Genomic DNA, 55,859 nt, shown 5'->3' on the forward strand with positions numbered 1-55,859 from the left:
CCTTCGACCTGAACGCCAAGGTCGCCGCCGGGCTGAAGAGCGAGCAGCTCGGCTTCGCGGTCGACCAGCAGCCCTACCTCCAGGGGTACGAGGCGGTGGACCTGCTGTGGCTCTACCGCTACAACGCCGATGTGCTGGGCGGCGGGCGTCCGGTGCTGACCGGTCCGCAGATCATCACGGCCAAGGACGCCGGGGCGCTGGCCGCCTTCACCGAGCGGGGCACGCGATGACGGCCACGACGGCCGACGAGCGGCTGCTGCGTACCTCGCCGGTGCGCCGGCTGCTGGGGCGGCCGGAGCTGGGCTCGGTGGTCGGGGCGCTGGCGGTGTTCCTGTTCTTCGCGGTGGTCGCGGACGGTTTCCTGCGGGTGTCGAGCTTCGGCACGGTCCTGTACGCGGCGTCCACGATCGGGATCATGGCGGTGCCGGTGGCGCTGCTGATGATCGGCGGCGAGTTCGACCTGTCGGCCGGGGTGATGGTGACCAGCTCGGCGCTGGTGTCGTCGATGTTCAGCTTCCAGATGACGGCGAACGTATGGGTCGGCGTGGTGGTGTCGCTGCTGGTCACCCTGGCGATCGGCGCGTTCAACGGGCTGATGCTCACCCGGACGAAGCTGCCCAGCTTCATCATCACGCTGGGCACGTTTTTGATGCTGACCGGCCTGAACCTGGGCCTGACGAAGCTGATCAGCGGCACGGTGTCCACCAAGACGATCGCCGACATGGAGGGCTTCGGCTCGGCGCGGGCCCTGTTCGCCTCCCAGTTCTCGCTGGGCGGCCTCGACGTCAAGGTGACCGTGCTGTGGTGGCTGGGGCTGGTGGCGCTGGCGACGTGGATCCTGCTGCGGACCCGGTTCGGGAACTGGATCTTCGCGGTGGGCGGCGGCGCGGAGGCCGCCCGGGCGGTGGGTGTGCCGGTGCGCCCGGTGAAGACGGTCCTCTACATGGGGGTGGCGTTCTGCGCCTGGGTGTCGGGGCAGCACCTGCTGTTCTCGTTCGACGTGGTGCAGTCCGGTGAGGGGGTGGGCAACGAGCTGATCTACATCATCGCGGCGGTGATCGGCGGGTGCCTGATCACCGGCGGGTACGGGTCGGCGATCGGTGCGGCGGTCGGGGCGTTCATCTTCGGCATGACCAGCAAGGGCATCGTGTACGCGGAGTGGAACCCGGACTGGTTCAAGTTCTTCCTCGGAGCGATGCTCCTGTTGGCGACCCTGCTCAACGCGTGGGTCCGCAAGCGTGCGGAGGCGACGACGTGACGGCCCTGATCGAGCTGGACCGGGTCAGCAAGCACTACGGCAACATCCGTGCCCTGCGGGAGGTGTCGCTGGAGGTGCACGCGGGTGAGATCACCTGTGTCCTGGGTGACAACGGCGCGGGCAAGTCGACCCTGATCAAGATTGTCGCGGGGCTGCACGGGCACGACGGGGGCGACTTCCGCATCGAGGGCGAGCCGGTGGCCCTGTCCTCGCCGCGCCAGGCGCTGGAGCGGGGGATCGCCACCGTCTACCAGGACCTGGCGGTGGTGCCGCTGATGCCGGTGTGGCGCAACTTTTTCCTGGGCTCCGAGCCCACCCGGGGGGCGGGGCCCTTCAAGCGGCTGGACGTGGCGCTGATGCGGGAGACCACCCGCTCCGAGCTGCTGCGGATGGGCATCGACCTGCGGGACGTCGACCAGCCGATCGGCACCCTGTCGGGCGGTGAGCGCCAGTGCGTGGCGATCGCGCGTGCCGTGTACTTCGGCGCCCGGGTGCTGGTCCTGGACGAGCCGACCGCCGCGCTCGGGGTGAAGCAGTCCGGTGTGGTGCTGAAGTACGTGGCGGCGGCCCGGGACGCCGGGCTCGGCGTGGTGCTGATCACCCACAACCCGCACCACGCCTACCTGGTCGGCGACCGCTTCGTCCTGCTCAAGCGGGGTGCGATGGCCGCGAGCCACACCAAGGACTCGGTCACCCTCGACGAGCTGACCCGCCAGATGGCCGGCGGCAGCGAACTCGACGACCTCCGCCACGAGCTGGAGCGCGCCCCGTCCCCCACCCACCTGGGCGGCCACCGGCCCGGCACCGACCCGGCGCCCTGACCCGGCCGCCCCCACCCCGCCGCACCGCCGCCCCCGTACCCGTACCTGGCAGAATCGGGGGCGGCGGGCGCCGTCCGCCGCCGGCCCCCACCCACCGGCTCCCCCCACCACCGAGGCGACTGGACCCGTGAGCACGTACCGCGATCTCCCGCACCGGGGCTCCGCCCGCGCCACCGTCCTGCGGACCGTCTCGGCCCGCGAGCGCCGCTCGCACCTGAGCGCGCCCCGCGTCCCCACCGTCGGCATCGACATCGGCGGTACGAAGGTGATGGCGGGCGTCGTCGACGCCGACGGGCGCATCCTGGAGCAGATCAAGACCGAGACGCCGGACAAGTCCAAGAGCGCCAAGGTCGTCGAGGACACCATCACCGAACTGGTCCTGGACCTCTCCGACCGCCACGACGTGCACGCCGTGGGCATCGGCGCCGCCGGCTGGGTCGACGCCGACCGCAGCCGCGTGCTGTTCGCCCCGCACCTGGCTTGGCGCAACGAGCCGCTGCGCGACTCGCTCCAGGCCCGCCTCGCCGTCCCCGTCATGGTCGACAACGACGCCAACACCGCCGCCTGGGCGGAGTGGCGGTTCGGCGCCGGCCGGGGCGAGGACCACCTCGTCATGATCACCCTCGGGACCGGCATCGGCGGCGCCATCCTGGAGGGCGGCCAGGTCAAGCGCGGCAAGTACGGCGTGGCCGGCGAGTTCGGGCACATGCAGGTGGTCCCGGGCGGCCACCGCTGCCCGTGCGGCAACCGCGGCTGCTGGGAGCAGTACAGCTCGGGCAACGCCCTGGTCCGCGAGGCCCGGGAGCTGGCCGCGGCCGACTCGCCGGTCGCGTACAACATCATCGAGCGGGTGAAGGGCTCCGTCCCCGACATCACCGGCCCGCTGATCACCGAGCTGGCCCGTGAGGGCGACGCGATGTGCGTGGAGCTGTTCCAGGACATCGGCCAGTGGCTCGGCGTCGGCATCGCCAATCTGGCCGCCGCCCTCGACCCGTCCTGCTTCGTCGTCGGCGGCGGTGTCAGCGCGGCCGACGACCTGCTCATCGGGCCCGCCCGGGACGCCTTCCGGCGCCACCTCACCGGCCGCGGCTACCGCCCCGAGGCCCGCATCGCCCGGGCGCAGCTCGGCCCGGAAGCCGGTATGGTCGGCGCCGCGGACCTGGCCCGGCTCGTCGCCCGCCGCTTCCGCCGGGCCAACCGCCGCCGGCTGGAGCGCTACGAGAAGTACGAGCGGTACGCCCAGGCCATCCGCAACGGCCGCACGACCACGACCCAGGAACCCTAGATGTCCGTCACGTCCGCACCGAACCGGCCCGCGACCCCGGAGGAGCGGCGGCGCACGATCCGCCGCCGGGTCCTGACCGCCGTGGTGATCGTGCTGCTCATCGGCGTCCCCGCCGGCTACCTGGTGATCTCCGCCCAGCAGAGCCGGGCCAGCGGGCGCGACAAGGAGGCCGAGTCCTCCGTCACCGGCCTCCGGGACAGCTGGCCCTCGAAGATGAAGCGCCGGGTGTTCGAGGTGCCGATCCCCGGCGGCTCCACCGAGGTCGCCTACTTCGAGACCAGCAACTGGAAGTCGAGCAGGCTCTACGTCGAGTTCACCACCACCGGCTCGGGACTGGACGACTTCCTGAACGACGTCGGCACCGGCCGCGCCGCGCTGGACGGCCGGGACGTCACCATCAGCGACCGCGACGCGCGGACCGTCGGCTGGACGTTCCCGGAGGGCCGCGACTGGTCCGCCACCACCCACCGCCAGAAGAAGCCGCGCCCCTCCCAGGACATCACCGTCGACCTCACCGACCCGGCGGCCCCGCGCGTCCGCGTCGTCTCGACCGCCACCCCCTGATCGACCGCCGCCTCGGAAGGCGCGGAGCGGCGTCGAGGCGCTTTGTCCGGATGGGGTGGATATCCTATGGGATGTGATCGCGTCCGGACGGCTGCGGCTCCGTAGGCGCCCCGGCCCGGGAAGACTCGTGCGGCTGTCGCCGGTCATCCTGACCGTCGTCATCGCCAGCCTTGCCTACAGCACCCCGCCCGAGATGGCCTTCAGCCGCCTGCTGCCCGCGGCTCCGGCCGCCGCCATGTGGCCGGTCCTCCCCACGGTCCTGCTCGGCACGGTCTGCCTGTTCCTGATGATCGGCCTCAGCCTCGTCTTCCCCGACCTCGGGACGTGGTGGACGGCCGCCGGCATCGTCGCGGTCACCGTGGCCGCCGCGTACGGGAGCCACGTCCGGCTCCAGCGGGAACGCACCCTCTTTCAGGTACGGCTGGTCGCCGACGCGGCGCAGCAGGTGGTGCTGAGCCCCATGCCCCGCCGCTACGGCGTCATCGAGATCGAGTCGCTGTACCTCGCCGCCGCGGCGGAGGCCCGGATCGGCGGCGACTTCTACGAGGTCGCCGACACGCCGTACGGGGTCAGGCTGCTCATCGGCGACGTACGGGGCAAGGGCCTGCCGGCCGTGGGCGCCGCCGCGGCGATCGTCAACGCCTTCCGGGAGGCGGCCTACGGCGAGGCCGACATGGTCGACGTGGCCCGCAGGCTGGACGCCAGCAGCGCCCGCTACAACGCCGCCTTCCCGCCCGAGGGACCGATGGAGCGCTTCGCCACCGCCCTGCTCGTCCAGATCCCGCACCGGGGCAGCCGCATCGACATCCTCAACTGCGGACACCCCCCGCCGCTGCTCCTGCACCGGGGGAAGCTCCGCGTCCTGGAGTCCGCCACCCCCTCGCCGCTGCTCAGCCTCGCGGAGCTCATCGGCGACCGCTACCACGTCGACACCTTCGACTTCGCCCCCGGCGACGTCCTGCTCCTCTACACCGACGGGATCGCCGAGGCCCGCGCCCACGACGGCGAGTTCTTCCCGCTCGCGGCCTGGCTGCGCCACCAGCCCCCCACCCCGCCCCGCGACCTGCTCACCGCCCTCCACCGCGACCTCCTCCGCTACAGCAGGGGCCGCCTCGACGACGACATCGCCGCCCTGGCCGTACGCCTCCGGGCGCCCTGACCCCGCACCGGCGCCGCGCCCGGACCGTGCGCGGGGGCCGAGGGACGCGAGGTGACGGACCGGGACGGCCGTCACCCGTCCGTCTGTACGATGCACGGGCGTCGTGCTCGACCTTCCCGGTGCGCGACGGGTGCCCACCGGCCGCCCGACGTGCGCGACGGCCGCACCAGCGTGGGGCCGACCGGGCAAGGGGCGCGCGGAACCGGACGCGGCGGACCCGTTCGCGGCGGCCGGGACATGGGGAGGTCTCGCGGAGGGCGTGTGACAGATCGTGACAGATGAAGGTGTGAACCCGTGAGCGAGACCAAGATCGATACGCTGCAATACCGCTTCGACGGGCCGGACGACGCCCCTGTCCTGATCCTGGGGCCGTCCCTCGGGACCACCTGGCACATGTGGGACCGCCAGATACCCGAGCTGATCCGGCACTGGCGGGTCATGCGCTTCGACCTGCCGGGCCACGGCGGCGCCCCCGCCCACCCCGCCGCCTCCGTCGCCGAACTCACCGACCGGCTCTTGGCCACCCTCGACGACCTGGGCGTCCAGCGGTTCGGCTACGCCGGCTGCTCCATCGGCGGGGCCGTCGGCACCGACCTGGCGCTGCGCGCCCCGCACCGGCTGGCCTCCCTCGCGCTGATCGCCTCCTCGCCGCGCTTCGGCACCGCCGACGAGTTCCGCCAGCGCGGTGTCATCGTCCGCGCCAACGGCCTCGACCCGATGGCCCGCACCGCGCCCGAGCGCTGGTTCACCCCCGGATTCGCCGCCGCCCAGCCCGCCATCGTGGAGTGGGCCGTCCAGATGGTCCGTACGACCGACGCCGGCTGCTACGTCGCCGCCTGCGAGGCCCTCGCCTCCTTCGACGTCCGCGCCGACCTCGGCCGCGTGGGCGTGCCGACCCTGGTGCTGGTCGGCTCCGAGGACCGGGTCACCGGGCCCGCCGAGGCGCGCCACCTGGTGGCCGGGATCCCCGACGCCCGTCTCGCCGTGGTGCCGGGCGCCTCCCACCTCGCTCCGGTGGAGCAGCCCGGGGCGGTGACCGACCTGCTCGTACGGCACTTCTCGACCGCCTGGCAGAGCGTGGCCGACTCCTCGACGGGCCTGACCGCGCTCGCCGCGCCGCCCGTGGTCCCGGCCCTCGCAGCGCCGACGGCGCCGACGGGCCCGGCCGCCCAGGCAGGCCCGGTGCCGCCTGTGCACCAGGCGTCGCCGGTTCATCAGGCGTCGCCGGTGCACCCTGCGCCTTCCGCGTCGCCCGTGCACCCCGTGCCGCCGGTTCACCAGGCGTCGCCCGCGCACCCCGCGCACCCCGCGCACCCCGTGCCTCCCGTGTCGCCCCTGCACCCCGCGCCGCCCGCCGACCCCGGGGCGCCCGGCATGCCCGGCGCGGCCCACCCGGGGGCGGCCCACCCCGCGCCGGCGCATGCCACACCCGTCCCGCCGGCCCCCGTAGCCCCGGAGGCGCCCGCCCCGGCCGCGTCCGCCGCCCCGGAAACGCCCGCCCCGGAAGCACCCGCGTCCGCCGCGCCGGGCGGGCGGCCCGACCCGTACGAGGCGGGCATGAAGGTGCGGCGCGAGGTCCTGGGCGACGCCCACGTCGACCGGGCCACCGCCGCCGCCGACGACTTCACCGGCGACTTCCAGGAGCTGATCACCCGCTACGCCTGGGGCGAGGTGTGGACCCGCGACGGCCTGGACCGCAGGACGCGCAGCGCCGTCACCCTCACCGCCCTGGTCGCCGGCGGGCACCTGAACGAGCTGGCCTTCCACACCCGGGCCGCCCTCCGCAACGGCATGTCGCCCGCCGAGATCAGGGAAGTGCTGCTCCAGACGGCGATCTACTGCGGTGTCCCCGCCGCCAACTCCGCCTTCGCGGTGGCCCGCAAGGTGATCCTGGAGGAGACCGCACCCGAGAACTGACAGGGGAGGACGCCGCCATGAGCGCCACACCGTCCGCCGGGCCGACCCGGCTCACCAAGATGTCCCACGCGTGCGTGCGGCTGGAGAAGGACGGCCGCACCCTCGTCGTCGACCCCGGCGGCTTCAGCGAACGGGACGCGGCGCTCGGCGCCGACGCCGTCCTGGTCACCCACGAGCACCCCGACCACTTCGACGAGGGCCGGCTGCGGGCCGCCCTGGAGGCGAACCCGGCCGCCGCGATCTGGACGCTGCGCAGCGTCGCGGAGCGGATCTCGGCGGCCTTCCCCGGCCGCGTGCACACCGTCGGGCACGGCGACACCTTCACCGCCGCCGGGTTCGACGTCCAGGTGCACGGCGAACTGCACGCCGTGATCCACCCCGACATCCCGCGCATCACCAACGTCGGCTTCCTGGTCGACGGGTCGGTCTTCCACCCCGGTGACGCGCTCACCGTCCCCGGCCACCCGGTCGACACCCTGCTGCTGCCGGTGATGGCGCCCTGGAACAAGATCTCCGAAGTGATCGACTACGTGCGCGAGGTCCGGCCGCGGCGGGCCTTCGACATCCATGACGCGCTCCTCACCGACCTGGCCCGGCCCATCTACGACCGCCAGATCGGCGAGCTGGGCGGCACCGACCACGGGCGGTTGCCGCCGGGCGGCGCGACGGAGGTCTGACTGTCACAGGCCCCCGTTAGGCTGTGACGCATGCGCATCGCCACCTGGAACGTCAATTCGATCACCGCCCGGCTGCCCCGGCTGCTGGCCTGGCTGGAGAGCAGCGGCACGGACGTGCTGTGCATCCAGGAGACCAAGTGCACCGCGGAGCAGTTCCCCACCGACGAGCTGCGGGAGCTGGGGTACGAGTCGTCGGTCCACGCCACCGGCAGGTGGAACGGTGTGGCGCTGGTCTCCCGGGCCGGCCTGGAGGACGTGGTCCACGGCCTGCCGGGCGGCCCGGAGTACGAGGGCGCGGCCGAGCCCCGCGCCATCTCCGCGACCTGCGGCCCGGTGCGGGTCTGGTCGGTCTACGTGCCGAACGGCCGCGAGGTGGCCCACGACCACTACGCCTACAAGCTGCGCTGGCTGGAGGCGCTGAAGGACGCGGTCGCCGAGGACGCGGCGGGCACCCGCCCCTTCGCCGTGCTCGGCGACTTCAACATCGCGCCCACCGACGACGACGTCTTCGACCGCGCCGCCTTCGAGGGCTCCACCCATGTCACCGAGCCCGAGCGGGCCGCGCTGGCCGCCCTGCGTGACACCGGGCTGGCCGACGTGGTGCCGCGCCCCCTCAAGTACGACCACCCCTTCACCTACTGGGACTACCGCCAGCTCTGCTTCCCCAAGAACCGGGGCATGCGCATCGACCTGGTGTACGGCAACAAGCCGTTCGCCGGCGCCGTCCGGGACAGCTTCGTGGACCGCGAGGAGCGCAAGGGCAAGGGCGCGTCCGACCACGCCCCGGTGGTCGTCGACCTCGACGTGTAGCGCGCGCCCTGTAGTGCGCCCCCCGGGTGGGGTGCGACGCTGGGGCGTATGAACATCCCCTTCCTGGACGCCTGGCGCAAGCGGCACGGCGGCGGGCGCGCCCCCGCCGCCGTCGAGAGCGGCCCGGGGGGCGGCGATCCGGAGGGGCTGGCCGCGGTGCTCGCCGAGTGCGACCTGCTGCGCGCCCGGGTGCAGGACTGCGGGGTCCGGCTGGACGACACCCCGCGGTCGCTGGAGGCCCTCGACCAGCTGCCGCCCCGCTGGCGGGACGACCCGGAGGAGCTGCCCTGGCTGGGCAACGACGCGGGTCTCTACCTCGGTACGGTCATCGTACGGACGGTGCCGGGCGCGCACTGGCACCTGACGCCGGGCGGGCACCCTGTGGTCCGGCTCGCCTCCGGCCGGGAGATCCTGGTCGTCCAGGCCGGTCTGGACTGGGCGATCAGCGGGGCGCCCGAGCTGTCCCAGGTGTACGGCGAGGCCGCCGAGGGCTGACCGGTCCCGCCGGGCCGTCCCCGTCCGGAGGATGGGGTGGTTATACGGCTTATGCCCCCTTTATGCGTGTCGGTGGGATGAAGTCCCTTTCCGGGCTGGATAGTTTGCGCTGACCTCGACACAGCTGAGAAGGGGGCAGGTCAGCACATGGCCGTCGTCGATCCGTTGATCGAGCTGCGAGACGTCAACAAGCACTACGGGCGGCTGCACGTCCTGCGCGACATCACCCTCACCGTCGGCCGCGGGGAGGTAGTGGTCGTCATCGGCCCCTCGGGGTCGGGCAAGTCCACCCTCTGCCGGGCCATCAACCGGCTGGAGACCATCGAGTCGGGCACGATCCTCATCGACGGCAAGCACCTCCCCGAGGAGGGCAAGGCCCTCGCGGGCCTGCGCGCCGACGTCGGGATGGTCTTCCAGTCCTTCAACCTCTTCGCCCACAAGACCGTGCTGGAGAACGTCTCCCTCGCGCCGGTCAAGGTCCGCGGGCGCAAGAAGGAGGACGCCGACCGGCGCTCCCGCGAACTGCTCGACCGCGTCGGACTCGCCGCGCACGCGGAGAAGTACCCCGCCCAGCTCTCCGGGGGCCAGCAGCAGCGCGTGGCCATCGCCCGCGCCCTGGCCATGGACCCCAAGGCGCTCCTCTTCGACGAGCCCACCTCCGCGCTCGACCCGGAGATGATCAACGAGGTGCTGGAGGTCATGCGGCAACTCGCCCTGGACGGCATGACCATGGTCGTCGTCACCCACGAGATGGGCTTCGCCCGCTCGGCCGCCAACCGCGTCGTCTTCATGGCCGACGGCCGCATCGTCGAGGACCGCACCCCCGAGGACTTCTTCACCGACCCGCGCAGCGAGCGCGCCAAGGACTTCCTCTCCAAGATCCTCAAGCACTGACAGGGGGCCCGGACCGATGACCCGTACGACCCGTACGACCCGCGCCCGGCGCGCCGCCGCCGCCCTCCTGGCCCTGGCCGCCCTCCTCGCGGCCGGCGCCTGCGGCAAGGACGGCAGCCCGCCCGTCAAGGGCCCGCAGCCCGAGGACCTCCCCGTCTACCGGGTGAACACCGGCTTCCGGCTGCCGGACTCCCCGACCTGGGAGCGCGCCGAGCGCCGCGGCCACCTGATCGTGGGCGCCAAGGAGGACCAGCCCTACCTGGGTGAGAAGGACCCGGCCGGGGGCCGCTACTCGGGCTTCGACATCGAGATCGCCCGGATGACCGCCGCGTACCTCGGCTTCGACCCGGCGACCGTCTCCTTCCGCACCATCGCCTCCGCCAACCGCGAGACGGCCCTCCAGAACGGCCAGATCGACTACTACGTCGGCACCTACACCATCAACGACAACCGCAAGAAGCTCGTCGGCTTCGCCGGCCCCTACTTCCTGGCCGGCCAGGACCTCCTGGTCCGCACCGACGAGACCGGCATCAAGGGCCCCCAGGACCTGGCGGGCAAACGCGTCTGCTCCGCCGCCGGCTCCACCCCGTACCAGCGGATCGAGGCCGAGTACCCCGAGGCCGACCTCGTCGCGTACGACACCTACTCCATCTGCGTCGACAACCTGCTCACCTACCAGGTGGACGCCGTCACCACCGACGACACCATCCTCCTCGGGTACGCCGCGAAGGTCCCCGAGGACCTCAGGGTCGTGGGGGAGCCCTTCTCCGAGGAGCCGTACGGCATCGGCGTCCCCCGCCCCGACAACGCGTTCCGCCTCGCGATCGACGACGCCATCGAGGCCAACGAGAAGAACGGCAACTGGAAGAAGGCGTACGACGCGACGCTCGGCCTCTCCGGCGTACCCGCCCCGGAGCCGCCCGCCATCGACCGCTACCCGGCGAGCTGAGGAGCCGGCATGAACGTACTGACGGACAACTGGTCGCTCTACGGGGAGGGTTTCCTCGGCACCGTCGAACTGACCGTGTACTCCTCCGCCCTGGCGCTCGCCCTCGGCTTCCTCATGGCGTCCTTCCGGGTCGCCCCGGTCGGCTCGCTGCGGACCTTCGGCACGGTCTGGGTCACCGTCCTGCGCAACACCCCGCTCACCCTGCTGTTCTTCGCGGTCCTGCTCGGGCTGCCGCGCTTCGGGCTGGTCCTGCCGTTCACCCTGTTCGCGGTGATCGCGCTCGGCTGCTACACCTCCGCGTTCGTCTGCGAGGTGCTGCGCTCCGGCATCAACACCGTGCCCACGGGCCAGGGCGAGGCGGCCCGCAGCCTCGGGATGACCTTCCGCCAGACGCTGGCCGCGGTCGTGCTGCCCCAGGCGTTCCGCAGCGTCATCCCGCCGATCGGCTCCACCCTGATCGCGCTCGCCAAGAACTCCGCCATCGCCGGGGCGTTCAGCGTCACCGAGCTGCTGGGCACCTACAAGACCCTCAACGAGCTCGGCTACAACATCATCTGGACCTTCGTCTGGATCGCCGCCGGGTACCTGATCATCACCCTCACCATCAGCGCCGTCTTCCATCTCCTGGAGCGGCGCTGGGGAGTCGCCCGATGACCACCGCCACCGCCACCGCCCTGTACGACATCCCGGGCCCCCGGGCCCGCCGGCGGCACCTCGCCTACGGGGTCCTCGCGGCCGTCCTCATCGCGGCGCTGCTCGGCTGGGTCCTGTATCTCCTCTTCGACACCGGCCAGTTCACCTACGCCAAGTGGAACCCCTTCGCCTACGAGGGCATCCAGGAACTGCTGCTGCGGGGCCTCGGCAACACCCTCATGGCGTTCGCGTACGCCGCCGTGCTCTCGCTCGCCCTCGGGGCCGTCCTCGCCACCGGGCGGCTGTCCGAGCACCGGGTGTTCCGCTGGGCGGCCACGCTGGTCGTCGAGTTCTTCCGCGCCATGCCCGTGCTGGTGATGATCTTCTTCATCTTCGTGGCGCTGAAGGTGCAGCCGCTGCCCGCCCTGGTCGCGGGGCTGGCGCTCTACAACGGCTCGGTGCTCGCCGAGGTGTTCCGGGCGGGCGTCAACTCGGTGGAGCGGGGCCAGGGCGAGGCCGCGTACTCCCTCGGCATGCGCAAGACGCAGGTGATGACCCACGTCCTGGTGCCGCAGGGGGTGCGGGCGATGCTGCCCGCGATCATCAGCCAGCTGGTGGTCGCGCTGAAGGACACCTCGCTGGGATTCCTCATCACCTATGAGGAGTTCCTCCACGCGGGCAAGCTGATCGCGTCGAATCTCGACTACGATCTGCCGTTCATCCCCGTGGTGCTGGTGATCTCGCCGATCTACATCGGGATGTGCATGCTGCTCTCCTGGTTCGCCACCTGGGTGGCGCGCAGACAGCGGCGCAGTCCGAAGACGGAGGGCCTGGACACGGGACCGTCCGCCACAGGAACGCTGCTGCCGGGGGGTCCCTCCGCGCCGGGCTAGGCACGGAGGGGACGCGGCGGCGAGTCGGGGCACCGCAGGACCCGATGGGCAGCCCCGCCCGGCGGCGGCCGGAGATCACTTCTCGCGCAGCGGCACCGACACGTACGACGGGTCGGACGCCGGCGAGGAGAAGGTCAGCCGCGCGCCGGACGGGTTGTGCTCGATGTAGAGCGGGTCGACGGTGTCCACGACCAGGGCGAGCCGGTGGCCGGCCGGGACGTCGTAGGACGTGGAGAACAGCTCCAGGTCCACGGGGAACGGCCGGCCCGGCGCCTTGTCGTGGAAGGTGTACGGCGCGTTGCTGACCAGCTTGCCGATGCCGAGCGGCCCCACGTCGTACAGGTACGCGACGAGGGTGCCGCTCGGCCTGGTGCTGGTGACCGTGGTGTGCAGCTTCGCCGTCCCCCGCACCCGGTGGTCGGAGCCCAGCCGTTCGGACTGCCACACCGCCGCGAAGGACCGGGGCAGCAGCGGGATGGACGCGGTGGGCGGGAGCCGGAAGAACTGGTCCAGCAGGTTGGACAGCATCACGACACCGCCGTTGGCGCCGGAGTCGACGTTGGCGTACACCTTCTGCGTACCGGCGAGGGCGATCTTGCGGTCCGTCGCGCCGACCGACTTCCAGTCGGGGTAGCCCTCGTAGCCGCCGCCCGTACGGGACTTGAGCTGGACCGGCTGCTCGCGGTCGATGCCGTTGTCGGCGCCCTTGAGGTGGTGGTCGAACCAGCGGTGGGCGCTGGTCCAGGTGTCGTTGGGCAGACCGAGGAGGCCGGTGGCCTCGGCGGTCGCGTGGTCGCCGGGGCGCAGCTCCAGCCGCTTGGGGCCCTTGAGCTTCTCGAAGAAGGAGGCGTACTGGTTGGGCGGGAAGATGGTGTCGCCCCAGGCGTTGCCGAGCATGACGGCGGTGCCGTTGGCGTTGATCCGGTCCAGCTGGAAGGCGGGGGAGCGCTTGGCGCCCCACGCGATCATCTCCTCCTCCTTGTCGAGGTTGGAGGCGAGGAAGTCCTTGAGCACCTGCTGGAGTTCGGGGCTGGGGCGGCCGGTGAGGTAGCCGGACCCGCCGAGCAGCGCGGCGGCCTGGACGTGCTGGGTGCGCCCGCTGTAGATGGAGTCGATGAGGTCGGCCCAGCCGCTCAGCGCCGCCACGGCCTTGACGCGCTTGTCGTGGGCGGCGGTGAGCAGGCTGATGCCCGCGCCGTAGCTGACGCCCGCCATGCCGACGCGCTCGGGGTCGGCGGGGGTGTGGGCCAGCGCCCAGTCGATGACCCGGGAGGCGTCGGCGACGTCCGGCGGGCCCGCGACCTCGATGTTCCCGCCGGACTGCCAGAAGCCGCGGGAGTTGTAGCCGACCACCACATAGCCGGCGGCGGCGAGCTTCTTCGCCTGGGCGAGGTACTCGATCTGGGGCATGGACCAGCTGGTGGGCAGCACGATCACCGGGTAGCGGCTGCCCACCCCGGCCCCGGCGGGGGTGACGACGTTGGCCTTCAGGACGGTGCCGCCGTCGCCGGTGATGTCGACGAACCGTACGGAGGTGGTGGTGGAGGCATCGGCCGGGGCGGCGGTGGCGTGCGGGGCGAAGCCCAGGGCCGTCCCGGCCAGCAGGGCGGCCGAGACGGCGCCGGTCGTCGTCGTACGCAGTGCGGTGCGCGGCTGTCCCACGGTTCACTCCCAGGCGATTGAAGGGTGAACCGAAGGAAAGCACGGGCTACTTACCGGAGGTAACCCATCGGTAAGTTACGCGGGGGTAACGATTGTTGGACAACATGTCAGTTGTGCGGTGTCCGTGACCCCCCGGTCACAGGGCGCTCTTCGCCTGCCAGTCGGCCCACGACAGATTCCACTCCCCGTAGCCGTTGTTGAGGGCCTGCGTGCCCTTGGCGTCGCCGCCCTCCACCTCGAACGGGTCGCCCACCCGCACCTGGTCGTACACCCACCGGGCGTCCGGGGTGTCCATGCCGATGCAGCCGGAGCTCTTGTTGGCGCTGCCCATGTAGCGGGCGTTCCACGGGGCCGCGTGCGCGTACATCCCCGACCAGGTCAGCCGCATCGAGTAGTCGACCATCTTGTCGTACGCGTCGCCGAGGCCGACCGTCTCGGAGCGCATGTTGATGGTGCCCTCCTTCGACATCAGCACCGTCCTGCCCCGCCAGGACGCCTTGTCGCCGCCCGGCGTGCCGCCCGACATCGGGACGTCCCTGACCTCGCGGCCGTCGCGCACCAGCTTCAGCCGGTGGTTGTCCAGGTCGACCTTGACGATCTGGCTGCTGCCTATCGTCACCGACGTGGTGTAGTCGCGGACGAACCAGCCGCCGCCGTCGCCCGAGTCCACCCCGTTCAGCTCGGCGTTCAGCGTGACCTTGGTGCCGGGCTTCCAGTAATCCTTCGGCCGCCAGTCCACCCGGTCCTTGCCCGACCAGTCCTCCATCCAGCCCCACGACCCCACCGTGTTGTTCGAGGTCGTCACCTTGAGGTGCTTCTCCACCTCGGCCTTGTTCTTCACCGGGTGGTCGAAGACGATCGACAGCGGGTGGGCGACGCCCACCGTGGTGTTCTTGCCCGGGGCCAGCGTCAGCTTGTTGACCTTGTCCGGGGCGGCCGTGGCGAAGTCCGCCTTCGCGGTGCCGCCGTCGGCCGCGTGGGCCTCCACGGTGTAGCCGGTGCCGGGCGCGGCCTTGCGGGCCGACGTCCAGGTGCGGCCGTCCGCGGACACCGCGCCCTCCAGGGTCGTGCCCTTGGAGTCGGTGACGGTGACCCGCTGCAACCTGCCCTCGGCCAGGGTGACCCGTACCGGCTGCCCGGCCTTCGCCTGCTCGCCGGTCAGGTTCACCGAGATCCGGGTGGCCGGCCGGGCGTCCTTCCCGCCGTCCTCCGCCGTGGCCCCGCCGCCCGAGCACGCGGTCAGGGCCGCCGCGGCGAGGACCGCGGTGCCGGTCACGGCGGCGGTGCGGAAGGGGCTGCGCGGGCGTGTGCGGGTCACCTGGAAAACCTCCGATGCGATCTTTCGTCCCCCCGTGAGAGGGCGATCGGCGCCACCGGGTTGCCTGTACACCACAAGAAAATCCCGCCCGCTCCGCCGGCCGGAACGCTCAGACGGCCTCCGGGGCGGGCGCCGGCGCCGGGGCCGTACGGGCCTGGCGGGTGACGTCCGCCACCAGCTCGACCACGTCCGGCCCGTACGCCTGCGAGTTCACCACCTTCAGCAGCAGCACGAACGAGCCGTCCGTGCCGTGCTCGCGGGCCAGCTTCTCGTGGTGCCGGACCAGATAGCGGGTGGCCGCCTGGTTGGTGATCGCCCGCTGGCCGCAGAACAGGAACACGGGCCGGGCGCCCTCCCCGGCGGTGAGCCGCGCCAGCAGCACGTACTCCGACGAGCCCGCGTCCACCGGGTACACCTCCGTGCCGATGGTGAACGCCCCGCGCTCCGGACTCTCCTCCACCTCCGTGTTCACCCGCACCCCCGGCAGCAGCGTCGACAGGTGCGCCGCCATCCGGCGATTCGAGTACGGGCCCCCCAGGCAGAATTCCGTGCGCTCCCCGAACCCCTGCTGCGCCGTGTCGTGATGCGTGATCCGGGCGTGCGCCCCGCAGTCCTTCACCAGGGCCGACAGCTCCAGCAGCGCGAACACGTCGAACCGGTGCACCGCGCTCTCGCTGCCCGCCTCGCGGTTCACCACCAGCAGGCACTCCGCGTTCCCCGGCAGCCCGAAGAAGGCCTGCTTGCGGCGCAGTCTGCGGCGCCACAACGCGGTGCGGGCGATCCACCCGAGCGACGCGCTGACCCCGGTGGCGACGACGCCGAGCACGATGTTGAGCAGGTCTTCATACATGGGCGCGCATCGTAGCGGGGGAGCGCGCCGCCGCCCGAGGCGGTCCTGGTACCGGGCCGCCCGCGAAGTTAGGCTGCCCGGACGGTCGTTGACTGGAGGTACGGATGCGTCGGTCCCACGTACGTAACGTCTCGCTCGCCGCGGTCGCCGCCACGGTCCTCTCCGTCGGAGCCGCGGCGCCGCCCACGGAACACACCCCGCCCGTCAAGAAGCCCGTCGCGGTGGGCCACGGGGGCGCCGTCGCCAGCGTGGACCCCGACGCCTCCGCCGCCGGCATCGAGGTGCTCCGGCGCGGCGGCAACGCCGTGGACGCGGCGGTCGCCACCGCCGCGGCGCTCGGCGTCACCGAGCCGTACTCGGCGGGCATCGGAGGCGGCGGCTACTTCGTGTACTACGACGCGAAGTCCCGCACCGTGCACACCGTCGACGGCCGCGAAACGGCCCCCCTCAGCGCCGACGCCTCCCTCTTCCTCGGCCCGGACGGCAAGCCCCTGCCCTTCGAGGAGGCCATGACCAGCGGGCTGAGCATCGGCACCCCCGGCACCCCCGCCACCTGGGACACCGCGCTCGGCGCCTGGGGCACCAAGTCGCTGCGGGAGCTGCTCGAGCCCGCCGAGCGGCTGGCACGCGACGGCTTCACCGTCGACGCCACCTTCCGGGCGCAGACCGCCGCCAACGAGGCCCGCTTCCGCGACTTCCCCGCCAGCGCCGAGCTGTTCCTGCCCGGCGGGAAGCTGCCGGCCGTCGGCTCGGTGCTGAAGAACCCCGACCTCGCCCGCACCTACCAGCGCCTCGGCCGCCAGGGCGCCGGAGCCCTCTACCGGGGCGACCTCGCCCGCGACATCGTCAGGACCGTCCAGGACCCGCCCGTGCGGGACGGCGCCACCCGCACGGTGCGCCCCGGCGACCTCACCACCCGCGACCTCTCCCGCTACGACACGGTGCGCCGCAAGCCCGTGAAGACGTCCTACCGCGGCCTCGACGTCTACGGCATGGCCCCGTCCTCCTCGGGCGGCACCACCGTCGGCGAGGCGCTCAACATCCTGGAGGGCACCGACCTGTCGTCGCTCTCCCACAAGCGCTACCTGCACCGGTTCATCGAGGCGAGCCGCGTCTCCTTCGCCGACCGCGGCCGGTGGGTCGGCGACCCCGCCTTCGAGGACGTCCCGGTCACGGGCCTGCTGTCGCAGCGGTTCGCCGACTCCCGGGCCTGCCTCATCCGCGACGACGCCGTGCTGAAGAGCCCGCTCGCCCCCGGCGACCCGCGCCGCCCGGTCCCCTGCGGCACCGGCGGGAAGGCCGCGCCCACGACGTACGAGGGCGAGAACACCACCCACCTCACGGCCTCCGACAAGTGGGGCAACGTCGTCGCCTACACGCTCACCATCGAGTCCACCGGCGGCAGCGGCATCACCGTGCCCGGGCGCGGCTTCCTGCTCAACAACGAGCTGACCGACTTCTCCTTCGCCCCGGCCGACCTGGCGGTCCACGACCCCAACCTCCCCGGCCCCGGCAAGCGCCCCCGCTCCTCCATGTCGCCCACCATCGTGCTGGACCACCGCGACCGCCCGGTCCTGGCCCTCGGCTCGCCCGGCGGCGCCACCATCATCACCACCGTCCTCCAGACCCTGACCGGAGTCGTGGACCGCGGCCTCCCGCTCGTCGAGGCCATCGCCGCGCCCCGCGCCAGCCAGCGCAACCAGGCCACCACCGAACTCGAACCGGCCCTGTACGACAGCCCGTTGCGCGCCGAGCTGGAAGCCATCGGCCACGCCTTCCGCGAGAACCCCGAGATCGGCGCCGCCACCGGCGTCCAGCGCCTCCCCGACGGACGCTGGCTCGCCGCGGCCGAGAAGACCCGCCGCGGCGGCGGCTCGGCCATGGTGGTCCGCCCGGCCGGACGCCCGTAACCCGCCCCAGGGCGCTCCTTCCGGCGGCCGGGCCCCATCGGCGAGGATGGCCCTGTCACCGCGACCGACGACGTCCACCGTCCCGACGACCAGCGAGGAGCGTTCCGCGCAGATGGCCACGCCCGGCAACGGAACCAGGCCGCCCACGATCGCCGACGTGGCCCGCGCCGCGTCGGTGTCGCGGACGACCGTGTCGCACGCCCTCAACGGGATCGGCAAGGTCGACCCGCGTACGCGCGAACGCATCAAGAAGGTCGCCGCCGAACTGGGATACCGGCCCAACCTGCGGGCGCAGCGGCTGCGGCGGGGCGAGGCGAAGGCCATCGCGCTCGCCTCGTCCATGCCGTTCGCCGTCGCCGGCGGGCCCTCCCGGCTCGGCTTCTACATGGAGGTCGCCGCCGCGGCGGCCGAACGGGCCCTGCTGCACGGGTACGCGCTGGTGCTCGTCCCGCCCGTGCGCTCGGAGTCCGCGCTGTACTCGGTGGACATCGACGGTGCCATCGTCGTCGAGCCCGACCGGGACGACATCGCCGTGGCCCAGCTCCACGCCCGGGGACTGCCGTACGTGGCGCTCGGGCGCCCCGTGGCGGAGGGGGACGACGCCCCGTACGTCGACCTGCGCGCCGGACTGGTCGCCGACCTGCTCCTCGACCACCTGCGCGCACAGGGCGCCCGCCGCCCGGCGCTGCTCATCGGCGCGGGCGCCCGGCACTCCGCCGTCGACGCCCGCGCCGCCTACCTGCGCGCTGCCGAGGCGCACGGCTGGCCGCCCGTCGTCACCACCGCCCCCGAGGAGGGCGGCGAGCAGGCCGGGTACGACGCCTGCGCCGCGCTCCTCGCCGCCCACCCGGACACCGACGCGATCTGCGCGCTGGTGGACGCCTTCGCGGTCGGCGCGGTGCGCGCCCTCCACGACGCCGGGCGCCGCGTCCCGGACGACACCATGGTCGTCACCCGCTACGACGGGCTGCGCGCCCGCACCTGCGAGCCGCCGCTCACCGCCGTCGACCTGCACCTCGACCGCGCCGCCGGGGACGCCGTGGAGCTGCTGCTCGGCCGGCTGCGGGGCGAGCCCGCCGCACCCCCCGCCACCGCGCCCGAGCCGCGCGTCGTCCCCCGCGCCTCGTCGCTGCGGTCCCGAGCCTGACCCGCGCCCGCCCGAGACCCACCCGCGCCCGACCCGCGCCCGGGCCGAAGCTGATCCGCCGGCGGGGCCGCTGGGGCTCAGAGCCCCAGGATCAGCCCCGTACCCGAGACCAGCGCGAAGACCAGCACGAACAGCCGCATCCGCCGCGCGTCCAGCCGCTCGTGCACCAGCCGGCTCAGCCACGCGCCCACCGCCAGCGCGGGCAGCAGCGCCACCGCCCAGCCCAGCTGGGCGCCGCTGCCCCGGCCCGTGGCGAACAGCAGCGCCAGCGAGGCCAGTTCGCCGACCAGGAAGCACACCGCGACCGTCGCCCGCAGCTCCGCCGGCGGCCGGTGCTGGTACACCAGCGCCAGCGGCGGGCCCCCCACACCCGTCGCCGTCTCCGTCAGCCCGGTGACCACGCCCGCGCCCACATACGCCCCCCGCCCGGGGGTGAACGCGGGCGCGGCCAGGCTCACCACCGCCGCCAGCACCGTCGCCACGCCCACGAACAGGCCCAGCCGCCGGTCGGGGATCACCCACAGCAGCATCAGCCCCGCCGGGGTGGCCGCCAGCCGCGCCGCGGTGATCCAGCCGGCGCCCCTCAGGTCCAGCGCCGCGCGCTCGCGCCACGCGACGTACAGATTGAGCGGGACCATCGACGCCAGCACGAACACCGGCACCAGGCCCGGGTCCAGCAGGCCCGCGACGGGCGCGACGATCAGGGCGAAGCCCAGACCGCTCGCGCCCTGCACGAAGGCGGCCACGGCCACCGTGACGGCGAGGACGGCCACCGTCTCGGGGGTCACGAGCACGCCGCCCGGGCACCGGCCGAGGTGGGGTGGACCCGGGTGACGGGCGCCCGGCCCACCACCTCCCGGGCCAGCTCGGCCGCCCGCCGCACCAGCGCGGGACCGTCCCAGCCGGTGGGCCAGCCGCGCCACAGCCGCAGCCGGCCCGCTGTGAACACGGCGCTGATCTGGTCGCGGTTGCCCCGGCGGACCAGCTCCCAGGGCAGGTCGTGGGAGAGCGCGGTCTCCGGCCCCGAGACGTCCACCAGCAGGAAGTCGGCGGCGGCGCCCGCCGCGATCCGGCCGGTCAGCGCCCCGAGCCCGACGGCGTCCGCGCCGCCCCGGGAGGCCCGGTCCAGCCAGGTCCACCCCGCGCCGCACGACGAGTCGCCGGTGGCCAGCCCGTACGCGAGGCGCTGGGCGAACTCGGCGGCGTCCGCCAGCCGGAAGGCGTCGCCCCGGGTGCCGTCCGTCCCGAGCCCGAAGCGGATGCCGCGCTCGGCCAGCGTCGTCGCCGGGGCGACCGCGTTGCCCTTCCAGGCGCTCGCCACCGGGTTGTAGCTCACCGCCGCCCCGCTGTCGGCGAGCAGGGTGACCTCCCGGGGTGTGACCAGGGTGGCGTGCGCGGCGAGCAGCTGCGGGCCCAGCGCGCCCACGTGGTGCAGGTGTTCCAGGGGGCGCAGCCCGTGCTCGACCAGGGAGCGTTCCACGCCGGCGAGGTGCTCGTTGACGTGGATCTGGACGACCGTTCTCGCCTCGGCGGCCAGCCGGGCGGTGTGGTGCAGGGTGCGGGCGGTCGCGGCCTCCGGGACGGAGACGGCGAGGGACGGGTGGATCAGCTCCTCGGCGCCGTACCGGGCGAGGTGCTTCTCCGCGCCGGCGAGCGCCGCGCCGGTGTCCCCGTCCGTGTCGTTGCAGACCAGGCCCAGGACGCAGCGCAGCCCGGTGTCCCGCGCCGCGGCGGCGACGAGTTCGACGTCCACGGGCGCCCGGGTGCCGGCCTCGGCCACGGTGGTGAACCCGCCGCGCAGCGACTCCAGGGCGGCCAGCTTGGCCGCCACGTACACCGCCTCCTCGTCCAGGGCCCCTTCGAGCGGTACCCAGACCCGGCGGAAGATCTCCGACGGCTCCCCGAAGGCCAGGGCCGCGCCGAAGCTCTGCGTCAGGTGGTGGTGCGCGTCCACGAAGCCGGGCATCAGCACGTGCCCGGGCATCCGGACCGGGGTGAGGTGCGGGTGTTCCCGCTCCAGCCGCTCGGCGGGCCCCACCGCGCGGAACGCGGAGCCGGAGACGACGGCCGCGTAGTGGTGCCGCAGCCCCTCGGGCGTCAGCACCGCGTCGGGGGCCAGCAGGTACCCGCCGTCACCCGCGTGCGGGCCGGCCGGGAAGTGGTCGGGGGTCAGGTCGCTCATCGGTCGCTTCCGGTAGGGGTGGGGGCGTCGGTACGGGTACGGGTGCGGGCGCCCGGCCGTGGCAGCCGGACGTGGTGGAACAGGACGTTCAGGACGGCGGCGGTGACCGCCCCGACGGCGACGCCGCTCTCCAGGAGGATGCGGGCGTTCGGCGGGAAGCCGCCGTACACGCCGGGGACGAGGATGGGCAGCAGGCCCAGGGCGAGGGCGACCGCGCAGATGAAGGTGTTGGTGTGCCGGTCGAGTTCGGCCCGGCCCAGCATCTGCACGCCGAGGACGGTGATCACCGCGAAGACCACCATCGCGGTGCCGCCCACCACGGCGGACGGCACGACGCTGATCGCCCGGGTGACCGGCGCCAGGAAGCCGATCAGGATGAGGACGACACCGGCGGCGGCGGTGACGTACCGGCTGCGCACCCCGGTGACCCGGACGATGCCGATGTTCTCGCCGCTGGTCACCATCAGCGGCAGGCCGAAGAAGCCGCCGGCGAGGGAGGTGACCGCGTCGCCCCGGATGGTCTTGGGCACGTCCCGGCGCCGGTCGACCTCCTTGCCCACCGCCTCGGCGTTGATCACCGTCTGCCCGGTGGCCTCCGCCATCGACGCCAGGCTGTAGAGCATCAGCGGCAGGGCGGCGACCAGGTTGAACTCCGGTGAGCCGAAGGGCAGTACGTGCGGGAGGGTGAACAGCCCGCCCTCGGTGGCCGGCCCGAAGTCCACGCCGCCGAGGACGACGGCGAGCACGGTCCCGGCGATCAATCCCAGCATGACCGCGAGTTGCCGCAGCACCCCGGTGAACAGCCGGTAGAACGCGACCGTGAAGCCGATCGTGGCCGTCCCCAGGAGGAGGTTGGCCGGGTCGGCGAACCCGGGCTGCCCCGGCCGCCCGGTGACCAGCACGGCGCCGACCTTCACCAGGTTGACGCCCACGATCACGATCATCGTGCCGATGACCAGCGCGGGGAAGAACGCCAGCAGCCGCGAGAAGACGGGCAGCACGACGAAGTAGAAGGCAGCGGTGATGATCACCGCGCCGCTCGCGGTGGGCAGCCCGTGCTGCTCGGCGATGGCCAGGAACAGGATGAGCGGCGCTCCGCCGGGCAGCATCACGAACGGCAGCTTCGGCCCGAACTTCCAGGGCCCCAGGGACTGGATGAGCGAGCCGATCCCGGACAGCACGAACGCCGCCGCCAGCAGATCGACCGTCAGGCCCGGGTCGAGCCGCAGCGTGGCGCTCATCAGGAAGATGGCCGAAATGGGTGTGGCGGCCATGACCAGCACATGCTGGAGACCGAAGAGCAGGATCCGCCCGAGCGGCCGTGACTCGTCGACCGGGTGGGGAGCCCCGGCGACGGGCCCCGGGGGCACCTCGGCGCCGGCTCCGGGGGAGGCGGGCGCCGGGTCCTGCCCGGGGGAGTCGGCTTCGGACGCGGTGGTGGACGCGGGCGTGGAACCGGGCCCTGAGGGGGGTCCCGGCGGGGACGGGACGCGGGGCGTGGAGTGGGGACTGGACACGTTCGAGCTCCGTTCGGCTCGCTCCGGCTCTGGCCGGGGTCCACCCGGGACGGGGGCGGAGGCAGCTAGGCCAAATCGATTTGGCCGTCAGTATGTGAGGGCCCGGAGGGCGCGTCAAGGGATGCGGGCGGACTTCGCCGGGGCGCGGCGGAGGCCCGGGTGACCCGCTCACCGCATAGCGGTTTCGGCCATGCCGGTAACCGGATTGCGGAGGACCGGCCGGACCCGTTCGATGGACCTACGGAGGAGCGGCACCCGCCGACGGCATCCGCGGAAGGAGAGGCCCGTGGCACTCGCACTGCGACCCGGACGCCCCGACGACGCCGAGGAGTGCGGGCGGATCTGCTTCGCCGCCTTCGACGGCATCGCCCGCGCCCACGGCTACCCGTCCGACATGCCCGGCGTGGAGCAGGCCACGGAGATGTTCCGCACGGTCCTGGCCCACCCCGGGTACTACACCGTGGTCGCCGAGGACGACGGCCGCGTCGTGGGCAGCAACTGCCTCGACGAGCGCTCGCCCGTCGCCGGCGTCGGGCCGATCACCGTCGACCCGTCCGCGCAGAACGCCGGGGCCGGCCGCCTGCTGATGCGCGAGGTGATGCGGCGCGCGGCCGAGCGGGGCGCGCCCGGCATCCGCCTGGTGCAGAGCGGCTACCACCGTCGCTCGTTCGCGCTGTACGCCGGGCTCGGCTTCACGTTCCGCGAGACGCTGGCCTGCCTCCAGGGGCCGCCGGTCGGCGGGGCGGTGCCCGGCTACGAGGTGCGCGCCGCCACCGCCGCCGACCTGGGCGCCTGCGACCGGCTGTGCCGCCGGGTGCACGGGGTCGACCGGGGCGGCGCGCTCGCCGACGCCGTCCGCGCGGGCACGGCCCGGGTGACCGAGCACGGCGGCCGGATCACCGGCTACGCCACCGGGCTGTCGTTCTTCGACCACGCGGTCGGCGAGACCACCGAGGACGTCCGGGCGCTGATCGCCTCGGTGCCCTCCTTCGGCGGGCCCGGCATCCTCGTCCCGGCGCGCGACAGCGCCCTGCTGGGCTGGTGCCTCGAACGCGGGCTCCGGGTGGTGCAGCTGATGAGCCTCATGACCATCGGGCTCTACAACGAGCCCGCCGGGGCGTATCTGCCGTCGATCTCGTACTGATCCGGGCCAATTACCATACCGGTATTAGTATGGGGGCATGGTTCGCACCCCCCTCACCCCGGAAGAGCGCGAGCGCGGGGAGCGCCTCGGGCGCCTGCTGCGCGAGGCGCGCGGCCCGCGCAGCATGGTGGAGATCGCCGCGGCGGCCGGCCTCTCGGCCGAGACCCTGCGCAAGATCGAGACGGGCCGCGCCCCGACGCCCGCCTTCTTCACCGTCGCCGCCCTGGCGGGGGTCCTCGGCCTGTCCATGGACGACCTCGTCGCCCGCTGCGACCTGGTGCCCTCGTAGCGCCGTACGCGCCCTCGCGCTTGTCGCCCCCTCGCCCCTTGCCGTCGCCGCGCCGGGGCGTAGGGTCGCCCCCGTGATGCCCGAAGCGCTGCGGCACGGCCGCTATGTCAGCCTCACCACCTTCCGCAAGGACGGCACGCCCGTCGCCACGCCGGTCTGGTACGCGGTGGACGGCGACGGACTGTACGTGTGGACCCGCGAGGACTCCTGGAAGGTCAAGCGGCTGCGCCGGAACGACCGGGTCGTCGTCACCGCCTGCGACGTACGCGGCCGGGTCGCGGAGGGCGCCGCCCGAGCCGAGGGCCGGGCCCGGCTGCTGGACGACACCGCCGGGGTGCGCAGGCTCCTGGCCCGCAAGTACGGCCTCCAGTTCTGGCTGGTGGACCTCCCGGCCGCGCTGGTGCGCCGGGGCCGGCGGCCGCACGTGGGGATCGCGGTCACCTTCGCGGACTGACCGGCGACGTGTGGTCACCGAGGATGTCCGATGTGGACCACTCGGGTATGAAACATGATCGACTCCGGCCGTTGACGGCGGCGGTCTTGCCCAGGGATGTGACGAGGCTTACGTTCGCTTCCTACGCACCCCGTCTACGTGCGTAGAGGCTCTCTGACGCCGTGCCGAAGGAGCAGCTCATGTCCCACACCGTGCGCGCCGCCCTGGTCCAGGCGACCTGGACCGGCGACACCGAATCCATGATCGCCAAGCATGAGGAGCACGCCCGCGAGGCGGCCCGGCAGGGAGCCAAGGTCATCGGCTTCCAAGAGGTCTTCAACGCCCCGTACTTCTGCCAGGTCCAGGAGCCGGAGCACTACCGCTGGGCGGAGCCCGTGCCCGACGGCCCGACCGTACGGCGCATGCGCGAGCTGGCCCGCGAGACCGGCATGGTGATCGTCGTCCCCGTCTTCGAGAGCGACGGCCCCGGCTTCTATTACAACACCGCCGCCGTGATCGACGCCGACGGCTCCTACCTCGGCAAGTACCGCAAGCACCACATCCCGCAGGTCAAGGGCTTCTGGGAGAAGTACTACTTCCGGCCGGGCAACCTCGGCTGGCCGGTCTTCGACACCGCCGTCGGCCGCGTCGGCGTCTACATCTGCTACGACCGGCACTTCCCCGAGGGCTGGCGCCAACTCGGCCTGGCCGGCGCCCAGCTCGTCTTCAACCCCTCCGCCACCCACCGCGGACTCTCCGCCCACCTCTGGCAGTTGGAGCAGCCCGCCGCCGCCGTCGCCAACCTCTACTACGTGGCGGCCATCAACCGGGTCGGCCGGGAGGAGTACGGGGACAACGACTTCTACGGCACCAGCTACTTCGTCGACCCGCGCGGCCAGTTCGTCGGCGAGGTCGCCTCCGACAAGGAGGAGGAACTGCTCGTCCGCGACCTCGACTTCCGGCTCATCGACGACGTACGGCAGACCTGGGCGTTCTACCGCGACCGGCGCCCCGACGCGTACGAGGGGCTGGTGCGGCCGTGACCACCGACCTGCCCGCGAGCACGGGCCTCCCCTCCGCCGGCAACCTCCCCCCGGCCCCCGGCGGCCCCGCGCCCGCCGCGCCCGCCGCCACCGGACTGCACGCCCGCCACCGGGCCGTGATCCCCGACTGGGTCTCGCTCTACTACCAGGAGCCCATCGAGATCACCCACGGCGAGGGCCGGTACGTCTGGGACGCCACCGGCCGGCGCTACCTCGACTTCTTCGGCGGCATCCTCACCACCATGACCGCCCACGCGCTCCCCGAGGTCACCAAGGCGGTCACCGAGCAGGCCGGGCGGATCATCCACTCCTCCACCCTCTACCTCAACCGCCCCATGGTGGAGCTGGCCGAACGCATCGCGCAGCTCTCCGGCATCCCCGACGCCCGGGTCTTCTTCACCACCTCCGGCACCGAGGCCAATGACACCGCGCTGCTGCTGGCCACCACGTACCGCCGGAGCAACCAGATCCTGGCGATGCGCAACAGCTACCACGGCCGGTCGTTCTCCACCGTGTCCGTCACCGGCAACCGCGCCTGGTCGCCGACGACGCTCTCCCCGCTCCAGACGCTGTACGTGCACGGCGGCGTCCGCCACCGGGGCCCCTACGCGCACCTGACGGACACCGAGTTCACCGCGGCGTGCGTCGCCGACCTGGAGGACCTGCTCGGGCACACCGGCGACGCCGCCGCGCTGATCGCCGAACCCGTCCAGGGCGTCGGCGGCTTCACCTCCCCGCCGGACGGCCTCTACGCCGCCTTCCGCGAGGTCCTCGCCCCCCGCGGCGTCCTGTGGATCGCCGACGAGGTGCAGACCGGCTGGGGCCGCACCGGCGACCACTTCTGGGGCTGGCAGGCCCACGCGGCGAGCGGCCCGCCCGACATCCTCACCTTCGCCAAGGGCATCGGCAACGGCATGTCCATCGGCGGTGTCGTCGCCCGCGCCGAGGTCATGAACTGCCTGGGCGCCAACTCCATCTCGACCTTCGGCGGCTCACCGGTCACCATGGCCGCCGGCTCCGCCAACCTCGCGTACCTCCTGGAACACGACCTCCAGGGCAACGCCCGCCGCGTCGGCGGCCTGCTGCTGGAACGGCTGAGGGCCGCCACCGCCGGACTCGACCATGTCCGGGAGGTACGCGGCCGGGGCCTGATGATCGGCATCGAGCTGGTGAGACCCGGCACCGACGAGGCGGACCCGGGAGCCGCCGCGGCCGTGCTCGAAGCGGCCCGCGAGGGCGGCGTGCTCATCGGCAAGGGCGGCGGCCACGACACCAGCGCCCTGCGCATCGCCCCGCCCCTCTCCCTGACCGTCGCCGAGGCCGAGGAGGGCGCCGCCGTCCTCGAACAGGCCCTGCGCTCCGTCTGACCCAAGGGGGCGACCCACCATGAGCAGCACCACCCGTACCCTGATCCGCGGCGGCCTCGTCATCACCGCCACCGACGAGACCCACGCCGACGTCCTCATCGAGGACGGCCGCATCGCCGCGCTCGCCGCCCACGGCTCCGCCGCCGCCGCGGCCTGGACCGCCGAGCACACCATCGACGCCACCGGCAAGTACGTCATCCCGGGCGGCGTCGACGCCCACACCCACATGGAGCTGCCCTTCGGCGGCACCTTCGCCTCCGACGACTTCGAGACCGGCACCCGCGCCGCCGCCTGGGGCGGCACCACCACCATCGTCGACTTCGCCGTCCAGACCGTGGGCCACGCCCTGCGCGACGGCCTCGACGCCTGGCACGCCAAGGCCGACGGCAAGTGCGCCGTCGACTACGCCTTCCACATGATCCTCTCCGACGTCAACGAGTCCACCCTCAAGGAGATGGACCTGCTGGTGGAGGAGGGCGTCACGTCCTTCAAGCTGTTCATGGCCTACCCCGGCGTCTTCTACAGCGACGACGGGCGGATCCTCCGCGCCATGCAGCGCGCCTCCGGCAACGGCGGGCTGATCATGATGCACGCCGAGAACGGCATCGCGATCGACGTCCTCGTCGAACAGGCCCTCGCCCGCGGCGAGACCGACCCCCGCCACCACGGGGAGGTCCGCAAGGTGCTGCTGGAGGCCGAGGCCACCCACCGCGCCATCCAGCTCGCCCGGGTCGCCGGCGGCACCCCCCTGTACGTGGTGCACGTGTCCGCCGAGGAGGCGGTCGCCGAGATCGCCGCCGCCCGCCACCAGGGCCTCGACGTCTTCGGCGAGACCTGCCCCCAGTACCTCTTCCTCTCCACCGACAACCTCGCCGAGCCCGGCTTCGAGGGCGCGAAGTACGTGTGCAGCACCCCGCTGCGGCCGCGCGAGCACCAGGCCGCGCTCTGGCGCGGGCTGCGCACCAACGACCTCCAGGTGGTCTCCACCGACCACTGCCCCTTCTGCTTCAGCGGGCAGAAGGAGCTGGGCCGGGGCGACTTCTCCAAGATCCCCAACGGCCTGCCCGGGGTGGAGAACCGCATGGACCTGCTCCACCAGGCCGTCGTCGACGGGCACATCTCCCGCCGCCGCTGGATCGAGATCGCCTGCGCCACCCCGGCCAGGATGTTCGGCCTCCACCCCAAGAAGGGCACCCTCATGCCCGGCGCGGACGCCGACGTCGTCGTCTACGACCCGCACACCCGGCAGACGATCTCCGCCGCCACCCACCACATGAACGTCGACTACTCCGCGTACGAGGGGAAGACGGTCACCGGCCGGGTCGAGACCGTCCTGTCGCGCGGCCGGGTCGTCCTCGACCGCGGCACCTACACCGGCCGGGCCGGCCACGGCGTCTACGTCCCCCGCTCCACCTGCCAGTACCTGAACTGACCCCGCACCCCCCGAACCAGGAGGCCACGCCGTGGACTTCGGACTCGTCCTCCAGACCGACCCGCCCGGCTCCGCCGTCGTCGGCCTGATGCGGCGCGCGGAACGCAACGGATTCCGCTACGGCTGGACCTTCGACTCCGCCGTGCTCTGGCAGGAACCGTTCGTCATCTACAGCCGGATCCTGGAGCACACCAGCAAGCTGATCGTGGGCCCGATGGTGACCAACCCCGGCACCCGCACCTGGGAGGTCACCGCCTCCACCTTCGCCACCCTCAACGACATGTACGGCAACCGCACCGTCTGCGGCATCGGGCGCGGCGACTCCGCCATGCGGGTCGCCGGCCGCAGACCCAACACCCTGGCCCGCCTCGGCGAGGCCATCGAGGTCATCCGCGACCTCGCCGAGGGTCGCGAGGCCGTCGTGGACGGGCAGCCCCTGCGCATCCCCTGGATCAGGGACGGCCGGCTCCCGGTGTGGATGGCGGCGTACGGGCCGAAAGCGCTCGCCCTCGCCGGCCGGAAGGCCGACGGCTTCATCCTCCAGCTCGCCGACCCGTTCCTCACCGAGTGGATGATCAAAGCCGTGCGGGAGGCGGCGGAACAGGCGGGCCGCGACCCGGCGTCGGTGGCGATCTGCGTCGCCGCCCCCGCGTACGTCACCGCCGACGACTCGCCCGCGGCCCTGGCCCACGCCCGGGACCAGTGCCGCTGGTTCGGCGGCATGGTCGGCAACCACGTCGCGGACCTGGTGACCCGGTACGGCGAGCACTCCGGCCTGGTGCCCGAGGCGCTGACCGCGTACATCAAGGAACGCCAGGGCTACGACTACAGCCACCACGGCCGCGCCGGGAACCCGTCCACCGACTTCGTCCCCGACGAGATCGTGGACCGCTTCTGCCTGCTGGGCCCGCCGTCCGCCCACATCGCCAGGCTCAAGGCGCTGCGGGAGCTGGGCGTGGACCAGTTCGCCGTGTACGCCATGCACGACGCCAAGGAGGCCACCATCGACGCGTACGGCACCGGGATCATCCCCGCGCTGGGCGGCGGGTGACGGCCGGTGGCCACGGCGCCGCCGACCCCCTCGCCGGTCCCGTGAATCAGCTTTAATAACCCGGCGATTACTTTCCCTTAGTGCCCCGCCAAGCATTTCCGCCCGGCATTTGACCTCATGATCACTTCCATGCCACGCTCGATTCCGCGACCCGGGAAATCCGGGTTTCGCGTTTCGCGTTTCGCGAAGAAAAGCGACCCGAATCGAGGAGTGCTCATGAATCGTGTGACAACCGTGGCGGCCGCGACACTGATCGGTGTGATCTCTCTCGGCGCGCTGGCGGGTCCCGCCATGGCGGCGGAAGGGGGCGGCGACGGGAACGGCACGCCGGCGACCGCCTCGACCAAGAGCGAGGGCTTCGGCAGCAGCGCCCTGCAGCGGTTCGTCGACAACACGCACCCCGACAGCGATCCCACGCAGATCGGGTACGACCCCGAACTGGCCCTGGTGGAGGCGGTGGCCGGAGAGGCCGCCTCGCGGGCGGGCCACTACCTCGCCGAAGCGGGCGATCGCATATCCACCGCCCTCCAGAACGTGACGGTCAGCGAACAGGCCGAGCGCTGGGCCCAGCCGTAATAAATTCCGTCCGGAAGTAACGTATTCCGTCCGGAAGGCGAATTCAGGGAAAGTGAATTCGCCTTCCGGCGCGGACCCGCACCGCGCGCGGGGCTCCGCTTTCGCGGGGCCTCAGGGCACCCGGGCCGTCCATTCCGGGGAGCCGAACTTGGCGGCGGCCAGCTCGTGCGCGCGGGCGGCCTCCTCGGGCGTGACCGCGCCCTCCGTCAGGCCGTACCGCTCCCGGAAGGAGCCGATCATCCGCTCGATGACCGTCGCCCGCGGCAGGCCCGTCTGGCGGCGCAGCGGGTCGACACGCTTCTTCGCGCTCCGGTGGCCCTTGTCCGAGAGCTTCTCCCGCCCGATGCGCAGGACCTCGGTCATCTTGTCGGCGTCGATGTCGTACGCCATCGTCACATGGTGCAGAACGGCCCCCGTCCCGCCGGCCAGCCGCTTCTGCGCCGCCCCGGCGATCTTGCCCGCCTCGGTGGCGATGTCGTTGAGCGGCTGGTACCACGCCTTGATGCCCATGTCGCCCAGCGCGCCGAGCACCCAGTCGTCCAGATAGGCGTAGCTGTCGGTGAAGGACAGACCCTGCACCAGCGCGTCCGGCACGGACAGCGAGTACGTGATGGTGTTGCCCGGCTCGATGAACATGGCCCCGCCGCCGCTGATCCGGCGGACGACGGTGATGCCGTGCCGTGCGGCGGCCTCCGCGTCCACCTCGTTGCGCAGGGACTGGAAGCTGCCGATCACCACGGCGGGCGCCGCCCACTCCCACACGCGCAGGGTCGGCGGCCGGCGCCCCGCGGCGACCTCGCCGGTGAGGACCTCGTCCAGCGCCATGTGCAGGGCGGGCGGCTGCGGCTCGTCGTGCACCAGCTGCCAGTCGTAGTCGGTCCAGTCCGTCGCATGGGCCAGGGCCCGCCGCACCGCGACCCCGACGCCCTCGGTGGTCAGCCCGAACATCTGCGTCCCCGGGGGCAGCGCCGCGTCGATACGGGCGGCGAGGCCCGAGGCGTCCGTGTCCGCCGGCGCCCCCTCGAGGGCCCGGTCGATGGCGGTCAGCGCCTCGTCGGGCTCCAGGAAGAAGTCCCCGCCGACCCTCACCCGGCGCAGCACCCCGTCCTCGGTGTCGAGGTCCACGACGACCAGCTTGCCGCCGGGCACCTTGTATTCGCCATGCACGTCCCGCGCCTCCCGTCCGGCCCGGACCACCCTGGTGCCGGCCCTCCCGCCAGCCTGTCACGGGCACTCCGCCGCCACATCCCGGCGACCGGTAGCCTGCTCGCCGGCCGCCGACGGCGGCGCCCCGACAGCGAGGTGACGCAGCGTATGTTCACGACCCGGCCCACCCTGCGCGGCACCTTCGGGATGGTCTCCTCCACGCACTGGCTCGCCTCCCAGTCCGCCATGGCCGTCCTGGAGGACGGCGGCAACGCGTTCGACGCCGCCGTCGCCGCCGGATTCGTCCTCCATGTCGTCGAACCGCATCTCAACGGGCCCGCCGGGGAGGTGCCCGTCCTGCTCGCCCCGGCCGGGGGAGAGGTGCGGGTGCTGTGCGGGCAGGGCCCCGCGCCCGCCGGCGCGACCCTTGCCCACTACCGCTCCCTCGGCCTGGACCTGGTCCCCGGCACCGGGCCGCTGGCCGCCGCCGTGCCCGGCGCGTTCGACGCCTGGATGCTGCTCCTGCGCGACCACGGCACCCGCACGCTCACCCAGGTCCTGCGGTACGCCGTGGAGTACGCCGAGCGGGGGCACCCGCCCGTGGAGGGCGTCGGCCGGACCGTGACGACCGTCCGCGCGCTGTTCGAGAACGAGTGGACCTCCTCCGCCGAGGTCTACCTCCCGGACGGCGAACCCCCGCACCCCGGGCGGCTGTTGCGCAACCCCGCCCTCGCCCGGACCTGGCGCCGCCTCCTCGCCGAGGCGACCGCGGCCGGCGGCGACGACCGGGTCGCCCAGATCGAGGCGGCCCGCCGCGTCTGGCGCACCGGCTTCATCGCCGAGGCGCTCGTCCGCCAGGCGGCCCGCCCCACCCTGGACACCAGCGGGGCGCACCACGCGGGCACCCTCACCGCCGCCGACCTGGCGGCCCACGAGGCCGGCTACGAGGAGCCGGTCACGTACGACTGGAACGGCTGGACCCTCTGCAAGGCGGGCGGCTGGAGCCAGGGGCCGGTGTTCCTCCAGCAGCTGGCCCTGCTGCCGGAGCGGCTGCCCCCGTACGGCTCCGCCGACTACGTCCACCTGCTGGTCGAGGGCTGCAAGCTCGCCATGGCGGACCGCGAGGCCTGGTACGGCGACGCCGCCCCCGTCCCGCTCGACACCCTGCTGTCCGGCCCCTACAACGCCGCGCGGCGCGCCCTGGTGGGGGAGACCGCCTCGTACGCGCTGCGCCCCGGCAGCCCCGGCGGGCGGGCGCCGCGGCTGAGCGCCCACGCCGCCGCCGTCGCCGCGGGCGGGGCCCTGCCCGGCGCCCCCGCCGCCGCGCGGGCGGCCGGCGCGGGCGAGCCGACGGTCGCCCAGGACGGCACCACCCGGGGCGACACCTGCCACCTGGACGTGGTCGACCGGTGGGGCAACATGGTCGCGGCCACGCCCAGCGGCGGCTGGCTCCAGTCCAACCCGGTCGTGCCCGAGCTGGGCTTCCCGCTGGGCACCCGGCTCCAGATGGCCTGGCTCGACCCCGGACTCCCCAACTCGCTGACGCCCGGCCGCCGCCCCCGTACCACGCTCACCCCGTCCCTGGCGCTGCGCGACGGGGTACCGGTGATGGCGTTCGGCTCACCCGGCGGCGACCAGCAGGACCAGTGGCAGCTCCACTTCTTCCTCGCCGTCGCCCGCGGCGGGCTGGACCTCCAGGCCGCCATCGACGCCCCGAACTGGCACACCGAGGGCTTCCCCGGCTCCTTCCACCCGCGCGGGATGCGCCCCGGGTCGCTGACCGTCGAGCAGCGGATGGACCCGGAGGTCGTCGCCGGGCTGCGCCGCCGCGGCCACGACGTCACCGTCGGCGGGCCGTGGACCGAGGGCCGCCTGTGCGCCGTCGCCCGCGACCCGCGCACCGGCATCCTCTCGGCGGCGGCCAACCCGCGCGGGATGCAGGGGTACGCGGTCGGCCGCTGAGCCCCGCCGCCCCCGGCCCCCGCCACCGTCCGGGGGTGTCGGCGGCGCTGTCAGTGGGCCGTGCTTAGCTGGACGCATGATCGATGAACTTCTCGACGGTTCCGAGTCCCGGTCCACCGCGGCCGCCGCCGCAGTGGAGGAGGCGGTGCGCGCCGCGGCCGCCGCCGAGATCATGCCGCGCTGGCGGCAGTTGGCCACGCACGAGATCGTCGAGAAGAGCGGCCCGCACGACCTGGTCACGGTCGCGGACCGGGAGGCCGAGGCTCATCTGACCGCCTCGCTGACCGCGCTGCTGCCCGGCTCGGTCGTGGTGGGGGAGGAGTCCGTGCACGCCGACCCCGCCGTGTACGAGGAGCTGAAGGGCGACGCCCCGGTGTGGATAGTCGACCCCGTCGACGGCACCTGGCACTTCGCCCACGGCGACCCGGGCTTCTGCACGCTCGTGGCGCTCGCGGTGCGCGGCGAGGTCCTGGCCTCCTGGACGTACGCCCCGGCGACCGGGCGGATGGCCGTCGCGGTCCGCGGGCGCGGCGCCCGGCTGAACGGCGCGGGCATACGCTCCGGGTCGCCCGCGCCGGACGCGGAGCTGCGGGTGGCGACGTCCCACCCCGACTACACCACGCCGGAGCAGAAGGCCGCCCTCCTGGGCCTGCGCACCGAGGGCGTCCGGGCCCGCCCCTGCGGCTCGGCCGGCCTGGAGTACCTGGCGGTGGCGACGGGCGAGCTGGACGCCGTGGCCTTCTCCTGGGAGTACGCCTGGGACCACGCGGCCGGCCTGCTCCTGGTCGAGGAGGCGGGCGGCGCCCACACCACCCGCGCGGGAGAGCCCTTCCGCGTCACCGGTGGCAATGCCCTGCCGTTCACGGCCGCCCGGGACCGTGCGACGGCCGACCGCATCCGGAAGATGTTCTGAGATACCGTGGCCGTCGGCCGACGAAGGAGGCCCAGCGTGTCGCCGATGCTCGATGCCGTCGTCGTGGGGGCGGGGCCCAACGGGCTGACCGCCGCCGCGGAGCTGGCCCGCAGAGGGTTCTCCGTCGCCGTGTTCGAGGCTCTCGACACCGTGGGCGGCGGCGCCAGGACCGAGGAGCTGACACTCCCCGGCTTCCGGCACGACCCCTGCTCCGCCGTGCACCCGCTGGGCGCCGGATCGCCCGCCTTCAAGGCGATGCCCCTCGGCCGGTACGGGCTGGAGTGGCTGCACGCCGAACTGCCCATGGCCCACCCCTTCGACGACGGCACCGCCGCCGTCCTGTCCCGTTCCGTCTCCGAGACGGCGGCCTCGTTCGGCCCCCGGGACGCCGGCACCTACCGCCGCCTGGTGGCGCCGTACCTCGGCAAGTGGGACACCCTGGCACGGGACTTCATGTCCCTGCCCCTCACCGCGCTGCCCCGCGACCCGGTCACCCTGGCCCGCTTCGGGCTGGACGGGCTGCCGCCCGCCACCTGGCTGATGCGCCGCTTCCGGGACGACCGGGCGCGCGCCCTGCTCGCCGGGCTGGTCGCCCATGTGATCGCCCCGCTCGGCGGCCCCGCCACCGGCGCCATCGGGCTGGTGTTCGCGCTGGCCGCGCACGCCGGGGGCTGGCCCCTGCCGCGCGGCGGCTCGCAGTCCATCTCGGACGCCCTGGCCGCGTACGTGAAGGACCTCGGCGGCGCCGTCCACACCTCGTACGAGGTCAAGCGGCTCGACGACCTGCCGCCCGCCCGCGCCTACGTCTTCGACACATCCCCCACGGCGCTGGCCCGCATCGCCGGCCTCGGCGGCTTCTACGACCACTACCGCTACGGCGCCTCCGTCTACAAGATCGACTATGCCCTGGACGGCCCGGTGCCCTGGACCGCCGGTGAGCCCCGCCGCGCCGGCACCGTGCAGATCGGGCCCAGCAGCCGCGAGATCGGGGCCGCACTGAACCAGGCGTCCGGCGGCACCGCACCCCGCACCCCGTTCCTGATCACCGCCCAGCCCAGCCTGGTCGACCCGTCCCGGGCGCCCGAGGGCAAGCACGTCTTCTGGGCCTACGGCCATGTCCCGCACGCCTGGCGGGGCGACCTCACCGAGGCGATCGAGCGGCAGATCGAGCGGTTCGCCCCCGGCTTCCGGGACCTCGTGCTCGCCCGCGCCACCGCCGGCCCGCCCGAACTGGCCGCGCGCAACGCCAACTACATCGGCGGGGACATCGCCTGCGGCGCCGCCGGCGGCCTGCAACTGCTGCTGCGCCCCCGGCTCTCCCTCTCCCCCTACACCACCCCGCACCCGGCCGTGTTCCTCTGCTCCTCGGCGACCCCGCCCGGGCCCGGCGTCCACGGCATGTCCGGGCACAACGCGGCCAAGGCCGTGTGGCGCCACCTCCGGAAGGCGGCCCGCCGGTGAACCTCACCCTCGCCCTGGGCGACATCACCGAGCAGCGCGTCGACGCGATCGTCAACGCCGCCAACTCCTCGCTCCTGGGCGGCGGAGGCGTCGACGGGGCGATCCACCGCAAGGGCGGCCCCGACATCCTCGCCGAGTGCCGCGCCCTACGCGCCGGCCACCTCGGGCGGGGGCTGCCCACCGGCCGGGCCGTCGCCACCACCGCGGGCCGCCTCCCCGCCCGCTGGGTGATCCACACCGTCGGCCCGGTCCACTCCCGGGAGGAGGACCGCTCGGCGCTCCTCGCCTCCTGCTACCGGGAGTCGCTGCGGGTCGCGGACGACGTGGGCGCGCGCAGCGTGGCCTTCCCCGCGATCTCGACGGGCGTGTACGGCTGGCCGATGGCGGACGGGGCCCGGATCGCGGTGGAGACCGTACGGTCCGCCGCGACCTCGGTGGCGGAGGTGCGGTTCGTGCTCTTCGACCCACCGGCGTACGAGGCGTTCGCCGCCGCCGTCGCGCGGGCGCACTGACCCGGACGGAGCGGAGGCGCCGCCCCCGGAAGCGCCGCCCCGGACATGGGGCGGCCCCGTCGTGACGGGGGATGCACGACGGGGCCGTGACCTCCATGTTCCCCCGGTCCGGCCCCTCACACCTGTCCGGCGCCACTTCTTCCCGCCCGCCCGGGCCAGGGCCCCCGAGCGGCACCCGGGGCCGGCGCACTCGCAGGCCGGGCCAGGGCCATGTCGTTTTCTCGCCAGCCTCCGGCCGGTCCGCGCGCGATGCTGGAGTCATGCACACCGACACCGAGCGCTGCGTGCGGGCCGTCCAGTCCAAGGACGCCCGCTTCGACGGCTGGTTCTTCACCGCCGTCCTGACCACCCGGATCTACTGCCGCCCGAGCTGCCCGGTCGTGCCGCCCAAGCCCGGGAACATGGTGTTCTACCCGAGCGCCGCCGCCTGCCAGCAGGCCGGCTTCCGCGCCTGCAAGCGCTGCCGGCCCGACACCACCCCCGGCTCACCGGAGTGGAACGCCCGCGCCGACGCCGTCGCCCGCGCCATGCGCCTCATCCGCGACGGCGTCGTCGACCGCGAGGGCGTCCCCGGACTGGCCGCCCGGCTCGGCTACTCCACCCGCCAGATCGAACGCCACCTGCTCGCCGAGCTCGGCGCCGGGCCCCTCGCCCTGGCCCGCGCCCAGCGCGCCCAGACGGCCCGCATCCTCATCGAGACGACCGGACTGCCCATGGCGGACGTGGCGTTCGCCGCCGGGTTCTCCTCCGTCCGCACCTTCAACGACACCGTCCGCGAGGTCTTCGCCCTCGCCCCCGGCGAGCTGCGCGCCCGCGCCGGCCGCGGCCCGGCCACGGCGCCGCCCGCCCCCGGGATCATCGCCCTCCGGCTGCCGTACCGGACCCCGCTCAACCCGGACAACCTCGTCGGCCACCTGGCCGCCACCGCCGTACCCGGGGTCGAGGAGTGGCGCGACGGGGCGTACCGGCGCACCCTCACCCTCCCGCACGGGCACGGCACCGTCGCCCTCAGCCCCCAGCCCGACCACATCGCCTGCCGCCTCGCCCTCACCGACCCGCGCGACTTGACCCTCGCCATCAGCCGCTGCCGCCGGCTGCTCGACCTGGACGCCGACCCCGTCGCCGTGGACGACCAGCTGCGCACCGACCCGCTCCTCGCGCCCCTGGTGGACAAGGCCCCCGGCCGCCGCGTCCCCGGCACCGTCGACGCCGCCGAGTTCGCCGTCCGCGCCGTCCTCGGCCAGCAGGTGTCCACCGCCGCCGCCCGCACCCACGCGGCCCGCCTGGTCGCCGCGCACGGCACACCCGTCGACGACCCCGAGGGCGGGCTGACCCACCTCTTCCCCCGGCCCGAGGCGCTCGCCGCGCTCGACCCCGCGTCGCTCGCCCTGCCGCGCAGCCGCCGCACCACCCTCACCACCCTGATCGGTGCCCTCGCCGAGGGCACCCTGCGGCTCGGCCCCGGCACCGACTGGGACGAGGCCCGCGCCGGGCTGGCCGCACTGCCCGGCTTCGGCCCCTGGACCGTCGAGGTGATCGCGATGCGTGCCCTGGGCGACCCCGACGCGTTCCTCCCCACCGACCTCGGCGTGCGGCGCGCCGCCGCCGGCCTCGGCCTGCCCGCCACGCCCGCCGCCCTCACCGCCCGCGCCGCCGCCTGGCGGCCGTGGCGCGCCTACGCCGTCCAGTATCTGTGGGCCACCGACAGCCACCCCATCAACCACCTGCCCGCGTAAGGGAGTTCGCCGATGCACCGCCGGCACACCGTCACCGACAGCCCCTACGGCCCGCTCACCCTGGTCGCCACCGACGGCGTCCTCAGCGGCCTCTACATGGCCGGCCAGCGCCACCGCCCGCCCGAGGAGACCTTCGGCGAGCCCGACCCGCGCCCCTTCCGCGAGGTGATCCGCCAGCTCGACGCCTACCACGCGCGTGAACTCACCGCGTTCGACCTGCCGTTGCACCTGGCGGGCACCCCGTTCCAGCGGAGCGTGTGGGAGCGGCTGCGGACGATCCCGTACGGCGAGACCCGTTCGTACGGGCAGCTCGCCGAGGAACTGGGCCGGCCGGCCGCCTCGCGCGCGGTGGGCCTCGCCAACGGGAGGAACCCGGTCGGGATCATCGTCCCCTGCCACCGGGTCATCGGCGCCGGCGGCGGCCTCACCGGCTACGGCGGCGGCCTGGACCGCAAGCGGACCCTGCTCACCTTCGAGGGCGCACTCGGCGGCGCGGCCCTGTTCTGAAAGCCGCCCTTTTGCCGTGAGCGCCTTTTCCGGCAAGCGCCTTTCCGGCAAGCGCCTTTTCCGGCGGGCGTCGCGCTTCAGCCGAGGCGCTTCAGCAGCGCCGGGAGCGCCGTGCCGATCGGCTCGCGCACGACCTCCTCGGCCAGCGCGTCGTACGGGGTCGGCTCGGCGTTCACCACGATCAGCCGCGCCCCGTGCTCGGCCGCGATCCCCGCGAGCGAGGCGGCGGGCTGCACCTGGAGCGTCGAGCCGACCGCCACGAACACCTCGGCGGCCCGGGCGATCTCCATCGCCGCGCCGAGCACCGCCGGGTCGAGCGCCTGCCCGAACATCACCGTCGCCGGCTTCAGGATCCCGCCGCACTCCCGGCAGGCCGGGTCGTCCTCGCCCGCCTCCACCCGCTCCAGCGCCACCGCCATCGGCGACCGGGCGTCGCAGCCGGTGCACACCACCTCCCGCGCGGTGCCGTGCAGTTCGAGGACCTTCCGGCCCGGCAGCCCGGCCAGCTGGTGCAGCCCGTCCACGTTCTGGGTGAGCACCCGCACGGCCGTGCCGGGGGTCCGGTCCAGCTCGGCGACGGCCCGGTGCGCCGCGTTCGGCTCGGCGGCCAGGACGGCGGCGTCGCGCCGCATCAGCCAGGCCCGCCGCCGGATGTCCGGGTCGGCCATGTAGGAGGCGTAGGTGACGAGCTTCTCCGCCTCGGGGTCGCGCCGCCACAGGCCGTCCGGGCCCCGGTAGTCACGGATCCCGGAGTCCGTGGAGATGCCGGCACCGCTGAGGATCGCGACGAGAGTCATGCGGCCGAGGCTATGCGGGCCCCCGCCCGGCCCGCGAACGAATTCACCGGCCCCCGCCCCGGGCGCCTCAGTCCACCCGGCGGCCGTTCACCAGCTCCACCGCGCCCGTGCCCGCCTCCAGCGCCTCCAGGGCGGCCGTCACCCGGAAGCCCAGCGAGCCCAGCAGGTACGTGCGCAGCTCCGCGGGCTCCACCAGCTTCCAGGACAGCAGCTCCTCCTCCTGCACCCGGATCGCCCGGAACTGCTCGTCGCGCAGGACGCCGCCGTCGTACACGTACGCGGTGATCGGCGGGCGCCCGGTGCCGTGCACCCAGTCGACCGCGAGCAGCCGCCCCAGCGCGACCTCCAGGCCGATCTCCTCCAGCGCCTCGCGCCGGGCGGCCTCCCGCGGTGTCTCCCCGGTGTCCGACTCGATGGTGCCGCCGGGCAGGGCCCAGCCCTCGCGGTAGTTGGGCTCGACCAGCAGCACCCGGCCCCCGGCGTCCCGGAACAGGGCCGCGGCCCCGGCGAGCACCCGGGGGAGACCGGCGATGTACGCGGCGTAGTCAGTGGTGGTCACGGCGCCAGCCTAGTGGTGCCGGGACCGCCGGGTCACAGGGTCACGGGGTCACGGGGAAGGGATCGAGGGGGACGGCACGACCGCCCCGCCCCCTTCCCGTACGGCCTCCAAAATGGAGTCGTGCAGATCTCGGCTGTCCTTCTCCGAATGGCACGGCACGGGGCTGCCGGTCATGGTGAACCATTCGGATGCCCCGCTGTACTGGACGGCGATCTGTGCCTCGCCGCCCGTCCATGTGGTGTGCACGGTGACGTTTCCCGTGACGATGCCCAGCTCGTCGGTCCGGACTCCGCCACGCCCCGTGTACACCTCGGTCGTCGTCCACGATGCCCACGTCATGCTGGCAGCGTCACACGAATGGCCCAGGGATGCGACCGCGGGCGCATGGGGAACCGGGGCACCGAATAACGCCCGGGCACCCGCACTGTCGCCGCCCGCCGGGACGCCTGTCCTGGTGCGCGGGCGGGACCCGCTTCCCCTGCCCCTGGGGAGGCGGCCTGACCAGCGGGTCCGCCCGCCGGACAGGGGTGGCACAGCGTCTCACCCTCCGGATAGGGTCGGCCCCGGCGCGACTGCCTGTTCGATAGCAAGGGATGCAAGGTGACGGACGGAGCAGTAACTGAGGCCGCGCACGTGCTCGTCGCGGCTGACAAGTTCAAGGGTTCGCTCACGGCCGTACAGGTCGCGGAGCGGGTGACGGCCGGGCTCCGGCAGGTCGTCCCGGATCTGGAGGTGGAGACCCTGCCGGTCGCCGACGGCGGCGACGGCACGGTCGCGGCCGCGGTGGCCGCCGGGTTCGAACGGCGTGAGGTACGGGTGACCGGCCCGCTCGGCGCCCCGGTGACCGCCGCGTACGCCCTGCGCGACGGCACGGCGGTCGTGGAGATGGCCGAGGCATCGGGCCTCCAGCTCCTCCCCGAGGGCGTCTTCGCCCCGCTGACGTCGACCACGTACGGCTCCGGCGAGCTGCTGCGGGCCGCGCTGGACGCCGGCGCCCGCACCATCGTCTTCGGCGTGGGCGGCAGCGCCACCACCGACGGCGGCGCCGGGATGCTGGCCGCCCTGGGCGCGCGCTTCCTCGACAAGGACGGCGAGCCGGTCGGCCCCGGCGGCGGCGCACTGCGCCACCTCGCCACCGCCGACCTGTCGGGCCTCGACCCCCGCTTCCGGGACGTGGAGCTGGTCCTGGCCAGCGACGTCGACAACCCGCTGACCGGCCCCAAGGGCGCCCCCGCCGTCTACGGCCCGCAGAAGGGCGCCTCCCCGGAGGACGTCGCCGAGCTGGACGCGGCGCTCGCCCACTTCGCGGCCGTCCTCGCCGAGTCGGTCGGCCCCCGCGCCGCCGAGCTGGCCGAGTCGCCGGGCGCCGGCGCCGCGGGCGGCATCGGCTACGGGGCGCTGGTCGCCCTCGGCGCCGGCTTCCGCCCCGGCATCGAGGTCATGCTGGACGTCCTCGGCTTCGGCCCCGCCCTGTCCCGGGCGACCCTCGTCATCACCGGCGAGGGCTCCCTGGACGAGCAGACGCTGCACGGCAAGGCCCCGGCCGGTGTCGCCGCGGCGGCCCGCAAGGCAGGCATCGAGGTCGTGGCGGTCTGCGGGCGGCTCGCCCTGCCCCCCGAGGCGCTCGGCCGGGCGGGCATCCGCCGCGCCTACGCCCTGGCGGAGCTGGAGCCCGACCCGGCGAAGAGCATGGCCGGAGCGGGCCCGCTGCTGGAGCGCCAGGCGGCGAACATCGCCCGCGACTTCCTGTCGTAGCGGCCCGGCCACCCGGCCGCACCCCGGCCACGCGCCACCCGGCCGCACCCCGGCGGCGCCGCCTCACCCGGCGGCGCGGCCGGGACCGCCCCCGTGCCCGGCCAGCCGGTCGTCCTCGGCGGCCAGGGCCGGGGTGTCGTACAGGGCGCCGTACCGGGCGTAGGCGTCCGCCACCACGGACTCCGCCTCCGCCACCAGGTCGTGCCCCTCCACCGGACCCCGGCCCGGCAGGTACGGCACCGGCTTCAGCGCCGGGTGCCGGCGCCGCCACCACGCGTCGGCCAGGGCGAACAGCCCGGAGGCGCCCATCAGGACCGGGATGGCCAGGGCGAGCAGCAGGTCGGACGTCATGGGCAGGTCCCCCGATCGGTGAGTGACGGCTGTTGGGCCCCTTATGCCCCGTCAGGGGCATTGCGTGCCTCTCCGGCGCCGCGCACCGGGCGCCGTGCCGTACCCGGTCAACGCCGCCGGGCCCGAAGCGTCACCCCGCCGACAGCCGGAACGCGTCCAGCGCCAGCGTCATCTCCGTCAGGTCCCGGGGCCGGGACAGCGACCGGGAGGTGAGCTGCTCCAGCCTCCGCAGCCGGTTGAACACCGTGTTCCGGTGGCAGTACAGCCGCCCCGCCGCCCGCCCCGCCGAACCCTCGCAGTCCAGCCACACGTCCAGCGTCTCCAGCAGCACCGCCCGGTCCGCCGGGTCCAGCTCCAGCAGGGCGCCCAGCACCTGCGACACCAGCAGCGAGGCCAGCTCCGGCTGGCTCACCACCAGCGCGCCCGGCATCCGCCGGTCCAGCCGGACGATCGCGGGCGCGTCCGCCGGGCACGTCCGCAGCGCCAGCTCCGCCAGCTGCCGCGCCCGCCCCAGCTCCGTCAGCCCCGCCACCACCGGGCTGATCCCGCCCGGACCCGCGCACCGGCCCTCCAGCAGCTCCGCCAGGGCGTCCAGCGGCGTGCCCTCGTCCAGCGACACCACGCCCACCTCGCAGTCCGTGCGCATCCGCCACACGAACCGCAGCCCCGGCGCCTCCAGCCGCCGGTGCGTCAGGTCCCGCCGCCCGGTGCGCAGCACCACCACCGCGTACCGTCCCCGCTCCGGCAGGTCCAGCCCCGCCGCCGCCCGGGCCGCGACCTCCACCGACCGGCCGCCCTCCAGCAGCGCGTCCAGCAGCGCCTGGAGCTGCTCGTCGGTACGCCGCCGCAGCTCCCGCTCCGTCGCCCGGTACGCCTCCGACGCGGTGTCCGTCTGCGCGTCCACCGCCGACCACACCATCGTCGCCGACTGGAGCAGCACCGCCAGCCGCCGGGCGTCCGCCGCCGCCCCCTCCAGCAGCGCGTCCCACACCTGGTGCCCGGCCAGCCGGTAGGCGTGCACCACCAGCTCCAGCGGCAGCCCCTGCTCGGCGCGGCGCCGCCCCAGCAGCTCCGCGTGCTCCAGGTCCCGGCGCGGCGACGCCCTCGGCGCCGAGATCATCTCGATGCCGATCCGCATCGCCTCCCGCGCCTCCTGCCAGTGCTGGTCGAAGCCGATGACCCGGCCGTACGCGGGGGAGTGGGCGTGCAGCTCCCGCACATGCCCGTCCACCAGCTCCGGCAGCCGCTCCAGCACCGCCCCGCACGCCTGGGCGAGGAGCTTCCAGTCGTCCCCCGTACGCGGTCGTCGCGTTCCCATGGCCCGGAGGATGCCACCGCCCCCGCCCCGGGCGCACGCCCCTGACACGCGGTGTTGTGCGCGTGCACAACCCGCCGCCGCACCCGCTGGGCACCGGCAGCGAATGGCGCCGGGGCCGTGGACGGGCCGCCCGGCCCGGTGCTGGGGTGAGCGCCACCGATCACCCCGACCCACCGACGAGGGGACACCCATGAGCGCTGCCGCCCTGCGCGTACGGGGGCTGACGGCCGGCTACGGGCCCGTGACCGCCCTGCGCGACGTCTCGCTGGACGTCCCCGAGGGCGCCTGCGTCACCGTCCTCGGCGCCAACGGCGCCGGCAAGTCCACCCTGCTCCGCGCCCTCTCCCGCACCCTGCCCTTCCACGGCGGCGCCGCCACCGCCGGCACGGTCGCCCTCGCCGGCCGCCCGCTGCACGCCCTGCCGCCCGACCGGGTCGTCGCCGCCGGGCTGTGCCACGTCCCCGAGGGCCGCCAGGTCTTCGCCCGCATGACCGTGGAGGACAACCTCCGCGCCGGCGCGCTCACCGCCGCCCGCGGCCGGCGCGCCGCCGCCCTGCGCCGCGTCCACGACCTGTTCCCCGTCCTCGCCGAACGCGCCCGCCAGCGCGCAGGGCTGCTGTCCGGCGGCGAGCAGCAGATGCTCGCCGTCGCCCGCGCCCTGATGGCCTCCCCGCGCCTCCTCCTGCTCGACGAACCGTCCCTCGGCCTCGCCCCGCTGATGGCCGCCCGGATCGCCGACACCGTCCGCGAGATCGGCGCCGGCGGCACCTCCGTGCTGCTGGTCGAGCAGAACGCCGCCCTCGCGCTGCGCCTCGCGTCGTACGCCTACGTCCTGGAGACCGGCGAGACCGTCCTCGAAGGGCCCGCCGCCGAACTGGCCGCCTCCGACGAGGTGCGCCGCCGCTACCTCGGCGTCACCGGACCGGAGACCGCCCCCGCCGGCCCGCCCGGCACGGCCCCCCGCCTCGCCCCCTGGAGCCGGGCATGACGACCCTCGATGTCCGCGGCCTCACCGTCCGGTTCGCCGGCCTCACCGCCCTCGACGGCGTGAGCTTCACCGTCCGCCCCGGCACCGTCCACGCCGTCATCGGTCCCAACGGGGCGGGAAAGTCCACCACCTTCAACGTCCTCTCCGGCGTCTGCCGCGCCACCTCCGGCAGCGTCCGCCTCGACGGCCGCGAGCTGACCGGACTGCCCCCGCACCGCATCGCCGCCCTCGGTGTCGCCCGCGTCTTCCAGAACCTGGCCCTCCCGCCGTACGCCACCGTCGCCGAGACGCTGATGCTCGGCCGCCACCGCCTCACCCGCGCCGGGTTCCTCGCCTCGGGCCTCCGGCTGCCGTCCGCCACCCGCGAGGAGGCCCGCCACCGCGCCCGGGTCCGCGAGATCGCCGAGTTCACCGGCCTCGCCGGCGTACTGGACCGGCCCGCGGCCGCCCTGCCCTACGGGCGGCAGAAACTCGTCGAGCTGGCCCGCGCCCTGTGCATGGAGCCCACGCTGCTGCTGCTCGACGAACCGGTCGCCGGCATGACCGCGGACGAGCGCCGCCGCACCGCCGCCCTCGTCGCGGGCGTCCGCGACAGCCTCGGCGTCTCCGTCGTCCTCGTCGAGCACGACATGGGCGTGGTGATGCGCCTCGCCGACTCCGTGACCGTCCTCGACTTCGGCCGCCGCATCGCCGACGGCGCCCCCGCCGACGTCCAGAACGACCCGGCCGTCGTCCGCGCCTACCTCGGACAGGAGACCGCCGAGTGACCACCTTCGCCGAACTCCTCCTGGGCGGCATCGCCCTCGGCTCCGTCTACGCCCTGATCGCCCTCGGTTTCGTCGTCATCTTCCGCGCCACCGAGGTCGTCAACTTCGCGCACGCGTCGCTGCTCCTGGCCGGCGGGTACGTCGTCGCCGTCCTCCACGACGACATCGGCTTCTGGCCGGCGCTCGCCGCCGGGATCGCCGGCGCCGCCGTCACCGGCGCGGCCGTCGAGTTCCTGGTGATGCGCCGTCACCGGGGCCGCGACCACAGCGTGCTGGCCATCGTCACGATCGGCGTCGACATCCTGCTGACCACCGAACTGACCCGCCGCATCGGCACCGACGTCCTCCCGCTCGGCGACCCGTGGGGCGACGGCGTCGTCACCGCCGGCCCCCTCACCCTCCCGGAGACCCGGATCGCCGCGTTCCTCGCCGCGTCGCTCCTGATCACCGCGTTCCTGCTGGCGTTCCGCTTCACCTCCTGGGGCGTGGCGATGCGCGCCGCCGCCGAGAGCCCGTCCACCGCCGCCCTGATGGGGGTGCGCCTCGGCCGGGTGTCCCTCGGGGCGTGGGCCGTCGCGGGCGCGCTCGCCGCCGTCGCCGCCCTGTTCCTCACCGTCTTCCCCACCCCGGGGCTGGAGCGCTCCACCTCCCTCGCCGCCCTCAAGGCGTTCCCCGCCGCCATCCTCGGCGGGCTGGACTCCACCACCGGCGCCCTCGCCGGCGGGCTGATCGTCGGCATCACCGAGTCCCTCGCCACCGGCTACCAGGGCGACCTGACCTTCCTCGGCCGCGGCATCGGCGACCTGGCGCCCTACCTGGTCATGGTCGCGGTGCTGCTGATCCGCCCCGCCGGGCTCTTCGGCACCAAGGAGTTCGCCCGTGTCTGACACCCGCACCCGGGTCCGCCCGTACGCCTGGGCCGCCGCCGCGGTCCTGCTCCTCGCCCTGCCGTTCTACCTGGAGCGCTTCTGGCTCCAGGCCGGGCTGTTCGCGATGGCCGCCGCCGTCGGCGCGATCGGCATCAACCTGCTGACCGGCGCCACCGGGCAGCTGTCGATGGGGCACGCCTTCTTCCTCGCCACCGGCGCGTACGGCTACTGCGCCCTCGCCGGCGACGGAAGCGACGGCCTCACCGGCCTCGGCCTGCCCGGCTGGCTCGCCGCCCTGTGCGCGGTGGCGCTGGCGGGCGCCGCGGGCGGGCTGTTCAGCCCCATCGCGGGCCGGCTGAGCGGCGCGTACCTGGGCATCGCCACCCTGGCGCTGATCTTCATCGGCCAGCATGTGCTGTTCAACGCCCACGGCCTGACCGGCGGTTTCAACGGCCGTGACGTCCCGCCCCTCACCCTGCTCGGCGTCACCTTCGACGACAGCGAACTGGTCGTCGCGCAGGTGCCGTTCGGGGCCGCCGAGAAGCTCTGGTACCTGGGCCTCGCCCTGCTCACCGGCGCCGCGCTGTTCGCCCGGGGCGTGCTGCGCGGCCGGCCGGGGCGTGCCCTGAACGCCGTGCGCGACCACCGGGTCGCCGCCGGGGTCCTCGGCGTCCCGGTGGCCCGCACGCGCGCCGCCGCGTTCGTGCTGTCGTCGATGTACGGGGGCCTCGCCGGCGTCCTGCTGGCGCTGGTGTTCCAGCGGACCGTGCCGGAGTACTTCGGGATGCTGCTGTCGCTGGAGTACCTCGCCATGATCGTGATCGGCGGGCTGGGGTCGGTGGCGGGCGCGGTGGTCGGGGGCGTCTTCGTCTCGCTGCTGCCGCAGGTCCTCAGCCGCTACAGCGACGCGCTGCCGCTGGTGTCGGCGCCCGGGGCGGGCGGGGTCACGCCCGGTGAGGCGTCACGCTACCTGTACGGCGCCGCCGTCGTCGCGGTGGTGCTGTTCCTGCCCGGCGGCCTGGTCCGGCCGGCCGCCCGCGGTCCCGTACGCCCCCGCACCGCCGCCACCCCCCTGCCCACGCCCACCGGCACGTCCCCAGGCACTCCAGCGGAGGAACGATGACCATACGCAGACACCGGCGGCTCGCCGCCGCCCTCACCGCCCTCGTCGCCCTCACGGCGACCGGGGGGTGCAGCGCCAAGGCCGGCTCCGGCGACGACTCCGGCGGCCGGGGCGCCGACGGGGTCACCACCGGCACGGGCGTCGACGCGCGCACGATCCGGCTGGGGGTGCTCACCGACATGACCGGCGTGTACGCCACGCTCGGCAAGAGCGTCACCCAGGCCCAGCAGCTGTACGTGAAGCAGCTCAACGCCGCCGGCGGCGTGTGCGGGCGGACCGTCGAGCTGACGGTCCGCGACCACGGCTACGACCCGCAGAAGGCGCTCGCCGCCTACACCGAGCTGGAGCCCCGGGTGCTGGGCTTCCCCCAGTTCATCGGCTCCCCGTTCGTGGCGGCGGTCGAGCGGCGCGTGGACGGCCGGGACAAGGGGCTCGTGCTGCCCCAGGCGTGGTCGGCGTCGCTGCTGGGCAGCCCGTACATCCGGGTCATCGGCTCGACGTACGACATCGAGACCATCAACGCCGTCGACTTCCTGCTGAAGGAGAAGGGGCTGCGGAAGGGCGACAAACTGGGGCACGTGTACTTCGAGGGCGACTACGGCGAGAACGCCCTCAAGGGCTCCACCCACGCGGCCGCGAAGGCCGGTCTGACGGTCGTCCAGCAGAAGATCAAACCGACCGACAACGACATGTCGGCGCAGGTCGCCGCCCTCAAGCAGGCCGGGGTCAAGGCGATCGTCCTCAGCGCCGGGCCGCGCCAGGCCGCCTCGCTCACCGGCGTGGCCGCCGCCACCGGGCTCACCGTCCCCGTCATCGGCAACAACTCGGCGTTCGCCCCGCAGCTGCTGGCCACCCAGGCCGGCCCGGCGCTGGAGCGGCTCTACCACGTGGCCACGCCCAGCCTGCCGATCGGCGCCGCCACCCCGGCCGCCCGGAAGCTCGTCGCGGACTACCGCGCGGCTCACCCCCAGGACGCCCTGGACAACGGTGTGGTGGCCGGCTGGACCTCCGCCCAGGTCTTCGGCGAGGCCCTGAAGCGGGCCTGCGCGGCCAAGGACCTCACCCGCGAGGGCGTGAGCCGGGCGCTGCTGACGCTGAAGGCGCACGACGCGGGGTTCGGCATGACGCACGACTTCTCCGACCCCGGGGCGCCCTCGTCCCGCGAGAGCGCCATCCTCCGGCCCGACAGGAACGTCCCGGGCGGCGCGGTGGTGGCGCGGGCGCCCCAGGTCTCCGAGGCGGCGCGGGCCTACACCCCCGAGGGCTGACGGCCCGGGCGGGCCGCCCGCCCCGCAGGACCCCGGGTACGCGGGAAGGGCCCGGGTGCGTCGTCCGCACCCGGGCCCTTCCCGGTCGTCCCACTCCGCCCTGCGGCGGTCCGCCCGCTACGGCAGCTGTGCCGCCCGCGCCTCCCGGCTCACGCGCCGGTTGTCGCGGAAGGTGTTCACCCGCCGGGCCGTCGCGAAGAGCGGGATCACGGCGCCCAGCACCACCTGGAGCGCGCAGCCCGTCTGGAGCAGCAGCTGTCCGCCGGGGGCGTCGAACGCCCACGCCGCCAGCAGGCCCATCGCGCCGACGATCCAGCTGAGCATCGCCACCGCGAGGATGCCCCGCGGCTTGGGGTACTCCACCCGGCTCACCATGAGCCAGGCCGTACCGATGATCGCCAGCAGCGTCGGGATGAACGGCAGCTCCAGCAGCACGATCGACACGACCGTCAGCGCCCCGAAGGGGCTCGGCATGCCCTGGAACATGCCGTCCTTCAGGGTCACGCAGCTGAATCTGGCGAGCCGGAGCACCACCGCCAGCAGCACCACGATCGCGGCCACGGCCGAGACCTTCTGGTGGGCGTCGTGGGTGACCATCCCGTAGACCAGGACGAAGTACGCCGGGGCCAGACCGAAGCTGATCAGGTCCGACAGGTTGTCCAGCTCCGCGCCCATGGGCGAGCTGCGCAGCTTGCGCGCCACGAGCCCGTCGCAGAGGTCGAAGATGGCCGCGAGGAGCATCAGGATGACGGCGGTGGCGGCGCTGTGCCGCGCCATGCCGGTCTCCTGGCTGCCGGTGAGGTGCGGGATCAGGATGCCGGTGGTGGTGAAGTACACCGCCATGAAGCCGCACGTGGCATTGCCCAGCGTGAGCGTGTCCGCTATCGAGAGACGCAGCGACAGCGGCATCTCCTCGGCTTCCTCGGCGATGTCCGCCTCGGCGTCGGCGACCCAGTCGGCCCGTGTGTCAGGATCAATCACGGTCAATTCGAGTCACCCCCGCGGTCGTGGTCTGACCGACCTCGACAGCGACGTCGACACCTTCCGGAAGGTAGATGTCAACGCGCGATCCGAAGCGGATCAGACCGATGCGCTCGCCCTGCTCGACCTTGGTCCCCTGGGGGATGTACGGCACGATGCGCCGGGCGACCGCTCCCGCGATCTGCACCATCTCGATGTCACCGAGCTCGGTGTCGAAGTGCCAGACAACGCGCTCGTTGTTCTCGCTCTCCTTGTTGAACGCCGGCACGAACCCACCGGGCACGTGCTCGACCGACGTCACCGTGCCCGCCAGCGGGGCGCGGTTGACGTGGACGTTCAGCGGGCTCATGAAGATGGCGACCCGGGTCCGGCCGTCCTTCCACGGCATGATGCTCTGCACCACTCCGTCGGCGGGCGAGATGACCCGGCCCTGCGCGATCTCGCGCTCGGGGTCGCGGAAGAACCAGAGCATGCCCGCCGCGAGAGCGGTGGTGGGCACGGCGATGGCCGCGGCGCGCTTGGAGCGGCGAGAACGGGCAAGACTGATCGCAGCGGTGGCGACGGTCGGCAGAAGCCACGGCGATGCTCCGCGAGCGATGCGTACGCCGAGGCGGCTGTCGCGAGGTGCAGAGGTTTGGCTGTGGGGCATGGATGACCTTCGTAGCGGTGATGCCGCGCGGTTGCGGGGGACGGCGGCTTTCTGTCGATGCTATCGGTTGCGGGGCGCAACTGGGCAAGCCAGCAGCCGAGTCGGCGGCCGGAAGACGATGACAGGGTGTGATCTTCTTCGCTGTCGAACCGGACCAAAAGCGACATTCACCCCTGGAATCGGTACTCCTCCAGCAACCGGCGCCCAATGATCATTTTCTGGATCTCGGCGGTACCTTCACCGATGAGCAGCATGGGTGCCTCGCGGTAGAGACGCTCGATCTCGTACTCCTTCGAGAACCCGTAGCCACCATGGATACGGAAGGCGTCCTCGACGACCTCTTTGCAGTATTCGGAGGCGAGGTACTTCGCCATCCCTGCTTCCAGGTCGTTTCGCTGCCCGGAGTCCTTTTTGCGTGCTGCGTTGACCATCATCGCATGAGCCGCCTCGACCTTGGTAGCCATTTCGGCCAGCTTGAACTGAATGGCCTGGTGCTCGGCGATCGCCCTGCCGAAAGTGTGGCGTTGCTGGGCGTAAGCGACTCCCAGCTCAAAAGCACGCTGCGCCACTCCGCAACCACGCGCCGCGACATTCACGCGGCCGACCTCGACGCCGTCCATCATCTGGTAGAAGCCGCGACCGGTGGCTCCACCGAGGACACGATTGGCCGGAATGCGCAGTCCGTCCATGAGGAATTCGGTGGTGTCGACCCCCTTGTACCCCATCTTCTCGATCTTTCCCGGAATGGTGAGCCCGGGCCGCACCTCCCCGAAACCGGGCTCCTTCTCCACGAGGAAGGTCGTCATCGACCGGTGGGGCCTGGCGGCCGCCTCCTCGGGGGAGTGTCCTTCGTCACTTCGGACGAGAACGGCAACCAGGGTTGACGTGCCGCCGTTCGTCAGCCACATCTTCTGACCGTTCAGGACGTAGTCGTCGCCGTCCCTGACCGCCCTCGATGTGATGGCCGACACGTCCGAGCCGAGCCCCGGCTCCGACATCGAGAACGCGCCCCGCACCTCACCGGTCGCCATCCGCGGCAGGAAGGTCTCCCGCTGCTCCGGCGTCCCGTGCTGCTTCAGCATGTACGCGACGATGAAGTGGGTGTTGATGATGCCCGACACCGACATCCAGCCCCGGGCGATCTCCTCCACGCACAGCGCGTAGGTCAGCAGCGACTCGCCCAGGCCCCCGTACTCCTCCGGGATCATCAGCCCGAAGACACCCAGCTCCCTCAGCCCGTCCACGATGTCCTGCGGGTATTCGTCGCGGTGCTCCAGCGCGGTGGCGACCGGGATGATCTCCTTGTCGGTGAACTCCCGGACGGTGGACACGATCTCCCGCTGGACGTCGGTCAGTCCGTGGGTCTCCGCCAGTCGGGCCATGGCTAGCTCTCCGTCCTCTCCGGGGGAACGGCCGGCTCCGGGCGGCCCGGCTGCTCGCCGCCGCGCTCCGCGACGTACCGCTCGGTCGGCACCATCACCTTGCGGCGGAACACGCAGACCAGCGTGCCGTCCTGCTTGATGCCCCGGGTCTCGACGTGCACGATCCCGCGGTCGCCCCGGGACCTCGACGGGGTCTTGCCGAGGACGGTGGTCTCGCCGTAGACCGTGTCGCCGTGGAAGGTCGGCGCCACGTGCTTCAGCGACTCGACCTCCAGGTTGGCGATGGCCTTGCCGGAGACGTCCGGCACCGACATGCCGAGCAGCAGCGAGTAGACGTAGTTCCCTACCACCACATTCCTGCCGAAGTCCGTGCTCGTACCGGCGTAGTTGGCGTCCAGGTGGAGCGGGTGGTGGTTCATGGTGAGGAGGCAGAAGAGGTGGTCGTCGTACTCGGTGACGGTCTTCCCCGGCCAGTGCTTGTAGACCGCGCCGACCTCGAACTCCTCGTAGGTGCGCCCGAACCGGGTCGTCATGACGCCTCCGGGGCCCGGAACTCGGAGGTCCGCGTCATCCCGGCGGCCCGGCCCTTGCCGGAGACGACGAGCGCCATCTTGCGGCTCGCCTCGTCGATCATCTCGTCGCCCAGCATCGCCGAACCCTTCCTGCCGCCCGCCTCGGACGTGTAGTACGCGTACGCGTCCAGGATCAGCTCCGCGTGGTCGAAGTCCTCCTGGGACGGCGAGAACACCTCGTTGGCCGCCTCGACCTGGCCCGGGTGCAGCACCCACTTGCCGTCGAAGCCCAGCGCCGCGGCCCGGCCGGCCACCTCGCGGAAACCGTCCACGTTCTTGATCTGGAGATAGGGCCCGTCGATCGCCTGGAGGTCGTTGGCCCGGGCCGCCATCAGGATCTTCATCAGGATGTAGTGGTACGCGTCAGCCGGGTAACCGGGCGGCTGCTCACCCACCACCAGCGACTTCATGTTGATGGACGCCATGAAGTCGGCCGGCCCGAAGATGATCGTCTCCAGCCGGGGCGACGCCTGCGCGATGGCGTTGACGTGGTTGAGGCCCCGGGCGTTCTCGATCTGCGCCTCGATGCCGATGCGGCCGGTCTCGAAGCCCATCGTCCGCTCGATCTGCGTCAGCAGCAGGTCCAGCGCCACCACCTGCTCGGCGCTCTGCACCTTCGGCAGCATGATGCAGTCCAGGTTCTGGCCGGCGCCCTCGACGACCGTCACCACGTCGCGGTACGTCCACTCGGTGGTCCAGTCGTTGACCCGGACGACCCTGGTCCTGCCCGTCCAGTCGCCCTCGTTGAGGAACTTCACGATGGTGTGCCGGGCCTCCGGCTTGGCCAGCGGCGCGCACGCGTCCTCCAGGTCGAGGAACACCTGGTCGGCCGGGAGGCCCTGGGCCTTCTCCAGGAAGCGCGGGTTCGAGCCGGGGACGGCCAGGCAGGAGCGGCGCGGGCGGAGACGGTTCACGGTCGTCATACGGGGACCTCCGAGCTTTCCGAGGGGCTGAGCTTGTTCGCGGTACGGATCTCGTCGACGATACGGCCGATGATCTCCGTGATGCCGAAGTCCTTCGGCGTGAACACGGCGGCTACGCCCGCGCGCCTCAGTTCGGCGGCGTCGGCACCGGGAATGATGCCTCCCACGACGACCGGGATGTCGTCGGCCCCCGCCGCCCGCAGCCGGGCCAGCACGTCCGGCACCAGCTCGGCGTGCGACCCGGACAGGATCGACAGCCCCAAGCAGTGGACGTCCTCCGCCAGCGCGGCGCCCACGATCTGCTCCGGGGTGAGCCGGATGCCCTGGTAGACCACCTCGAAGCCGGCGTCACGCGCGCGTACCGCGATCTGCTCGGCCCCGTTGGAGTGCCCGTCCAGCCCCGGCTTGCCCACCAGCAGCCGCAGCCGCCCCGCGCCCAGCTCCGCCGCCGTGCGCGCCACCTTCTCGCGCACCGCCGCCAGCGGGGTGCCCTCCTCGGCCGCGACGGCGACCGGCGCCGAGGACACGCCCGTCGGCGCCCGGAACTCGCCGAACACGTCGCGCAGCGCCCAGGACCACTCCCCGGTGGTCACCCCGGCGCGGGCGCACTCCAGGGTGGGCACGAAGAGGTTGCCCGTCCCGGCGGCGGTGGCCTTGAGCACGGCCAGCGCGTCCTGGGCGCGGACCTCGTCCCGGTTGTCCCGCCACTGGTGGAGCCCGGCGACCACCCGCGCCTCGTTCGCCGGGTCCACCGTCATGATGGCGGTGTCCAGATCGGCGGTGAGCGGGCTGGGCTCGGTCGACTCGAAGCAGTTGACGCCGACGATCTTCTCCTCGCCGGACTCGATCCGGGCCCGCCGCTCGGCGTGCGAGGCGACCAGCCGCGACTTGAGGTAGCCCGACTCGACGGCCGCCATCGCCCCGCCCATCTCCTGGATGCGGTCGATCTCCGTCAGGCACTCGGCGACCAGGGTCTCCACCCGGCCCTCGATCACATGCGAGCCGGCGAAGATGTCCTCGTACTCCAGCAGGTCGCTCTCGTGCGCCAGGACCTGCTGGATGCGCAGGCTCCACTGCTGGTCCCAGGGGCGGGGCAGCCCCAGCGCCTCGTTCCAGGCCGGGAGCTGGACGGCACGCGCGCGTGCGTCCTTCGACAGGGTGACGGCGAGCATCTCCAGCACGATGCGCTGGACGTTGTTCTCCGGCTGCGCCTCGGTCAGGCCCAGTGAGTTGACCTGCACGCCGTACCGGAAGCGGCGCTGCCTGGGGTCCTCGATGCCGTACCGCTCCCGGGTGATCCGGTCCCAGATGCGGCCGAAGGCGCGCATCTTGCACATCTCCTCGATGAAGCGGACGCCCGCGTTCACGAAGAACGAGATCCGGGCCACCACCTCGCCCCGGCGCTCCTCGGGCACCTGGCCGGAGGCGAACACCGCGTCCAGGACGGCGATCGCCGTGGACATGGCGTACGCGATCTCCTGGACGGGGGTGGCCCCCGCCTCCTGGAGGTGGTAGCTGCAGATGTTGATCGGGTTCCACTTCGGCAGGTGGTTCACCGCGTACGTGATCATGTCGGTGGTCAGCCGCAGCGACGGGCCGGGCGGGAAGACGTGCGTCCCGCGCGACAGATACTCCTTGACGATGTCGTTCTGCGTGGTGCCCTGGAGCGCGCTCACGTCCGCGCCCTGCTCCTCGGCCACCACCTGGTACAGCGCCAGCAGCCACATCGCGGTGGCGTTGATGGTCATGGAGGTGTTCATCCGCTCCAGCGGGATGCCCTGGAACAGCCGGCGCATGTCGCCGAGGTGCGAGACGGGGACCCCGACCCGGCCGACCTCGCCCCGGGCGAGGACGTGGTCGGGGTCGTAGCCCGTCTGGGTCGGCAGGTCGAAGGCGACCGAGAGCCCCGTCTGGCCCTTGGCGAGGTTGCGCCGGTACAGCTCGTTGGACGCCTCGGCGGTGGAGTGCCCCGCGTACGTCCGCATCAGCCAGGGGCGGTCCTTCTTGCGCTCCGTCATCAGGCGTCCCGGAAACGGTTGATGGCGTCGATGTGCCGGTCCCGCAGCTCCTGGTCCTGGACGCCCAGGCCCTCCCCGGGGGCCAGGCACAGCACGCCGACCTTCCCCTGGTGGACGTTGCGGTGGACGTCGTGGGCGGCCTGGCCGGTGTCCTCCAGGGCGTACACCTTGGACACGGTCGGGTGGATCCTGCCCTTGGCGATCAGGCGGTTGGCCTCCCACGCCTCGCGGTAGTTGGCGAAGTGCGTGCCGATGATCCGCTTCAGCGACATCCACAGGTAGCGGTTGTCGTACTCGTGCAGATAGCCGGAGGTGGAGGCGCAGGTGGTGATGGTGCCGCCCTTGCGGGTGACGTAGACGGACGCGCCGAACGTCTCGCGGCCGGGGTGCTCGAAGACGATGTCGATGTCCTCGCCGCCGGTGAGTTCCCGGATGCGCTTGCCGAAGCGCTTCCACTCCTTCGGGTCCTGGGTCCGCTCGTCCTTCCAGAACCGGTAGCCCTCGGCGTCGCGGTCGATGACGGCCTCGGCGCCCATCGCGCGGCAGATCTCCGCCTTCCGCTCGCTGGAGACGACGCAGACCGGGCTGGCGCCGCCCGCGAGCGCGTACTGCGTGGCGTACGAGCCGAGGCCGCCGCTCGCGCCCCAGATCAGCACGTTGTCGCCCTGCTTCATGCCGGCGCCGTTGCGGGAGACGAGCTGGCGGTACGCGGTGGAGTTCACCAGGCCCGGAGAGGCGGCCTCCTCCCAGCTGAGGTGCCGGGGCTTGGGCATCAGCTGGTTGGACTTGACCAGCGCGATCTCCGCGAGGCCGCCGAAGTTGGTCTCGAAGCCCCAGATGCGCTGCTCGGGGTCGAGCATGGTGTCGTTGTGCCCGTCGGAGGACTCCAGCTCCACCGAGAGGCAGTGCGCCACGACCTCGTCGCCGGGGTGCCAGGCGCTGACGCCGGGCCCGGTGCGCAGGACGACGCCCGCGAGGTCGGAGCCGATGACGTGGTACGGGAGGTCGTGGCGCCGGGCCAGCTCG

Annotated in this window: 55 protein-coding genes (2 of these 55 running past the window's edge); 36 read left to right on the top strand and 19 right to left on the bottom strand. The window is 73.4% G+C overall.

The features are described from left to right. From ACF08D_RS02595 to ACF08D_RS02660, 14 genes are all read left to right on the top strand, one after another. Positions 1–230, top strand: the 3' portion of a protein-coding gene (locus ACF08D_RS02595) for a sugar ABC transporter substrate-binding protein (RefSeq protein WP_392220658.1). It extends 796 nt beyond the left edge of the window; only the last 230 of its 1,026 coding nucleotides appear in the window; its start codon lies beyond the left edge, outside the window; its stop codon occupies positions 228–230. After that, on the top strand, positions 227–1,258 hold the full coding sequence (locus ACF08D_RS02600; protein WP_392220659.1) for an ABC transporter permease: 1,032 nt from the start codon (positions 227–229) through the stop codon (positions 1,256–1,258). The genes ACF08D_RS02595 and ACF08D_RS02600 overlap by 4 nt, the downstream gene beginning before the upstream one ends. Continuing rightward, entirely contained in the window at positions 1,255–2,079 is an 825-nt protein-coding gene (locus ACF08D_RS02605; protein ID WP_392220660.1) for an ATP-binding cassette domain-containing protein, read from the top strand. Before ACF08D_RS02600 ends, ACF08D_RS02605 begins: the two co-directional genes overlap by 4 nt. A gap of 127 nt (positions 2,080–2,206) precedes the next feature. Beyond that, positions 2,207–3,364, top strand: a complete 1,158-nt coding sequence (locus ACF08D_RS02610; protein ID WP_392220661.1) for an ROK family glucokinase — start codon at positions 2,207–2,209, stop codon at positions 3,362–3,364. Next, positions 3,365–3,928, top strand: a complete 564-nt coding sequence (locus ACF08D_RS02615; RefSeq protein ID WP_392220662.1) for a hypothetical protein — start codon at positions 3,365–3,367, stop codon at positions 3,926–3,928. A gap of 73 nt (positions 3,929–4,001) precedes the next feature. Beyond that, positions 4,002–5,087, top strand: coding sequence for a PP2C family protein-serine/threonine phosphatase (locus ACF08D_RS02620; protein WP_392220663.1), 1,086 nt, complete (start codon positions 4,002–4,004; stop codon positions 5,085–5,087). Positions 5,088–5,381: 294 nt separating this feature from the next. Beyond that, positions 5,382–7,004: a 4-carboxymuconolactone decarboxylase gene (gene pcaC, locus ACF08D_RS02625; RefSeq protein ID WP_392220664.1), complete on the top strand. Its 1,623-nt coding sequence runs from the start codon at positions 5,382–5,384 to the stop codon at positions 7,002–7,004. Between the two features lie 17 nt (positions 7,005–7,021). Continuing rightward, positions 7,022–7,681, top strand: a complete 660-nt coding sequence (locus ACF08D_RS02630) for an MBL fold metallo-hydrolase (protein WP_392220665.1) — start codon at positions 7,022–7,024, stop codon at positions 7,679–7,681. 30 nt (positions 7,682–7,711) lie between these two features. Beyond that, positions 7,712–8,491, top strand: coding sequence for an exodeoxyribonuclease III (locus ACF08D_RS02635; protein ID WP_392220666.1), 780 nt, complete (start codon positions 7,712–7,714; stop codon positions 8,489–8,491). Between the two features lie 48 nt (positions 8,492–8,539). Next, positions 8,540–8,986 carry a DUF6278 family protein gene (locus tag ACF08D_RS02640; RefSeq protein WP_392220667.1) on the top strand — a complete coding sequence of 149 codons (447 nt, stop codon included), beginning with the start codon at positions 8,540–8,542 and terminating at the stop codon, positions 8,984–8,986. Between the two features lie 147 nt (positions 8,987–9,133). After that, positions 9,134–9,880 carry an amino acid ABC transporter ATP-binding protein gene (locus ACF08D_RS02645; protein WP_392220668.1) on the top strand — a complete coding sequence of 249 codons (747 nt, stop codon included), beginning with the start codon at positions 9,134–9,136 and terminating at the stop codon, positions 9,878–9,880. A 16-nt stretch (positions 9,881–9,896) separates the two neighbouring features. Next, positions 9,897–10,829: a glutamate ABC transporter substrate-binding protein gene (locus ACF08D_RS02650; protein WP_392220669.1), complete on the top strand. Its 933-nt coding sequence runs from the start codon at positions 9,897–9,899 to the stop codon at positions 10,827–10,829. 9 nt (positions 10,830–10,838) lie between these two features. Next, positions 10,839–11,483, top strand: coding sequence for an amino acid ABC transporter permease (locus ACF08D_RS02655; protein WP_392220670.1), 645 nt, complete (start codon positions 10,839–10,841; stop codon positions 11,481–11,483). Beyond that, entirely contained in the window at positions 11,480–12,355 is an 876-nt protein-coding gene (locus tag ACF08D_RS02660) for an amino acid ABC transporter permease (protein ID WP_392220671.1), read from the top strand. Before ACF08D_RS02655 ends, ACF08D_RS02660 begins: the two co-directional genes overlap by 4 nt. A 75-nt stretch (positions 12,356–12,430) precedes the next feature. On the opposite strand, the gene ACF08D_RS02665 is transcribed toward ACF08D_RS02660, so the two are convergent. The 3 genes from ACF08D_RS02665 to ACF08D_RS02675 form a co-directional block, all read right to left on the bottom strand. Next, positions 12,431–14,017 (bottom strand): alpha/beta fold hydrolase, encoded by a 1,587-nt coding sequence (locus ACF08D_RS02665; protein WP_392220672.1) that lies wholly within the window; start codon positions 14,015–14,017, stop codon positions 12,431–12,433. A 136-nt stretch (positions 14,018–14,153) separates the two neighbouring features. Beyond that, complete coding sequence (locus tag ACF08D_RS02670) at positions 14,154–15,356, bottom strand: Ig-like domain-containing protein (protein ID WP_392221191.1); 1,203 nt, start codon at positions 15,354–15,356, stop codon at positions 14,154–14,156. An 88-nt stretch (positions 15,357–15,444) separates the two neighbouring features. After that, the gene (locus ACF08D_RS02675) at positions 15,445–16,185 is read right to left on the bottom strand and encodes a hypothetical protein (RefSeq protein ID WP_392220673.1); all 741 of its coding nucleotides are present in this window, start codon (positions 16,183–16,185) and stop codon (positions 15,445–15,447) included. Between the two features lie 104 nt (positions 16,186–16,289). Between ACF08D_RS02675 and ggt the strand changes: the two genes are divergently transcribed. Both ggt and ACF08D_RS02685 read left to right on the top strand, forming a co-directional pair. Then, positions 16,290–18,095: a gamma-glutamyltransferase gene (gene ggt / locus ACF08D_RS02680; RefSeq protein ID WP_392220674.1), complete on the top strand. Its 1,806-nt coding sequence runs from the start codon at positions 16,290–16,292 to the stop codon at positions 18,093–18,095. 112 nt (positions 18,096–18,207) lie between these two features. Continuing rightward, on the top strand, positions 18,208–19,242 hold the full coding sequence (locus ACF08D_RS02685; RefSeq protein ID WP_392221192.1) for a LacI family DNA-binding transcriptional regulator: 1,035 nt from the start codon (positions 18,208–18,210) through the stop codon (positions 19,240–19,242). Positions 19,243–19,319: 77 nt separating this feature from the next. On the opposite strand, the gene ACF08D_RS02690 is transcribed toward ACF08D_RS02685, so the two are convergent. The 3 genes from ACF08D_RS02690 to ACF08D_RS02700 are packed head-to-tail and all read right to left on the bottom strand — an operon-like array spanning position 19,320 to position 22,794. Continuing rightward, positions 19,320–20,030, bottom strand: coding sequence for a sulfite exporter TauE/SafE family protein (locus ACF08D_RS02690; RefSeq protein WP_392221193.1), 711 nt, complete (start codon positions 20,028–20,030; stop codon positions 19,320–19,322). Next, positions 20,027–21,424 (bottom strand): amidohydrolase family protein, encoded by a 1,398-nt coding sequence (locus ACF08D_RS02695; RefSeq protein ID WP_392220675.1) that lies wholly within the window; start codon positions 21,422–21,424, stop codon positions 20,027–20,029. The genes ACF08D_RS02690 and ACF08D_RS02695 overlap by 4 nt, the downstream gene beginning before the upstream one ends. Further along, the gene (locus ACF08D_RS02700) at positions 21,421–22,794 is read right to left on the bottom strand and encodes a uracil-xanthine permease family protein (RefSeq protein ID WP_392221194.1); all 1,374 of its coding nucleotides are present in this window, start codon (positions 22,792–22,794) and stop codon (positions 21,421–21,423) included. The genes ACF08D_RS02695 and ACF08D_RS02700 overlap by 4 nt, the downstream gene beginning before the upstream one ends. Before the next feature lie 433 nt (positions 22,795–23,227). Between ACF08D_RS02700 and ACF08D_RS02705 the strand changes: the two genes are divergently transcribed. The 8 genes from ACF08D_RS02705 (at position 23,228) to ACF08D_RS02740 (ending at position 30,276) form a co-directional block, all read left to right on the top strand. Then, positions 23,228–24,085 carry a GNAT family N-acetyltransferase gene (locus ACF08D_RS02705; RefSeq protein WP_392220676.1) on the top strand — a complete coding sequence of 286 codons (858 nt, stop codon included), beginning with the start codon at positions 23,228–23,230 and terminating at the stop codon, positions 24,083–24,085. A 37-nt stretch (positions 24,086–24,122) separates the two neighbouring features. Then, on the top strand, positions 24,123–24,374 hold the full coding sequence (locus ACF08D_RS02710) for a helix-turn-helix domain-containing protein (protein WP_392220677.1): 252 nt from the start codon (positions 24,123–24,125) through the stop codon (positions 24,372–24,374). 76 nt (positions 24,375–24,450) lie between these two features. Continuing rightward, positions 24,451–24,828: a PPOX class F420-dependent oxidoreductase gene (locus ACF08D_RS02715; RefSeq protein WP_392221195.1), complete on the top strand. Its 378-nt coding sequence runs from the start codon at positions 24,451–24,453 to the stop codon at positions 24,826–24,828. Positions 24,829–25,007: 179 nt separating this feature from the next. After that, positions 25,008–25,850: a nitrilase-related carbon-nitrogen hydrolase gene (locus ACF08D_RS02720; protein WP_392220678.1), complete on the top strand. Its 843-nt coding sequence runs from the start codon at positions 25,008–25,010 to the stop codon at positions 25,848–25,850. 95 nt (positions 25,851–25,945) lie between these two features. After that, positions 25,946–27,217 (top strand): aspartate aminotransferase family protein, encoded by a 1,272-nt coding sequence (locus tag ACF08D_RS02725; protein ID WP_392221196.1) that lies wholly within the window; start codon positions 25,946–25,948, stop codon positions 27,215–27,217. Positions 27,218–27,236: 19 nt separating this feature from the next. Next, entirely contained in the window at positions 27,237–28,649 is a 1,413-nt protein-coding gene (hydA, locus tag ACF08D_RS02730) for a dihydropyrimidinase (RefSeq protein WP_392220679.1), read from the top strand. A 31-nt stretch (positions 28,650–28,680) separates the two neighbouring features. Next, positions 28,681–29,700 (top strand): TIGR03842 family LLM class F420-dependent oxidoreductase, encoded by a 1,020-nt coding sequence (locus tag ACF08D_RS02735; protein WP_392220680.1) that lies wholly within the window; start codon positions 28,681–28,683, stop codon positions 29,698–29,700. 216 nt (positions 29,701–29,916) lie between these two features. Then, a complete protein-coding gene (locus tag ACF08D_RS02740) occupies positions 29,917–30,276 on the top strand; it encodes a hypothetical protein (RefSeq protein ID WP_392220681.1) in 360 nt (119 codons plus the stop codon). 111 nt (positions 30,277–30,387) lie between these two features. On the opposite strand, the gene ACF08D_RS02745 is transcribed toward ACF08D_RS02740, so the two are convergent. Then, a complete protein-coding gene (locus tag ACF08D_RS02745) occupies positions 30,388–31,443 on the bottom strand; it encodes a biotin/lipoate A/B protein ligase family protein (protein WP_392220682.1) in 1,056 nt (351 codons plus the stop codon). A gap of 147 nt (positions 31,444–31,590) precedes the next feature. Between ACF08D_RS02745 and ACF08D_RS02750 the strand changes: the two genes are divergently transcribed. The 6 genes from ACF08D_RS02750 to ACF08D_RS02775 all read left to right on the top strand — a co-directional run bounded on the left by ACF08D_RS02750 (position 31,591) and on the right by ACF08D_RS02775 (position 38,513). Then, positions 31,591–33,384: a gamma-glutamyltransferase family protein gene (locus tag ACF08D_RS02750; protein ID WP_392220683.1), complete on the top strand. Its 1,794-nt coding sequence runs from the start codon at positions 31,591–31,593 to the stop codon at positions 33,382–33,384. Between the two features lie 76 nt (positions 33,385–33,460). Beyond that, positions 33,461–34,297 carry an inositol monophosphatase family protein gene (locus tag ACF08D_RS02755; RefSeq protein ID WP_392220684.1) on the top strand — a complete coding sequence of 279 codons (837 nt, stop codon included), beginning with the start codon at positions 33,461–33,463 and terminating at the stop codon, positions 34,295–34,297. Positions 34,298–34,342: 45 nt separating this feature from the next. Then, on the top strand, positions 34,343–35,758 hold the full coding sequence (locus ACF08D_RS02760) for a phytoene desaturase family protein (RefSeq protein WP_392221197.1): 1,416 nt from the start codon (positions 34,343–34,345) through the stop codon (positions 35,756–35,758). Further along, positions 35,755–36,270, top strand: a complete 516-nt coding sequence (locus ACF08D_RS02765; RefSeq protein ID WP_392220685.1) for an O-acetyl-ADP-ribose deacetylase — start codon at positions 35,755–35,757, stop codon at positions 36,268–36,270. The genes ACF08D_RS02760 and ACF08D_RS02765 overlap by 4 nt, the downstream gene beginning before the upstream one ends. 260 nt (positions 36,271–36,530) lie before the next feature. Then, the gene (locus tag ACF08D_RS02770; RefSeq protein ID WP_392220686.1) at positions 36,531–38,006 is read left to right on the top strand and encodes an AlkA N-terminal domain-containing protein; all 1,476 of its coding nucleotides are present in this window, start codon (positions 36,531–36,533) and stop codon (positions 38,004–38,006) included. Positions 38,007–38,018: 12 nt separating this feature from the next. Continuing rightward, positions 38,019–38,513: a methylated-DNA--[protein]-cysteine S-methyltransferase gene (locus ACF08D_RS02775; protein WP_392220687.1), complete on the top strand. Its 495-nt coding sequence runs from the start codon at positions 38,019–38,021 to the stop codon at positions 38,511–38,513. A 77-nt stretch (positions 38,514–38,590) separates the two neighbouring features. Here ACF08D_RS02775 and ACF08D_RS02780 read toward each other — a convergent pair whose 3' ends face one another. The 3 genes from ACF08D_RS02780 to ACF08D_RS02790 form a co-directional block, all read right to left on the bottom strand. After that, positions 38,591–39,310, bottom strand: coding sequence for an NAD-dependent deacetylase (locus ACF08D_RS02780; protein ID WP_392220688.1), 720 nt, complete (start codon positions 39,308–39,310; stop codon positions 38,591–38,593). Positions 39,311–39,377: 67 nt separating this feature from the next. Beyond that, positions 39,378–39,869 (bottom strand): NUDIX domain-containing protein, encoded by a 492-nt coding sequence (locus ACF08D_RS02785; protein WP_392220689.1) that lies wholly within the window; start codon positions 39,867–39,869, stop codon positions 39,378–39,380. A gap of 48 nt (positions 39,870–39,917) precedes the next feature. Then, positions 39,918–40,208 carry a hypothetical protein gene (locus tag ACF08D_RS02790; protein ID WP_392220690.1) on the bottom strand — a complete coding sequence of 97 codons (291 nt, stop codon included), beginning with the start codon at positions 40,206–40,208 and terminating at the stop codon, positions 39,918–39,920. Between the two features lie 261 nt (positions 40,209–40,469). On the opposite strand from ACF08D_RS02790, the gene ACF08D_RS02795 reads away from it, so the two are divergent. Further along, positions 40,470–41,624 carry a glycerate kinase gene (locus ACF08D_RS02795; protein ID WP_392220691.1) on the top strand — a complete coding sequence of 385 codons (1,155 nt, stop codon included), beginning with the start codon at positions 40,470–40,472 and terminating at the stop codon, positions 41,622–41,624. Positions 41,625–41,687: 63 nt separating this feature from the next. Here ACF08D_RS02795 and ACF08D_RS02800 read toward each other — a convergent pair whose 3' ends face one another. Both ACF08D_RS02800 and ACF08D_RS02805 read right to left on the bottom strand, forming a co-directional pair. Further along, positions 41,688–41,975 (bottom strand): hypothetical protein, encoded by a 288-nt coding sequence (locus ACF08D_RS02800; protein ID WP_392220692.1) that lies wholly within the window; start codon positions 41,973–41,975, stop codon positions 41,688–41,690. A 130-nt stretch (positions 41,976–42,105) separates the two neighbouring features. After that, entirely contained in the window at positions 42,106–43,293 is a 1,188-nt protein-coding gene (locus ACF08D_RS02805) for a PucR family transcriptional regulator (RefSeq protein ID WP_392220693.1), read from the bottom strand. A gap of 190 nt (positions 43,294–43,483) precedes the next feature. Here ACF08D_RS02805 and ACF08D_RS02810 point away from each other — a divergent pair, with 190 nt between their 5' ends. From ACF08D_RS02810 to ACF08D_RS02830, 5 genes are read left to right on the top strand one after another with little or no spacing between them, the layout of a single operon-like run. Further along, positions 43,484–44,281 carry an ABC transporter ATP-binding protein gene (locus ACF08D_RS02810; RefSeq protein ID WP_392220694.1) on the top strand — a complete coding sequence of 266 codons (798 nt, stop codon included), beginning with the start codon at positions 43,484–43,486 and terminating at the stop codon, positions 44,279–44,281. Then, positions 44,278–45,048 carry an ABC transporter ATP-binding protein gene (locus ACF08D_RS02815; RefSeq protein ID WP_392220695.1) on the top strand — a complete coding sequence of 257 codons (771 nt, stop codon included), beginning with the start codon at positions 44,278–44,280 and terminating at the stop codon, positions 45,046–45,048. The genes ACF08D_RS02810 and ACF08D_RS02815 overlap by 4 nt, the downstream gene beginning before the upstream one ends. After that, on the top strand, positions 45,045–45,935 hold the full coding sequence (locus tag ACF08D_RS02820; protein ID WP_392220696.1) for a branched-chain amino acid ABC transporter permease: 891 nt from the start codon (positions 45,045–45,047) through the stop codon (positions 45,933–45,935). The genes ACF08D_RS02815 and ACF08D_RS02820 overlap by 4 nt, the downstream gene beginning before the upstream one ends. Next, a complete protein-coding gene (locus tag ACF08D_RS02825; RefSeq protein WP_392220697.1) occupies positions 45,928–47,040 on the top strand; it encodes a branched-chain amino acid ABC transporter permease in 1,113 nt (370 codons plus the stop codon). Before ACF08D_RS02820 ends, ACF08D_RS02825 begins: the two co-directional genes overlap by 8 nt. Further along, a complete protein-coding gene (locus ACF08D_RS02830) occupies positions 47,037–48,308 on the top strand; it encodes an ABC transporter substrate-binding protein (RefSeq protein WP_392220698.1) in 1,272 nt (423 codons plus the stop codon). The genes ACF08D_RS02825 and ACF08D_RS02830 overlap by 4 nt, the downstream gene beginning before the upstream one ends. A 117-nt stretch (positions 48,309–48,425) precedes the next feature. Here ACF08D_RS02830 and pssA read toward each other — a convergent pair whose 3' ends face one another. The 7 genes from pssA to ccrA all read right to left on the bottom strand — a co-directional run. Next, positions 48,426–49,289 (bottom strand): CDP-diacylglycerol--serine O-phosphatidyltransferase, encoded by an 864-nt coding sequence (gene pssA / locus ACF08D_RS02835; RefSeq protein ID WP_392220699.1) that lies wholly within the window; start codon positions 49,287–49,289, stop codon positions 48,426–48,428. Beyond that, positions 49,282–49,938, bottom strand: coding sequence for a phosphatidylserine decarboxylase (locus ACF08D_RS02840; RefSeq protein ID WP_392220700.1), 657 nt, complete (start codon positions 49,936–49,938; stop codon positions 49,282–49,284). Before ACF08D_RS02840 ends, pssA begins: the two co-directional genes overlap by 8 nt. A 167-nt stretch (positions 49,939–50,105) precedes the next feature. Then, on the bottom strand, positions 50,106–51,320 hold the full coding sequence (locus tag ACF08D_RS02845) for an acyl-CoA dehydrogenase family protein (protein WP_392220701.1): 1,215 nt from the start codon (positions 51,318–51,320) through the stop codon (positions 50,106–50,108). Between the two features lie 2 nt (positions 51,321–51,322). Then, positions 51,323–51,853 (bottom strand): MaoC family dehydratase, encoded by a 531-nt coding sequence (locus tag ACF08D_RS02850; RefSeq protein WP_392220702.1) that lies wholly within the window; start codon positions 51,851–51,853, stop codon positions 51,323–51,325. After that, positions 51,850–52,815 (bottom strand): HpcH/HpaI aldolase/citrate lyase family protein, encoded by a 966-nt coding sequence (locus ACF08D_RS02855; RefSeq protein ID WP_392220703.1) that lies wholly within the window; start codon positions 52,813–52,815, stop codon positions 51,850–51,852. The genes ACF08D_RS02850 and ACF08D_RS02855 overlap by 4 nt, the downstream gene beginning before the upstream one ends. Continuing rightward, a complete protein-coding gene (locus ACF08D_RS02860) occupies positions 52,812–54,833 on the bottom strand; it encodes a protein meaA (RefSeq protein ID WP_392220704.1) in 2,022 nt (673 codons plus the stop codon). Before ACF08D_RS02860 ends, ACF08D_RS02855 begins: the two co-directional genes overlap by 4 nt. After that, positions 54,833–55,859, bottom strand: the 3' portion of a protein-coding gene (gene ccrA / locus ACF08D_RS02865; RefSeq protein WP_392220705.1) for a crotonyl-CoA carboxylase/reductase. It continues 311 nt past the right edge of the window; the window shows 1,027 of its 1,338 coding nt (coding positions 312–1,338); its start codon lies beyond the right edge, outside the window — the gene reads right to left on this strand; it ends in the stop codon at positions 54,833–54,835. The genes ACF08D_RS02860 and ccrA overlap by 1 nt, the downstream gene beginning before the upstream one ends.

The sequence above is a fragment of the Streptomyces sp. NPDC015131 genome, from assembly GCF_043079975.1.
GTDB lineage: Bacteria > Actinomycetota > Actinomycetes > Streptomycetales > Streptomycetaceae > Streptomyces.

Bases quoted from the DNA above. Each gene is read 5' to 3' on its own strand.
- ACF08D_RS02600 (WP_392220659.1), top strand. From the start codon at position 227: ATGACGGCCACGACGGCCGACGAGCGGCTGCTGCGTACCTCGCCGGTG.
- ACF08D_RS02615 (WP_392220662.1), top strand. From the start codon at position 3,365: ATGTCCGTCACGTCCGCACCGAACCGGCCCGCGACCCCGGAGGAGCGG.
- ACF08D_RS02630 (WP_392220665.1), top strand. From the start codon at position 7,022: ATGAGCGCCACACCGTCCGCCGGGCCGACCCGGCTCACCAAGATGTCC.
- ACF08D_RS02635 (WP_392220666.1), top strand. From the start codon at position 7,712: ATGCGCATCGCCACCTGGAACGTCAATTCGATCACCGCCCGGCTGCCC.
- ACF08D_RS02640 (WP_392220667.1), top strand. From the start codon at position 8,540: ATGAACATCCCCTTCCTGGACGCCTGGCGCAAGCGGCACGGCGGCGGG.
- ACF08D_RS02645 (WP_392220668.1), top strand. From the start codon at position 9,134: ATGGCCGTCGTCGATCCGTTGATCGAGCTGCGAGACGTCAACAAGCAC.
- ACF08D_RS02650 (WP_392220669.1), top strand. From the start codon at position 9,897: ATGACCCGTACGACCCGTACGACCCGCGCCCGGCGCGCCGCCGCCGCC.
- ACF08D_RS02655 (WP_392220670.1), top strand. From the start codon at position 10,839: ATGAACGTACTGACGGACAACTGGTCGCTCTACGGGGAGGGTTTCCTC.
- ACF08D_RS02660 (WP_392220671.1), top strand. From the start codon at position 11,480: ATGACCACCGCCACCGCCACCGCCCTGTACGACATCCCGGGCCCCCGG.
- ACF08D_RS02675 (WP_392220673.1), bottom strand. From the start codon at position 16,185: ATGTATGAAGACCTGCTCAACATCGTGCTCGGCGTCGTCGCCACCGGG.
- ggt (WP_392220674.1), top strand. From the start codon at position 16,290: ATGCGTCGGTCCCACGTACGTAACGTCTCGCTCGCCGCGGTCGCCGCC.
- ACF08D_RS02685 (WP_392221192.1), top strand. From the start codon at position 18,208: ATGGCCACGCCCGGCAACGGAACCAGGCCGCCCACGATCGCCGACGTG.
- ACF08D_RS02695 (WP_392220675.1), bottom strand. From the start codon at position 21,424: ATGAGCGACCTGACCCCCGACCACTTCCCGGCCGGCCCGCACGCGGGT.
- ACF08D_RS02710 (WP_392220677.1), top strand. From the start codon at position 24,123: ATGGTTCGCACCCCCCTCACCCCGGAAGAGCGCGAGCGCGGGGAGCGC.
- ACF08D_RS02715 (WP_392221195.1), top strand. From the start codon at position 24,451: ATGCCCGAAGCGCTGCGGCACGGCCGCTATGTCAGCCTCACCACCTTC.
- ACF08D_RS02720 (WP_392220678.1), top strand. From the start codon at position 25,008: ATGTCCCACACCGTGCGCGCCGCCCTGGTCCAGGCGACCTGGACCGGC.
- hydA (WP_392220679.1), top strand. From the start codon at position 27,237: ATGAGCAGCACCACCCGTACCCTGATCCGCGGCGGCCTCGTCATCACC.
- ACF08D_RS02740 (WP_392220681.1), top strand. From the start codon at position 29,917: ATGAATCGTGTGACAACCGTGGCGGCCGCGACACTGATCGGTGTGATC.
- ACF08D_RS02750 (WP_392220683.1), top strand. From the start codon at position 31,591: ATGTTCACGACCCGGCCCACCCTGCGCGGCACCTTCGGGATGGTCTCC.
- ACF08D_RS02755 (WP_392220684.1), top strand. From the start codon at position 33,461: ATGATCGATGAACTTCTCGACGGTTCCGAGTCCCGGTCCACCGCGGCC.
- ACF08D_RS02760 (WP_392221197.1), top strand. From the start codon at position 34,343: ATGCTCGATGCCGTCGTCGTGGGGGCGGGGCCCAACGGGCTGACCGCC.
- ACF08D_RS02770 (WP_392220686.1), top strand. From the start codon at position 36,531: ATGCACACCGACACCGAGCGCTGCGTGCGGGCCGTCCAGTCCAAGGAC.
- ACF08D_RS02775 (WP_392220687.1), top strand. From the start codon at position 38,019: ATGCACCGCCGGCACACCGTCACCGACAGCCCCTACGGCCCGCTCACC.
- ACF08D_RS02780 (WP_392220688.1), bottom strand. From the start codon at position 39,310: ATGACTCTCGTCGCGATCCTCAGCGGTGCCGGCATCTCCACGGACTCC.
- ACF08D_RS02790 (WP_392220690.1), bottom strand. From the start codon at position 40,208: ATGACGTGGGCATCGTGGACGACGACCGAGGTGTACACGGGGCGTGGC.
- ACF08D_RS02800 (WP_392220692.1), bottom strand. From the start codon at position 41,975: ATGACGTCCGACCTGCTGCTCGCCCTGGCCATCCCGGTCCTGATGGGC.
- ACF08D_RS02805 (WP_392220693.1), bottom strand. From the start codon at position 43,293: ATGGGAACGCGACGACCGCGTACGGGGGACGACTGGAAGCTCCTCGCC.
- ACF08D_RS02810 (WP_392220694.1), top strand. From the start codon at position 43,484: ATGAGCGCTGCCGCCCTGCGCGTACGGGGGCTGACGGCCGGCTACGGG.
- ACF08D_RS02815 (WP_392220695.1), top strand. From the start codon at position 44,278: ATGACGACCCTCGATGTCCGCGGCCTCACCGTCCGGTTCGCCGGCCTC.
- ACF08D_RS02830 (WP_392220698.1), top strand. From the start codon at position 47,037: ATGACCATACGCAGACACCGGCGGCTCGCCGCCGCCCTCACCGCCCTC.
- ACF08D_RS02840 (WP_392220700.1), bottom strand. From the start codon at position 49,938: ATGCCCCACAGCCAAACCTCTGCACCTCGCGACAGCCGCCTCGGCGTA.
- ACF08D_RS02845 (WP_392220701.1), bottom strand. From the start codon at position 51,320: ATGGCCCGACTGGCGGAGACCCACGGACTGACCGACGTCCAGCGGGAG.
- ACF08D_RS02850 (WP_392220702.1), bottom strand. From the start codon at position 51,853: ATGACGACCCGGTTCGGGCGCACCTACGAGGAGTTCGAGGTCGGCGCG.
- ACF08D_RS02855 (WP_392220703.1), bottom strand. From the start codon at position 52,815: ATGACGACCGTGAACCGTCTCCGCCCGCGCCGCTCCTGCCTGGCCGTC.
- ACF08D_RS02860 (WP_392220704.1), bottom strand. From the start codon at position 54,833: ATGACGGAGCGCAAGAAGGACCGCCCCTGGCTGATGCGGACGTACGCG.